Genomic DNA, 57,671 nt, shown 5'->3' with positions numbered 1-57,671 from the left:
GAGAACCCAGTGATGCCTTCGAGGGCGAAATTCCACAGCCGCCACAGGCTGAACTTGCTGGTGCCGGCCACGCGCGCGTGGCGGTGATAGGGCACGGCAATCCGCTTGAAGCCTACCCAGCTGAAAAGCCCCTTCATGAAGCGGTGGCGCTCACGCATCCCGCGCAGGGCACTCAGCGCGCGCGGCGACAGCAGGCGGAAATCTCCGGTATCGGCCGGAATCGGCGTACGCGACAGGCGGCCCATCACCCGATAGAACATCGCTGCCGTGGCGCGCTTGATCCAGGCCTCGCCATCGCGGGCCATGCGCGTGCCGTAGACGTTGTCATGGCCCTCGCGCCAACGCGCGACGAACTGCGGCACCAGCTCCGGCGGGTCCTGACCGTCGGCATCGAGGATCATCGCAGCCCCCTCATGCACCAGATCCAGGCCTGCGGTCAGCGCCGCCTCCTTGCCGAAGTTGCGCGACAGCTTCAGCGCCGAGACGCGCGCGTCGGCCTGGGCCAGCCCGGCGATCACCTCCCAGGTGCGATCGTGGCTACCGTCATCCACATAGAGGATGTGGCCGTCGATGTCGGGCAGGCCGTCCAGCACCGCGCACAACCGCGGATGCAGCAGCGGCAGCGCCAGGGCCTCGTTATAGGCGGCGATGACAAAAGTGAGCCGTTCGCGGGTCATGCCCGGATTGTACGTTGCCCGCCGGGCGCACGGCCCGTCGCCTGTCGATCACGCCGCGCCTGTCTCAGTCCTCCGACAGGTATGACGCGCCCCCCAGCTGGCGCGCCTGGCGCTGGATCCATGCGGCGCGCCGCTGCACATACGGCCCCGGCGCGGCCGCGTTGTAGCGTCGCGGTGCCGGCAGTACCGCCGCCAGTCGCGCGCTCTCGGCCGGGCTCAACCGGGCCGCGTCCTTGCCCCAGTATTTCTGGGCTGCTGCCTGCGCGCCGTACACACCATCACCGAACTCGGCGATGTTGGGGTACATCTCCAGGATGCGCTCCTTCGGCCACAGCGCCTCGATCAGCACCGTGTACCAGACTTCCAGGCCCTTGCGGATCCAGCTGCGGCCCTGCCACAGGAACAGGTTCTTGGCCACCTGCTGGCTGATCGTGCTGGCGCCGCGCAGGCGTCCGCCCCTGGCGTTGTGGTCGCGGGCCTTTTCGATGGCCTGCAGGTCGAAGCCATTGTGGTCGGGGAAGCGCTGGTCCTCGGCCGCCACCAGCGAGATCGGCAGGCTCGGGGCCATCTGGTCGAGGTCGCGCCACTGGTAATGCAGCCGATAGGACCAGTCGGCCTCGCCCAGCGCCTCGCCATAGCGCCACAGCATCACCGTGGACACCGGCGGGTCGATGAACCGCAGCACCAGCACCTGCAGGCAGCTGAAGGCGGCCAGCAGCACCGGCAGCCACAGCAGCCGCTTCCAGCGCCAGCGTCGCCGGCGCGGCGCGGCCACCACCGCCTCTACCTTGTGCTGCTCTCCCGCTGCCCCCATTACTGGTGCATCCTTCTTCTGTCTGGTTGTCGGCGCATTATCCGGCAACCGCCCCCGTTTACGCGCGATGTGAGCCGATGACCGCCAACTCCGATTCCCTGATCCGTTTCCTGCTCCCCGACGCCGGCGTCCGCGGCGTGCATGTGCACCTGCAGGCCACCTGGCAGGAAATCCTGTCCCACGCTGCGTACCCGGACGCCGCTGCCGAGCTGCTCGGCGAGGCCTGTGTCGCCTCGGCACTGTTCACCGGCCACACCAAGATCGACGGCCGCCTGTCGGTGCAACTGCGCAGCAGCACCGCCCTGCGCACCCTGTTCGCCGAATGCACCGCCGCCGGCACCCTGCGCGGCATCGCCCAGCTCAGCGAGGGCGCCGACGCGCCGCGTGACCTGTCCAGCCTCGGCGAGGACGCCATCCTGGCCATCACCATCGAGAACCCCGGCCTGGACCCGCGCGAGCCGCAGCGCTACCAGAGCCTGGTCGCGCTGACCGCGCCGGAACTGGACGAGGCCTTCGAGGACTACTTCCGCCAGTCGGAGCAGCTGCCGACCCGCCTGCTGCTGGCGGCCGACCGCAACGGTGCCGCTGGCCTGCTGCTGCAGAAGCTGCCGGGCGACGAAGGCGACGAGGATGGCTGGGCCCGCGCCAGCGCCCTGTTCGAGACCCTGGGCAAGGCCGAGCTGCTGGCGACCCCGGCCGAGCAGCTGCTGCACCGCCTGTTCCACGAGGAGCGGCCGGAACTGCTGGGCGACAAGCCGCTGTCCTTCGCCTGCTCCTGCTCGCGCGAGCGGGTGGCCGGCATGCTGCAGTCGCTGGGGGAAGAGGAGGCCCGCGCGGCCGCCGAGGATACTGGCGCCGTCGAGGTGCGTTGCGAATTCTGCGGGCGCGAGTATCACTTTCCATTGACGGAGTTCGGCATACTGTTCCACGGCGCCCAGGGGGTTGTACCGGCGCCTGAACGACTTCAGTAAACGGCAGTCTTGTACCTGGGGAGGATCAAGGCTTGTTAAGAATTCATAAACACCCTAGGATCAGGTTCCCGTCCCCACGGGAACTTCCGTTGTCCGTCCCTGTCTGAACTGGTCCGATGCGTACCTACCTGCGTCTACCGCTGGCCCTGCTGATCGCCCTTGGCGCGATCACGGGCGTGCATGCGCAGAGCAAGGACACCCGCACCGTCCTGCCGGTATGGAACAAGGGCAGCGGCAAGGTCGAGGCGCTGCTGTACCTGGAACCGACCGGTGAACAGGCGGCCGGCGCCCGCTGGCATTTCGGCCGCAATTCGCTGGACGCGGCCTTTGGCCTGTCCTCCGGCGATTCGCTGGGCCTGCTCTGCAACAGCAGCAGCGGTACCAGCATCAGCGGTCTGGCCAGCCATTGCATGCTGGCCAGCCTGGGCGACGAGGATGATCTGAACAGCCGTCGTTTCAGCGGTACCGCCGCGCTGAACCGAGGCAACAGCCGCCTGGGCATCACCGCCGGCACCGGCCGTGAAACCCTGCCCGCCTGGTTGTCGGGCCCGAACAAGACGCCCTCGCTGCGCGCCGAGCAGAACGATCTGACCGTGTTCGCGCAGAAGAACATCGGTCGCGAAGGCTTCGTCTCCATTGCCGGTACCTACGCCAAGGCGCGCCTGGTTCCGCTGGCCGACGCCTCGCCGGCCATCGTCGACCGCTGGGACAGCAAGAGCCTGAGCATCGGCGCCGGTTACGGCAACTTCACCGGCAGCATCATCGGCCGCGTGGTCGACGTCCCGGGCAAGCCCGGCAAGTGGGAAGGGCTGGGCATCGGCCTGACCTGGCGTACCCCGTGGTCCGGCCAGCTCACCGTCGGCGCCGAGAATGTGATCAGCCGCGGCAAGAATCCGTTCTCCCCGCGCAACGAAAGCAACGACGACGGCACCGTGCCGTATGTGCGTTACGAACAGGATCTCTGATCCGGTCACGTAACGTCAGCAGCGATATTCCCAAAGGCGCCGAAAGGCGCCTTTTGCATATGCATTTCTGCCCTGCACTGACGGAATCGGTATCGCCGTTGGGAGATGAAACATAACGCATCGACATATTGGGATACATTTCAATCGAAACTTTTTTCATCATTCTGCGTTAACAAACGAGGCAGAACGTCATGACCATACCAGCAACCTGTTGATTGGCATGAAAAAAGCGCACTTTTACCAAAATCACAGACTTGATTAACACAGCTTTAATTCTTGGCGAACGCCCGTTACTATCGGGTCAGCCTCGCGATTTGGGAGCGCTTTTTCGCTCCCCCGCCGGGCATTAACCCCAGCCAAGATTTCTTGGAGAGAGAGAGCCAATGAAACTCAAGTCCAGCCAGCTGCGTGACGCAGTTGTGATCGCGCTTGTCGCCGGTGCCACCACCGCGACGGCCCACGCCCAGGAAGCCACCAACCTCGACCGTATCGAGGTCACCGGTTCGCGCATCCGCCAGGTCGATACCGAAACCGCCCAGCCCGTCCTGAGCATCAGCCGCGCTTCGATCGAGAAGAGCGGCTTCAAGACGGTTGCCGACGTCCTGCAGAACATCTCTGCCGCCGGCAGCCCGGCCATCAGCCGTTCCGAGCCGCTGTCCTCCGGTGAAGCCGTCGGTGGCTTCTACATCGACCTGCGCAACCTCGGTGCCGAGCGCACGCTGGTGCTGGTCGACGGCAAGCGCCTCGGCGCCAGCGTCAGCGGCCTGCAGGACGTATCGCAGATTCCGTCCTCCATCGTCGAGCGTATCGACGTGCTGAAGGACGGTGCCTCGTCGATCTACGGCTCCGACGCGATTGCCGGCGTGATCAACATCATCACCCGCAAGAACTTCCAGGGCCTGGAAGCCAATGCCTACGTCGGCCAGTACGGCGAAGGCGATGGCCAGAAGAGCAGCTTCGACTTCGTGGCCGGCTTCACCGGTGATCGTGGTTCGGTCACCATCGGCGCCGAATACGCCGAAGAAAAGGCTGTCTGGGCCAAGGATCGCTGGTTCAGCAAGTCGCAGCGTACGGATCGCCACCCGGACCGCGGCTGGACCCCGGTCAGTCAGTGGGGCGCGGTCTATGACGTCAATGATCCGGAAGCGCCGTTGCTGACGCTGAACCGTGGCGGAAATCCGTTCGATCCGAACGCCTATCACGAGACCGACCTCACCCCGATCACCGGTGACGTCAGCAACTCCAACGAGCAGATGCACCTGCTGACGCCGACCAAGCGTCGCTCGGTGTTCGCCAACGTGCAGTACGACCTGACCGACAACATCCGCTTCGTCTCCGACCTGCTGTACACCCGTCGCGAGTCGCAGGCCCAGGTCGCCGGTTATCCGCTGCAGTCGGCAGACTACGAGCGCCAGCTGGGTACCGTGCTCTCGCAGGACAGCTACTACAACCCGTTCGGCACCGACATGGGCTTCATCCGCCGTGGCTGGGAAGTGCCGCGCCTGTCGACCAACAAGCTGACCACCTTCCGCTTCACTGGCGCCCTGCAGGGCAGCTTCCAGTTCAATGACAAGTACTTCGACTGGGAAGCCGGCTACATCTACCAGAATTCGGAGAACCTGCAGACCCAGACCGGCAACTACAACATGCTGGCGGTCACCCAGGCCACCGGCGCGTCGTTCCTCAACCCGGCCACCGGCCGCGTCGAGTGCGGCACAGCCGCCGGCCTGGCCGCAGGCACCAACCCGATCTATGGCCCGGGCCCGGGCGGCTGCATTCCGTGGAATCCGGCCATTCCGTACGGACGTACCGGCGACGGCGGCCTGACCGGCAATCCTGCCCTGCAGCAGTTCCTGTTCCCGACCACCAAGAACACCGGTGAAGTCACCACCAAGACCTACTACGCGAACATCGCCGGCAGCCTGTTCACCCTGCCCGCCGGCGACCTGGGCTTCGCACTGGGTTACGAGTACCGCGAAGACAAGGGCACTTACGTTCCGGATGCGCTGTCGCAGTCGGGCTACTCGACCGATCTGGCCGCTGGCCCGACCGGCGGTGGCTACAACGTCAACGAAGTCTATCTGGAGCTGAACGTTCCGATCCTGGCTGACCTGCCGGGTGCCAAGGAACTGAGCTTCAACGCCGCATCGCGCTACTCGAAGTACAACACCTTCGGCAACACCACCAACAACAAGTTCGGCCTGAAGTGGAAGCCGATCGACCAGCTGCTGGTGCGTGCAACCTACGCCGAAGGCTTCCGCGCGCCGACCATCGACAACCTGTATGGCGGCAGCTCGCAGACCTTCGCCTACTTCACCGATCCGTGCGATACCGATTTCGGTCTGGCTGCCAGCGATCCGGCCACCGCCCAGCGTTGCGCCGCCGCCCTGGGCGCACTGGCCCCGAATTTCCGCCAGCTGAAGCAGGGTTACGTCCCGGCGGAAGGCCAGGATGAGCAGAGCCCGGTGCCGTTCAACGCCGTCTCCAACCCGAACCTGACTCCGGAAAAGTCCAAGTCCAAGACCGTCGGCCTGGTGTGGAGCCCGACCTTCGCCCAGGGCCTGAACATGAGCCTGGACTGGTGGAACATCAAGATCACCAACACCATCGTCACCGACGATCCGACCACCCAGCTCAACGACTGCTACGTGCTCGGCATCGCCGACCGCTGCAACTCGTTCACCCGCGACGCAACCCGCGGCATCGTGACGAACCTGACGTACGCACCGCGTAATGCCGGTTACCAGGAAACCGAAGGCTTCGACTTCGATGTGGCCTATCGCTTCGAAACCAGCAGCTGGGGCAGCTTCAACGCCAACCTGCAGAACACCTACGTCAGCAAGAACGTGCTGAAGACCACCAATGCCGAGTCGGTTCCGGTGTCGGTGCTCAATGGCTTCAGCAGCAACTTCCGCCTGCGTTCGAACCTGGTGCTGGGCTGGGAATACGGCGATTGGGGCATCACCTGGGGTACCCGTTACTTCTCCAGCGTGAAGGAACAGTGCTACTTCTCGACCGAGTGCAGCCTGCCTGACTTCGGCTCGCCGGATCCGGCACGCGACCAGCCGATGAACCGCCGTGGCGCCACCACTTTCCACGACGTCCAGGTCTCCTGGAACGCACCGTGGAATGCAACCATCGCCGTCGGCGCGCGTAACGTGTTCGACCATTACGGCCCGCAGATGTACTCGGCGCCGAACTCGCAGTACTCCTACTACGGTGGCTACGACATCGGTCGCTTCATGTACATGCAGTACAAGCAGAAGTTCTGATCGGCAATATGATCAGCTGATGCAGCAACGGCCCCGCAAGGGGCCGTTGTTCTTTGTGCCGCATGGAAACAGCTGGCCAGCGCGCAACAAAAAAAGCCGCGGCATCGCCGCGGCCTTGCTTCGGCATCACTCCCGGGCGCTCATCCGTTCGGAATGAGCGTCTCGATCAGATGCTCGACGTACGCTTCGAAATCCTCGCGCGCCTGCTTGGGCTGCTGCAGCTGCAGCGACAACTGCAGGAAGCCGACGTAGGCAGCATAGGCAAGACGTGCGCGATGACGCGCATCGGTCGAGCTGAGCCCGGCCTGGCGGAACGAGGCGACCAGATAATCAAGGCGGCGCTGCGAGACGCGGTCGATCACCGGCCGCACCATCGGATGATCCAGTGCCTTCAGCAGCTCGCTGTAGATGATGTGCGGCTGCACTTCATGCGCCACCATCTGGAACAGCTGGCGCAGGCGCACGCGCGGATCCGGCACGTCTTCCAGGCTGCCGAACACCTGTTCCTGTTCGAACAGTTCCCAGCGTTCCAGCGCCGCCTGCAGCAATGCATCGCGCGAAGGGAAATGCCAGTAGAAACTGCCCTTGGTGACGCCGAGCCGCCGTGCCAGCGGCTCCACCGCGACGGCGCCGACACCTTGTTCAGCAATCAGATCGAGGGCCGCCTGGGCCCAGTCTTCGGCACTCAGGCGGCTGTTGCGGCCGGCGCGCGGTTCGCCGGCGGAAGCGTCAGGTTGATTCATGGGCTGATTTAACCATACGCCGGGGTTCGTTGCAGTACGCGGTTGCGGTCGAAACCGTCGCAGGGCCCCCGGGGCGGTCCATTCAGGCGCGTTCCGCAGCGCACCATACCGTACAGTATTGACTTCCCCCCGAAGCGATCCATACTAGCAAGTATGGTTACGTCCCCACCTCCCGCTGCGTTCCATGACCTGCGCCTGGACGCCGCCCATGGCGCCCGCCTGGCAGCCACCGCCAGCGACCATGGCCGGCGCGGCCGGGTGCTGTTCGCGCATGGCTTCGGCCAGACCCGCCACGCCTGGAATGCCACCGCCCGCGCACTGAACGCGGCCGGCCTGCAGACGCTGGCCTATGACGCCCGCGGCCACGGCGATTCGGACTGGAATGCCGCCGACCTGCCCTATCACGGCGAACAGTTCGCCGATGACCTGATCGTGCTGGCCGGCGAGCAGCCGCGCCCGCCGGTACTGGTTGCAGCATCGATGGGCGGACTGTTCGGCCTGCTGGCCGAATCACGCTGGCCGGGCCTGTTCTCGGCGATGGTGCTGGTCGACATCACCCCGCGCTGGGACACCGCCGGCGTCGAGCGCATCCTGGCCTTCATGACCGCCCATCCCGACGGCTTCGCCTCGCTGACCCAGGCCGCCGACGTGATCTCGGCGTACATGCCGCACCGTCCGCGCAAATCCGAGCAGTCGCTGCGTGCCCTGCTGCGGGAGGACGGCCACGGACGCTGGCGCTGGCACTGGGACCCGCGCCTGGTGGCCGAGCTGGCCCGCGACAGCGAACAGCACCAGGATGCGCTGGCCGAGGCCGCGCGCCAGGTGAAGTGCCCGCTGCTGCTGGTCAGCGGCGGACGCAGTGACCTGGTCACGCCGCAGACCGTGGCCGAATTCCTGGCGTTGGCGCCGCATGCGCGCCATGTACAGCTGCCGCAGGCCACGCACATGGTCGCCGGCGATGACAACGACGCCTTTACCGCTACTGTGTTGGACTATCTGGACGTGTTGCCCGCAGCGGACGCTGCGGCTTCGTCCGCCACAAACGAGCACGTCACCGGAGCACGCTCATGAGCATCGTTCTTCCCTTCCTCGCCCTGCTGCTGGCAGGCGCGTTCGTCGCCTACCACCGCATGCGGCTGGTTACCTGGACGCTGATCAGCGTGGCCCTGCTGGCCGCCTGCTGGTTCATTCCCTACGTCAACCAGACCGCCACGATCGTCGCGGCCGCCGTGTTGGCCGTCATCGCCGTGCCGCTGCTGCTGCCGTTCATCCGCAAGCCGCTGCTGACCGGCCCGATGATGAAGGTGTTCCGCAAGGTGCTGCCGCCGCTGTCGCAGACCGAGCGCATCGCGCTGGAAACCGGTTCGGTCGGTTTCGAGGGCGAACTGTTCACCGGTGATCCGGACTGGAACATCCTGCTCAACTATCCCAAGCCGCAGCTGACCGCCGAAGAACAGGCCTTCCTTGATGGCCCGGTGGAAGAGCTGTGCACGATGGTCAACGACTGGGAAATCACCCACGTCCACGCGGACCTGCCGCCGGAACTGTGGGCCTTCATCAAGAAGAACAAGTTCTTCGGCATGATCATCCCGAAGGAATATGGCGGCCTGGGCTTCTCCGCGCTGGCCCACCACAAAGTCATCCAGAAGCTGGCCTCGGTGTCTTCGGTGGTCAGCTCCACCGTCGGTGTGCCCAACTCGCTGGGCCCGGGTGAGCTGCTGGTGCATTACGGCACCCAGGAACAGAAGGACCAGTACCTGCCGCGCCTGGCGGATGGCCGCGAAGTGCCCTGCTTCGGCCTGACCGGTCCGTTCGCCGGCTCCGACGCCACCTCGATCCCGGACTACGGCATCGTCTGCAAGGGCGAGTGGAACGGCGAGCAGGTGCTCGGCGTCAAGCTGACCTTCGACAAGCGCTACATCACGCTGGCCCCGGTCGCATCGCTGATCGGCCTGGCCTTCCGCATGTACGACCCGGATGGCCTGATCGGCGATACCCGCGACATCGGCATCACCCTGGGCCTGCTGCCGCGCGACACCGCCGGCGTTGAAATCGGCCGTCGCCACTTCCCGCTGAACTCGACGTTCCAGAACGGCCCGATCCGCGGCAAGGACGTGTTCATTCCGCTGACCCAGCTGATCGGTGGCGCAGCCATGGCCGGCAAGGGCTGGAACATGCTCAACGAGTGCCTGGCCGTGGGCCGCTCGATCACCCTGCCATCCACCGCCAGCGGCGGTGCCAAGGCCGGTGCCGCCGTGACCGGTGCCTACGCTCGCATCCGCAAGCAGTTCGGCCTGTCGGTCGGCCGCTTCGAGGGCGTGGAAGAAGCGCTGGCCCGCATCGGTGGCAAGGCCTACAAGATCAGTGCGCTGTCGCAGGCCACTGCAGCGGCGGTCGACCGTGGCGATGTGCCGTCGGTGCCGTCCGCCATTGCCAAGTACCACTGCACCAACATGAGCCGTGAAGTGATCTCGGACATGATGGACGTGATCGGCGGCAAGGGCATCATCCTGGGCCCGCGCAACTTCGCCGGTCGCAGCTGGCAGGCCGCGCCGATCGCGATCACCGTGGAAGGCGCCAACATCATGACCCGCAGCCTGCTGATCTTCGGCCAGGGTGCGATCCTCTGCCACCCGTGGGTGCTGAAGGAAATGAAGGCCGCGCAGGATCCGGATACCCGTGCCGGCCTGCAGGACTTCGACCGCAGCCTGTTCGGCCACATCCGCTTCGGCATCTCCAATGCCGTGCGTTCGTTCTGGTTCGGCCTGACCGGCGCGCGCTTCGGTGCCGCCCCGGGCGATGCCTATACCCGCCGCTACTTCCGCAAGCTGGACCGCTACTCGGCCAACCTGGCGCTGATGGCCGACATCTCGATGATGACCCTCGGCGGCAAGCTGAAGTTCAAGGAATCGTTGTCCGGCCGCCTGGGCGATGTGCTGAGCCACGTCTACATGACCAGCGCCATGCTCAAGCGCTACCACGACGAAGGCGCACCGCAGGCCGACCAGCCGCTGCTGGCCTGGGCCTTCCATGACAGCGTGCACAAGATCGAAGAGTCGCTGTCGGCCGCACTGCGCAACTTCCCGATCCGTCCGATCGGCTGGCTGATGTGGGCGCTGATCTTCCCGCTGGGCCGTCGCGCCGAGGCTCCGGGCGACCGCCTGAGTCGCCGTGTCGCCGCCCTGCTGATGGCGCCGAATGAAGCCCGCGACCGTCTGGCCAGCGGCGTGTTCCTGACCCCGTGCGAGAACAACCCGGGCGGCCGTATCAACAGCTACCTGAGCAAGGCGATCATGGCCGAGCCGGTGGAGCGCAAGTTCCTGAAGGCGCTGAAGAGCAAGGGCATCGAGGCGCTGGACTTCAAGGCGCAGCTGGACGAGGCCGTGGCCGAGGGCGTGATCACCCAGGACGAGCGCAGCCTGCTGGAAGAGCTGCGCACGCTGACCCTGGACACCATCACCGTGGACGACTTCGACACCCACGAACTGCGCGCGGCCAGCTACTACGACCGCCAGCACAAGGATCCGCACTCGCAGGCGGCCTGATCGCCCGCGACACGCGTTGCCTCGACGGCGGGCCTCGGCCCGCCGTCGCTTTATCCGCCGACCGGAATATCCACCATGTCCACGCCCCTGCTCTCGCTCTACCACCGCCTGCAGCGCTGGCCCGCCGGCAACTGGCTGTTCTCGCGCGCGGTGTGCTTCAAGGCACCCTACTTCGCCAGCATCGCGCCGCGCATCACCCACCTTGAGCACGGCCGCTGTGAAGGCACGCTGGCCGACCGCCGCAAGGTGCGCAACCACATCGGCACGGTGCACGCGATCGCGATGTGCAACCTGGCCGAGCTGACCGCCGGGCTGATGGTCGATGCCTCGCTGCCAAAGGGCATGCGCTGGATCCCGAAGGGAATGCAGGTGCAGTACCTGGCGAAGGCGCGTGGCACGCTGCGGGCGGTGGCGTTGCCGGCGCAGCCGATTGTCGTCGCGGCCGAGGGCTATGCGCTGCCGGTGACGGTGAGCGTGCGCGACCGTGCGGGCACCGAGGTGTTCAGCGCGGTCATCGACATGTGGATGTCGCCGGCGAAGTGAGGTTCCCGCGAACGGCGCAGCCCCTCGTGGGTGGACGGCGAAAGCGGTTTATCGGTTGGGCCGGAGGGCTGGGTCCATGCGGGGACGCCGCAAGTACGTCCCTGTAGGCTTAGCCGCGCCATCCATGGCGCGGATACCCCGCCCGGCCCCACCCCTCCGGCCTCGGACGGATCTCTGCGGCGTCCCCCACCGAAGAGAAAAAGAAGAGCAAAAGCAAAAGCGACCCATCGGCCGCTTTTTTTCATGCACACAGAACCCACGAGCGCAGCGATCCGCTGTTGCCCTTGATCTTCTTTTTTCTTCTCCGTGGGCTGGCCGCGCACGGAACCTGTCTGAGGCCGGGCGGGTTGGGTTCGCGGGGGTGTCCGCGGCATGGATGCCGCGGCCAAGCCTACAAGGACGTACTTGCGGCGTCCCCCGAGAACCCAACCCGCCCGGCCAACCCCATGACAAGCTTTACGCGACCACCCCACGAGGGGCTGCGCCGTTGGCTGGAAATCACGCCACGGCGCGAAGAACCAACGCCAGGATCGCAGGCACCGCCTGGATCATGAAAATGCGGCGGCTCACGCTGTAGGCGCCATAGCACCCGGCCACCACCACGCAGGCCAGCGAGAACGTCACCAGCACTGGCTGATCGATCACCAGCCCCACTACGATGCCTGCCGCCAGGAAGCCGTTGTACAGGCCCTGGTTGGCCGCCAGCACATGCGTGATCTCGGCCTTCTCCAGCGTGTTGCGGAACGTCTTCAGGCCCAGCGGGCGGGTCCACAGGAACATCTCCAGCACCAGGAAGTACAGGTGAAGCACCGCGACCAGTACGGTCAGCAGCAGCGCGATCAGCAACATCGTTTCTCTCCTCGGGAAGATGGGGCCGCGTCAGCGGTCGCGCGGCAGTTTCTTTTCTTCGCGCAGCACGCCGAACGCAGCCAGGGTCATGAAACCGGCCACCAGCACGCCGCCGATGAACACCACGTGCGAACCAAACAGGGTCAGTGCCTTGTGGACCCAGGTGAACCCCAGGTCCGCGCCGCGGTACACCACGGTATCGATCGCCGCGCCGGCCTTGTAGCGCCACTGCCGGTCCACGCGGGTGTAGATCGTCTCGCGCGCAGGCTTGGCCAGTGCGAACTCGCTGGCGCGGGTCATCACTTGCACCACTGCGACCATCAACGGCATCGGGGAGGCCGCCAGCACCGAGAAGCCGACCAGGATCGCGAAACCAGGAATCAGCAGCGCCGGCGCGATGCCATGGCGTGACAGCAGCCAGCGGGTCAGGCCCACCTGCATCAGCAGCGCCAGCGCGTTCACCGCCAGGTCGATGCGCGAGAAGAACGCGGTACTGGCCGCCGGGTCGGTGAAGGCCGCGCGCACGATGCTGGCCTGCTGGTTGTACAACAGCGTGCCGACGCCCACGCCGAACACCACCATCACTGCCAGCCAACGCAGCAGCGGCTCACGCACGATCAGTTTCAGGCCGTCGAGCACGCTGCCGCCCATCGGCTGCTCGCCGGAGACCAGTTGCTGCTCGCGCTCGCGCAGCACCGCCCAGTGCCGCAGCCGCCAGATGCACAACAGGCACACGACCAGGAACCCTGCCGAGACCAGCATCAGGTTGGCGATGCCCACGCGCTGCACCAGCGCACTGGTGATCAACGGGCCCAGGAAGGCACCGAGGGTACCGGCGGCGCCGATGTAGCCGTAGTAGGCACGCGCCTGCGCATTGGAGAACACATCGGCCATGAAGCTCCAGAACACCGCCACCGCAAACAGGTTGAACACCATGACCCAGAAGAAGAAGGCCATGCCCCGGCCCGGTACGCCGCTGTCGAACAGCACGTAGAACCCCAGCAGGGTGACGATGAAGAAGCCATACACCGCCGGCAGGAACACCCGCCGCGGGAAGCGGCTGACCAGCCAGCCGTAGACCGGCTGCAGCGCCAGCATGATCACGAACACGCAGGAGAACAGGAACTGCAGGACGAAGTCCTTCAATGCAATGCCATGGCTGGCGAACCAGGCAATGAGCACGGGCGGGAACACCGTCTCCAGGTCCGCCGAAGCGGCCATGGCCTCACGCACCGGGCGCAGCACGTAGTAGCCGCTGAGCAGGCAGAAGAAGTACAGGAACGACCACCACAGTGCTGGCGACTCGCGCAGCGCCGCCGTCAGGCCCTGCAGCGGCCCCTTGCCCGGTGCAGCGCTCACGCAGCGCCCCTCGCCCACAGACGGCGGTTGGACAGCAGCATGGCAGGCTCCGGGGCAGTGAAGCGCGTACGTTAGCCAATGCACTGCAACATCGCCAGCGTGACGCGCCCTAGCGCCTGCGGATGGACGCGACGATCGGCCGGGATGACACGTTCCGACACACACTTTCGGGGCGTCAAAATTCCAACTTTTTCAACAAGATGCGCATTCATCTTCGCTTTGTTTGTGCACAGGGGAAAAGCGGCGCTAGAATCGCCATCAGCAGTCGCGCACGGGTCCAACCGATGAAAAAGAACAGCCTGCGTCGTCCGATCCGTTCGGCGGCCACCGGTTTGCTGGGCATGTTGATGCCCGTTGCCTTGTCCACCACCGCGCAGACACCGCCGGCATTGCCGCCGATGCCGACCAACATCGAATCCGCGACGGCTCCCACCGTCGCCCACACCCAGCCTGCGGCCTACCGCACCGGTCTGGTGCCGCACGTCCAGGCGCCGGCCGCTGGCTTCAACGTCGCCAACATCGAATCGATGGCGCAGCAGCTGACCTATGGCGAGCGCGTGCCGGGCATGGCGGTGGCGATCGTGCAGGGCGGCCGCATCCTCAGCGCGCGCGGCTATGGCGTCACCGACGTCAACAACCCGCTGCCGGTCGATGCGCACACCGTGTTCCGCCTGGCCTCGCTGTCCAAGGCCTTCGCCGGCACCATGGCCGGCCTGCTGGTCAACGACGGCACGCTGCGCTGGGACAGCAAGGTCACCGACTACGTGCCGGGCTTCCGCTTGAACTCGCCGGAAGCCACCGACCGCCTGACCGTCGCCGACGTGCTCAGCCATCGCGTCGGCCTGCCGTACAACGCCTACGACCGCGACATCGAAGGCAACGCCGAGTACTACTCGCTGACCCAGAAGCTGGCCAACACCAGCCTGAAGTGCCTGCCGGGCGACTGCTACGCCTACCAGAACGTGGCCTTCAGCCTGATCGGCGACGTTGTCTATGCGGCCTCCGGCAGCTTCTACGAGCAGTCGGTCGAGCGCCGCATCTTCAAGCCGCTGGGCATGAATGATGCCAGCCTCGGCCTGGCCGGCATCCAGGCCAGCTCGCGCTGGGCGCGCCCGCACGTACGCAGCCGCAACGGCTGGGTCTCGCTGACGCCGAAGCCGACCTACTACCGCGTTGCTCCGGCGGCCGGCGTCAACGCCAGCGCCAGCGACATGGCGCAGTGGCTGCTGGCCCACACCGGCCATCGCCCCGATGTGCTGCCGGCACCGCTGCTGGCCACCCTGCATTCGAGCCTGATCAACACGCCGGGCGAGATGCGTTCGGGCTGGCGCCGTGAGCGCCTGCACTCGGCCGGCTACGCATTGGGTTGGCGTACCTTCGACTACGCCGGCCACGACGTGGTGTTCCATGCCGGTGCCGTGCAGGGCTATCGCGGCCTGGTGGCACTGGTGCCGGAACGCGATCTCGGTATCGCCATCCTCTGGAATGGCGAGAGCGGCCTGCCCAGCGGCCTGCTGCCGACCGTGCTCGACTCGGCACTCGGCCTGCCGGCGCAGCGCTGGCTGGACGTGGACACCGACTTCGGCAGCGACAACCTGATGGCCGAGGGCGCCAGCCCGGCGCAGCAGGACAAGCGCAAGGGCAAGGGCGCCTCGGGCAATCGCGCGGTGGCTTCGCCGCGCTGATCAGGCGGGCTCGACCGTGAGCATGAAGGGCGGCCCATGGGCCGCCCTTTTTGTTGGCTCTTGTAGCTTCGAGCCATGCTCGACTGTTCGCGCAAAGCAGTCGAGCACGGCTCGACTCTACAGACACGAAGAAGCCGTCGAGCATGGCTCGACGCTACAAATGCGGAACTAGTGCGCGAAGTAGTGCATGCCGCCGTCCACCGGAATCACCGCACCGGTGATGTAGGCGGCCAGCGGCGAGGCCAGGAACGCCACCAGCGGCGCCACTTCCTCCGGTTCACCGAAACGTCCGATCGGGATGTTGCGGGCGATGAACGCGCGTCGGCTTTCCTCGGTGGGGTGCAGGCGGTCCAGGATCTGCGCGCTGTTGATGCGCCCCGGTGCAATCGCGTTCACCGTGATGCCCTGCCCGGCCACCTCCGACGACAGGCCCTTGCTCCACAGGTGCAATGCCGCCTTCGCCGCGGTGGCGGCGTTCACCGCACGCGGTTCCATCGAACCGCTGAAATTGATCACCCGTCCCCAAGCCTGCGTCTGCATGCCGGGCAACAGCGCCTGGGTCAGCCGTCGCGCGGCGGAGAAGTTCAGGGCGATCGCCTCCTCCCAGACATCATCATCGGCATCGACCGTGGTCGGCCGGGAACCGCCTGCGGCATTGACCAGGATATCGACACGTTGCAATGCCTCACGGGATGCGTCCGCGATGCGCCGGACGTCGCCGGCAACCGTGACATCGCCGGCCACGATGACCGGTGTGGCGCCGCCTTCGGCTTCGATCCGCGCCGCCAGCGCCTGCAGGGGTGCCTGCTGCCGCGAGGTGATGGCAACGCGTACGCCCTGGGCGGCCAACTGCCTGGCGACGGCGGCACCGATGCCGCTGGCCGCGCCCGTCACCAACGCGGTACGGCCTGCAAGATTCAAGTCCATGGTGTTCTCCTGTCATGGCCGGCACGTCCGGCCCGTGCACGACATGCTGTTTGATCACCCCTGATTGATAAACTCCACGCAGGTTTCAGCATTCAACACCCGGGGTGTCAGATGAACCTGCTGGAAAGCATGCAGGTCTACGTGCTGATCGTGGACAAGGGCAGCCTCAGTGCCGCAGCCGCGGCGATGGACATCTCGGCGACGATGGCCGGCAAGCATCTGCGAGCATTGGAAGCACGGCTGGGCATGCAGCTGTTGAGCCGTACCACGCGCCGCCAGCACATGACGCCGTTCGGCGAGGACTACTACACCCGCTGCCGGGAGATCCTGCGCCTGGTGGAGGAAACCGACGCGCAGGCGCAGCACCAGCACCTGGCACCGGCGGGTACGCTGCGCATCAGTGCACCGGTGATCTTCGGCACGCATGCGCTGGTACCGGCACTGGCCGAGTACATGGCGCGCCATCCGGATGTCCGGGTCGACGCCACGTTGACGGATCGCGTGGTCGACCTTGCCGAAGAGGGCTTCGAAGCGGCGCTGCGCATCGGCACGCTGGCCGACAGCAGCATGCTGGTGGCGCGTGCGCTGACCCCCTATCGCTTGATGATGTGCGCCTCGCCGGCGTACCTGGCCAGGCATGGCACGCCGCTCAGCGTGCAGGCACTTGCCGGCCATCAATGCCTGTCGTTCGAACCCAGCGCACTTGCACAGTGGCTGCGGGCCGATGCTGGCGGGCTCGACCGCGTGCCCGATGGCCGGCTGCAGATCAACAATGGCGAAGCGCTGCGTTCGGCGGCGCTGCAGGGTCTGGGCATCGTCCTGCAGTCAGCGCTGCTGCTGGCCGCCGATGTCGAGGCGGGGCGCCTGGTGCAGCTGCTGCCAGAACACGGCCAGGCCGGTCGGCCGATGCACGTGGTCTATGCGCACGACCGTTATCACTCCACCCGCCTGCGCAGCTTCCTCGACTTCCTGGTGGAGCGCTTTCCAGCGGCGCCGCAGGGCTAGCGCCGACCGTCAGCAAAACAGTCGAGCCTGGCTCGACGCTACAAACGGCCCATAAAAAAACCCCCTCCCCGCTGGGCAGCCAGGGAAGGGGGTTTCAGGATGCGGCTATCGGGAAGTACTTAGATCAGCGGCGCCGGGGTTGCCGGCAGAGCGACCGGAGCGGCCTTCTTCTTGCGGGCGGCCGGCTTGCGCTTGGCAACCTTCTTCGCTGCCTTCTTCGGGGCAGCCTTCTTGGTGGCCTTCTTCGCGGTCTTCTTTACTGCCTTCTTGGCAGTCTTCTTGACGGCCTTCTTGGCAGTCGCCTTCTTCGCGACCTTCTTGGCCGGCTTGCGGGCCGTGGCCTTCTTGGCAGTCTTCTTGGTGGCCTTCTTGGCTACCTTCTTGACGGCCTTCTTCGCGGTCTTCTTGACGGCCTTCTTGGCAGTGGACTTCTTGGCTACCTTCTTCGCCGCCTTCTTCACTGCCTTCTTCGCAGTGGTCTTCTTGGCGACCTTCTTCGCAGCCTTCTTCACTGCCTTCTTGGCGGTCGCCTTCTTCGCGACCTTCTTCACTGCCTTCTTGGCAGCGGCCTTCTTCGCGACCTTCTTCACCGCTTTCTTGGCGGCGGGCTTCTTCTTCGCAGCTTTCTTGGTTGCCATGGGATGGCTCCTCGTCAGTGATAGGGAGTTGAAACGCCCAGTTGGATCAAACCCGCGGATGCTGCGTGCGGGGACCGCCGGCGCGTCAGGCGCGCCGTTACGGATGCGGCAATGCCCGCCTCGATCGGCGGAGCGGGCATCGGAACGGGAGTTGCCTTGCATTTCTCCGGGGGAAGCGGGGCCATGTCCACCGTCATCAGGGTCGCGGTGGTCTTGAAGGGGCTGCTTCGCATCGGACGATTGATTCTGCGCACTCGGTTGGGCAGGCAAGGTCTGCTGAGGCGAAACCTAATCACGGTTTTTTTTACTGTCAACAACCCCCGCGAAAAATTTTCACATCCGCGCCTTCCCGGGCGCCGTCGGCGCCACCACTCTGCACGGCCTGCAACCACCGTCGAAGCGGCGCGCACGCGCGTTGCCTGCATCGATGCCAATGCAGGCGTTGATCAAAAAACACTTGAAATAAGCACTCCGCGCAGATAGGCGCAGGTCGGGCACAACAGCGTGTGCGCATCGTCGATGGTCACCGGTACCGCCGCCAACGCCAGCACAACGGCGCCGCAACGGGGGGCGAAAAGTTTTCACATTCGAACGCTTCGGCGCGGGGCTGAAACGCGGATTTGCGCAAAACTGCGCACGCCCATCGGCACCGTTCGTCTATCGGCTGATGCCACGTCGAGGGTGCGCAGCGAACCCCGCGTCATGAGTCCGACGCGGTCGCCAAAACGAAAACGGCCACCCGAAGGTGGCCGTTCCAGAATCCGGAAACGACGACTCAGTGGTCTTCGTTCTCCAGGGCTTCAGCGTACGCGTCCGGGTCCAGCAGCTCGTTGACCTCTTCGGCGTTGGTCAGTTCGACCACGAACATCCAGCCTTCGCCGTAGGCATCTTCGTTGATGGTTTCCGGCTTGTCGGACAGGGCCGAGTTGACCTCGACGACCTTGCCGCTGATCGGGCTGTAGACGTCCGAGGCGGCCTTCACCGACTCGACGACGGCGATCTGCTCGCCGGCCTTGGCGTCGGCGCCGACTTCCGGCAGTTCGACGTAGACCAGGTCACCCAGCAGGCCCTGGGCGTGGTCGGAAATACCGACGGTGACGCGGCCATTGCCTTCGACACGGGCCCACTCATGGGACTTGAGGAACTTGAGGTCGCCGGGGATCTCGCTCATGGGACTGCTCCAGAGATATGCAGGGGTGGAAAAAACGGGGCTAGTGTAACCAACCGGCCGCCACTGCTGTCAGTGACGACCGGCACGTTCGGATCAGGCGTCGGCGAGCACGCCGGGCTGGGCCTGGCCTTCGCGCACGAACGGGAACTTGACCACCCGCACCGGCACCTGCCGGCCGCGGATGTCGACGGTGACCTCGCCGAGTTCACCGGCCGGCACGCGGGCGAAGGCGATGCCCTTGGCCAGAGTCGGCGAGAAGGTGCCGGACAGGATCTCGCCCTGGCCGCCAGCGGTGGTCACCGCCTGGCCGTGGCGCAGCACGCCCTTCTCGTCCATCACCAGGCCGATCATCTGGCGCGCGGTGCCGGCTGCCTTCTGCGCCTCCAGCACGTCGCGGCCGATGAAGTCGCGGCCTTCGTCCAGCGACACGGTCCAGGCCAGCGCCGCTTCATACGGGCTGATCGCTTCGTCCATGTCCTGGCCGTACAGGTTCATGCCGGCTTCCAGGCGCAGGGTGTCGCGCGCGCCGAGCCCGGCCGGCTTCACGCCTGCCGCCAGCAGGCGGTTCCAGAAGGCGACCACGGCATCCTGCGGCAGCAGGATCTCGAAACCGTCTTCACCGGTGTAGCCGGTGCGGGCGACAAACAGCTCGACGCCGTCGTCGGACTGCGCCTGCAGGGCGGCGAAGCGGCCCAGCTTGGTCAGCGCTGCACGGTCGGCTTCGCGGGCCAGGCCGATCACGATGTCGCGCGCCTGCGGGCCCTGCACGGCGAGGATGGCCAGGTCCGGGCGCTGCTCGACGGAAACGCCGAACGGTGCCGCCTGCTCGCGCAGCCACGCCAGGTCCTTCTCGCGGGTGGAGGCATTGACCACCATGCGGAAGAAATCGTCGCCCAGGTAGTAGACGATCAGGTCATCGATGACGCCGCCGCGCGGATTCAGCATGCACGAGTACAGCGCCTTGCCGGTCACCTTCAGCTTGTCGACCGAGTTGGCCAGCAGGCGACGCAGGAACGGCTTGACCTGGTCACCGCGCAGGTCGACCACGGTCATGTGGCTGACGTCGAACACACCGGACTCGCGGCGCACCAGGTGGTGTTCGTCCAGCTGCGAGCCGTAGTGGATGGGCATGTCCCAACCCCCGAAATCGACCATCTTGGCGCCAAGGGCGCGGTGGGTATCGTTGAGCAGCGTCTTCTGGGTCATGACCGGGTCCGGCAGCAGAGGAAACAAGAATCCCCATTATCCCAGATCGGTCGCCCGCAGGCGTGCCGCAGCGCAGCGGTTCGTGGAAGTGGAAGCGCGGCCCGCCCCACCCTTTCCCTTTCGGGCGAGGCAATGGCTGCGGCCCCCCGCAACCGCCTGCTACAGGCGCACCCGCCCGCGCAGGATGTCGGCGAACATCACCCAGTCGCCCATGAATGAATACAGCGGATGCCGGAAGGTCGCCGGGCGGTTCTTCTCGAAGAAGAAATGGCCGACCCAGGCGAATCCGTAACCGCAGAACAGAGCACCCAGCAGGAGCAGCGGCTGGCCGCGCAACACGGCAGCAGCCACCAGCAGCAGCACCCCGCAGCTGCCGATGAAATGCAGCCGCCGCGAGACCGGGTGGCGGTGCTCGCTGAGATAGAACGGATAGAACTCGCGGAAGCTGGCGAAGCGGGACATATGCGTGCTCCGGGGGCCGTGGTCACCGCCATCATGCGCCTTCCCGGAAGGGAAAGCGGCCTGGGCGACCTCGCCGATTTCGACAAGGCATTGCATGATCCGGTGGCACTGCCTTTGTAGCGTCGAACCATGCTCGACTGGCCCTCGGGGAAGCAGTCGAGCATGGCTCGACGCTACATGAAGAGCAGGAGCAGTCGAGCATGGCTCGACGCTATAGAAGACCGGGAGCGGTCGCGTCTGGCTCGACGCTACACCGAAGGCGCGCGCGGACCGAACATGATCACCGCCATGCCGGCCAGGCACAGGGCTGCACCGAACAGGTCCCAGCGGCTGGGGCGGATGCCGTCGACCAGCCACAACCAGAACAGCGCGGTGCCGATGTAGACGCCACCGTAGGCGGCATAGACCCGTCCACTGGCGGTGGGGTGCAGGGTCAGCAACCACGCGAACAGGGCCAGGCTGGCCGCCGCCGGCAGCAGCAGCCAGGCGCTGCCCCCCTTGCGCAGCCACAGCCACGGCAGATAGCAACCGATGATCTCGGCCAGCGCGGTCAGCAGGAACAGGCCGAGCGTCTTCACGCCTTTTCCGCTGCCTTGGCGTGCTGCCACAGCGCTTCCTGCGCATCCAGGTCCAGTGCGGCCAGCGCCTCGCCCTGCGCGGCGGCCTGCGCTTCCATTGCGCGGAAGCGCCGCTCGAACTTGTGGTTGGCCCCCCGCAGTGCGGCGCCCAGATCGATATCGGCGTGCCGGGCCAGGTTGGCGCAGACGAACAGCAGGTCGCCCAGTTCTTCCTGCAGGCGCGCCTTGTTGCCTGCGATATCGCCGCGCTCGAATTCCTCGCGCAGCTCCTGCAGCTCCTCGGCTGCCTTGTCCAGCACCGGCCGCGGGCCCGGCCAGTCGAAACCGACCTTGGCCGCGCGCGACTGCAGCTTCACGGCGCGCTGCCATTCCGGCAGGCCACGCGAGATACCGGCCAGTGCGGAGGTGTCCTGCTCGCCCTTGGCGGCACGCTCTGCGCGCTTGATCGCCTCCCAGTTGCGCATCACCCCATCGGCATCGTCGACGCTGACATCGGCAAACACGTGCGGGTGGCGGCGCTGCATCTTGTCGCTGATCGCACGGGCGACCTCGGCGAAGGCAAATGCCCCCTGCTCCTCGGCCATGCGTGCGTGGAACACCACCTGCAGCAGCAGGTCGCCGAGCTCGTCGCAGAGATCGTCCAGGTCTCCCCGGTCGATCGCATCGGCGACCTCGTAGGCTTCCTCGATGGTGTACGGCGCGATGGTCGCGAAGTTCTGTTCCAGGTCCCACGGGCAGCCGCCCTGCGGATCGCGCAGGCGCGCCATGATCGACAGCAGGCGCTCCAGTTCGTTGCTGGCGGCGCTGCCGGTGGTAGGGGTGTCGTGCGCGCTCATGCGTCCTCCAGGTTCAGTCGGACAACCAGTCGCGCCACGGCAGGCTGGTATCACCAAGGGCAATGAAATCGCCGTTCAACAGGGTCTCGCGGCGGTTGTAACGGAACGGCTTGCCGGTCGCCGCCGACAGCACCGCGCCACCGGCGGCATGCAGCACGCACTGGCCGGCGGCGGTATCCCATTCGGAGGTCGGGCCGAGCCGCGGATAGACATCCAGGCCACCTTCGGCAATCCGGCAGAATTTCAGCGACGAGCCCTGCGCGATGGTCTCGATGCGGCCCATGCGCGCCAGCAGCGCCTCGGTTTCCGGCGAGCGGTGCGAACGGCTGGCGGCGACGCGCAGCGGAGCAGTGGCCGGCGTGCGGGTACGCAGCACGGTGTCGTGCAGGCCCTGCCGCCGATAGGCCAGTTCGCCGCGCATGGCATGCCAGACGATGCCGGTGACCGGCGCCAGCACCACGCCGAAGGCCGGCGCGCCCTGGTAGATCAAGGCGATGTTGACGCTGAACTCACCGTTGCGCTTGACGAACTCGCGGGTGCCGTCGAGTGGGTCCACCAGCCAGTAGGCGCCCCAGTGGCGGCGCTGCTCCCAGCCCACCTGCGCCGATTCTTCGGACAGGATCGGCAGGTCCGGGGTCAGCTGGCGCAGGCCCAGTTCAATGACCTGGTTGGCGGCCAGGTCAGCGGCGGTGACCGGGCTGTTGTCGTCCTTGATCTGCACGTCGAAGCCATCGGCATACACCTGCATGATGGCCTGTCCGGCTTCCTGGGCGATGGCGATGGCGGTCTCGCGCAGGTCCGTCGTCAGCTTGATCATCGCGTTCCCTGCAGCCACTGGCGGGCAATGAACAGCGCCGCCAGCGAGCGTCCCTCGGAGAAGTCCTCGCGGAGCATCAGCTGGTCCAGTTCGGCCAGCTTCCACGGCACCACTTCCAGCTCTTCGGGCTCGTCGCCGGCCAGTTTTTCCGGGTACAGGTCGCGCGCCACCACCAGCCACGACTGGTGGCTCATGTAGGTCGGGGCCAGGGTCATCGCGCGCAGCACGTCGACCCGGCGCGCACCATAACCGGCTTCTTCCTTCAGTTCGCGGTCGGCCGCCTGCTCAGGCGTCTCGCCGGCATCGATCCGGCCCTTCACCAGCCCCAGTTCGTAACGGTGCATGCCGGCGGCGTATTCACGTACCAGCAGCACGGTTTCGTCGTCGAGCATCGGCACCACCACCACCGCACCGTGCCCACGGCTGACCAGGCGCTCGAAGCGGCGGCGTTCACCGTTGGAGAACTCCAGGTCCAGGTGCTGGCGCTGGAAGGGGCCGTTCTCCTCATCGGTGATCCGATGGATGATCGGCAAGCGACGGCCGGCACGGTCATCGTTCATGCGGAATCTCCGCGGCGACCGGCGGCTGCGCCGGGGCCGATAGAATGTGCAGGCAGCAACATGTTCATGAGCCCGAAATGCTAGCAGACCCAACCCCCTCCCCGCTGGCCCGCCACTGGCGGCAGCGCGACCTGCAGGTGCTGTGGCACCCGTGCACGCAGATGCGTGAGCATCCGGACACCCTGCCGCTGGTGCCGATCGCCCGTGGCGAAGGTGCCTGGCTGATCGACCACGACGGCAACCGCTATCTGGATGCGGTGAGCAGCTGGTGGACCAATCTGTTCGGCCACGCCGAACCACGCATCGGTGGCGCCATCGCCGCCCAGGCCGGGCAGCTGGAACAGGTGATGCTGGCCGGCTTCGGCCACGAGCCGGCGATCACCCTGGCCGAACGCCTGCTGGCGCTGGCCCCCCGCCAGCCCGGCCGCGAGCCGCTGGCCAAGGTGTTCTATGCCGACAACGGTTCGGCCGGCGTCGAGGTGGCGCTGAAGATGGCCTTCCAGTACTTCCAGAACCGCGGAGAGCCGCGCCGCACGCGCTTCATCGCGCTCGAGAATGGCTACCACGGCGAAACCCTGGGCGCGCTGGCGCTGGGCGACATTCCGCTGTATCGCCGCGTCTATGCACCGCTGCTGGCCGAAGGCCTGTTCGCACCCTCGCCCGATGCCTACCTGGCCGAAGCCGGCCAGAGCGCGGCCGATCGCGCGCGGCAGGCGGCCGATGGCCTGGCCACGCTGTTCGACCAGCACCCTGGCGAGATCTGCGCGGTGATCCTGGAACCGCGCCTGCAGTGTGCCGGCGGCATGCGCATGCATGACCCGGTCTACCTGCAGCGCGTGCGCGAACTATGCGATGCCCACGGCGCGTTCATGATCGCCGACGAGATCGCCACCGGCTTCGGCCGCACCGGCACCCTGTTCGCCTGCGAGCAGGCCGGGGTGATGCCGGACCTGATGTGCCTGTCCAAGGGCCTGACCGGCGGCTTCCTGCCACTGGCCGCCGTGCTGGCGACGCAGGCGCTGTATGACGCCTTCCTCGACGACTCGCGCGAGCGCGCCTTCCTGCATTCGCACAGTTACACCGGCAACCCGCTGGCCTGCGCGGCGGCGTTGGCGACGCTGGACATCTTCCGCGACGACGATGTGATCGCGCGCAACCGGGGCATCGCCTCGGTGATGGGCACGCTGGCGGCACCGTTTGCCGACCACCCGCACGTGGCCGACGTGCGCCAGGCCGGCATGGTGGTGGCCTTCGAGCTGTCGCGCGACAGCGACAAGCGCACGCCGTTCGATCCGGGCCTGCGGCTGGGCCTGCAGGCCTACAAGGCCGCGCTCAAGCGCGGCGTGGTGCTGCGCCCGCTGGGCGACGTGCTGTACTGGATGCCACCCTATTGTGTGGATGACGAACAACTGGAACTGCTGGCGCACACCACGCTGGCGGCCATCGACGAGGCGATTGCATGCGCGTGACCCGCTGCCCCATCGACCTGGCGCTGCACAGCGGCCAGACCGTGACCCTGCCGGAAGAGACCGCCAACCATCTGGTGCGGGTGATGCGCCTGCGCGAGGGAGACACCTGCGTGCTGTTCAATGGCGACGGCCATGACTACAGCGCCACGCTGACCGTGGCCGGCAAGCGTGAGGTGCAGGTGCGTATCGACGCGGTGCAGGCCATCGACACCGAATCCCCGCTGGCGATCACCCTGCTGCAGGGCATCGCCCGTGGCGAGAAGATGGACCTGATCCTGCAGAAGGCGACCGAGCTGGGCGTGGCCGTGATCCTTCCGGTCAACGCCGAGCGCACCGAGGTGAAGCTGGATGCGGCACGGGCCGAGAAGCGCGTGGCGCACTGGAACAACGTGGTGACCTCGGCCTGCGGACAATCCGGGCGTGCGCGCATTCCGCAGGTGGGATCCCCGCTGTCGCTGGCGCAGGCTGCGGCGGCGCTGCCCGCCGATTCGCTGCGGCTGACCCTGGATCCGCAGGGGGCGCATCGCCTGTCGACGCTGCAAGCCGCTCCCACCGGCGGCATCGTGATTGCGATCGGCCCGGAAGGCGGCTGGTCGCCGCGCGACCGCGATCAACTGGCCGCGGCGGGATTCCAGGGGCTGCAACTGGGGCCGCGGATCCTGCGCACGGAAACGGCCGGACTGGCCGCGATCGCGGCGTTGCAGGCGCGGTTGGGCGACCTGGGATAGGGCTGGTTCGTGGTAGTGCCGGCCGCTGCCCGGCATCAAGGGGATCATGCGGTTGCCGGCCAGCGGCCGGCACTACCGGGAACCCGACCGGCGGATTCCCGATCAGGCCGCCAGCGAATCCAGCGCCGCTTCCAGCGCATCCAGGTTCGGCAGCAGCGCGCTCTGCTCACCCAGCAGCACGCGCATGTGCACGATCTGCGGCAGGGTTTCTTCGGAGGCGTCGGCCAGCAGGCCATCGCGCGGCACCGAGATCAGCTGCGGGAAGTTCTGCGTCAGCAGCGCGTAGTACGGGCGCTGCGCGTTGCCACTGAGGGACTTCAGTACCACCACTTTGTTGTGGCCGGCCACCGTCTCTTCGCCCAGCCCGGAAAGGCGTGCGAACGACACCAGAGGTACCTGCCAGCCATGCCAGCCGATCTCGCCGACCAGCCAGCGCGGGGCATCGGAGACTGGCTGCACTGGCACGCGCGACATCATTTCGGCCACGGTGGCATTGGGCAGCAGCACGCGCTCGTTGCCGGCCTGGATCAGGACGCCGCGGATTTCGTCATTGCTGGCGTAGCTCATGGTGCTTCTCCGTTGTCGTCCTGCTCACCCCAGCGCGCGGCAATCGCCTGCGCCAGTTCCTGCGGTTCACCGGCCACCATGCCGGCAGCAACCACCGCAGTGGCTGCAGCCGGGTCGTAGCAGCCCTCGCCCACCTGCCCGGCCACCCACGCACCGGCAGCCGCCAGGTCCAGCGCCGGGCCGACGTGGGCCAGGTCGGCGCCGCTGAGCAGCACCAGCGCGGTGTGTTCGGCCGGCAATGCAGCGAGCGAGATACCAGTGGCATCGCTCTGGAAATGCAGGCCATCGCTGGCCGCGCGCACGCCGATATCATCGGCCAGCACGTGGACCTCGCCCGGTACGGCGTGCTGGCCGGCCTCGGCCAGCTGCACCGGCAACGGCGAAACGCGCGACATCTGCTTGACCAGGTTGCCGTAGCGGCCACCATCCAGGCGCATGTGCACCAGCACCGGCACGCTCAACGACGCGGGCAGTGCGCCGAGCAGGCGACGCAAGGCATCCGGGCCACCGATGCCGGCCAGCACCAGCAGCGACGCGGCGCGCGCACCGGCCGGGGCGGCGGCATCCAGATCGACCAGGCTCAGATGATCGGTATCGAAGGAGGGCTGCGGCGCGGAGACTGGGGCCACGGCTTCTGCCGGTACCGGCGCTTCGATCGATTCCTCGACCAGCGACCAGGCAGTGTGATCGAAGGAGATCGGCGGTGCCGCAGGCATCGCCGGTTCGGCCAGCGCCTGCGGCGGCGGCGAAGGCGGCGCCAGGGGTTCGGGCACGACCGGCTGCAGCGCCGCCAGGGCCTGCTCCAGTGCGATCGGTTCGTGCAGGTGTGCCGGAGGCGAATACAGGCCGTCTGCCGGAACCTCATCGGCCCAGCTCAGCGCCTGCTCCAGGTGCGGCTGCAGGGCTTCTTCCTGCGGCGCCGGCGCGGGCGCCGGATGGCCGGGTTCCAGCTGCAGGCTGGGCTCTTCCTCGGCACCCGGCGGCAACACCTGCTGGTGGCCATGCAGCTTGGCGGCCAGATGGCGCCCCCAACGCTGGGCCTCCCAGCCGTCGCGGCGTGCGGCCAGCTCGGCCTCATCGAACACCAGGGTCAACCCCGGTGCCGAGAGCACGGCTTCCAGCCGTTCCAGTGCATCCTCGATGGCAGCTTCCAGCGCGATCACCACAAACTGTGGATCCGCGGCCTGCAGGACCTGTGGCTCCAGGCCGTTCGGATCATCTTCCAGGACCAGCTGCACATCTGCATGCGACAGCGCCTCGCGCAGGCGTTCGCGCGCCGCACCGGGGCGGGCCAGCAGGGCGACGGCCGGGGCCGGATGGGTTTCACTCACGGACACGGGCGATCCCCAGCAGGTCGTACACGTTACGCATCAGGTCCAGTTCCTGGTACGGCTTGCCCAGATAACGCTGGACACCGATCTCGAAGGCGCGCTGGCGGTGCTTGTCGCCGCTGCGCGAGGTGATCATCACGATCGGCACATCCTTGTACCGCGGGTCGGCGCGCATCGCAGTGGCCAGCTCGTAACCATCCATGCGCGGCATCTCGATATCCAGCAGCATCAGGTCCGGCACGCGCTCTTCCAGCCGCTCCAGTGCTTCCACGCCATCGCGGGCGACACTGACTTCGAAGTTGTGGCGTTCCAGGATGCGGCCGGTCACTTTGCGCATGGTCAGCGAGTCATCGACCACCATCACCAGCGGCACCTGGCGTTCGTCGCGCGGCGCATTGGCCAGCACCGGTGCCGTCGGATTGGCCAGGAAACGGCGCACCAGCGGCGCGACGTCCAGGATCACCACCACGCGGCCATCGCCGGTGATGGTGGCACCGTAGATGCCCGGTACCGATGCGATCTGCAGGCCGACCGGCTTGACCACGATTTCGCGGTTGCCCAGCACCTGGTCGATCGCCACGGCAGCACGCAGGTCACCGGCACGCACCAGCAGCAGCGGCACCTGGTCCTGGCCATCGGCGCGTGCCGGGGCCTGCCCGACCAGGCTGCCGAGGTCATACAGCGGATAGTCTTCGCCGCTGTAGCGGTAGCTGCTGTCGGCGGCCTCGAAGCGCTCGCGCGACAGGCGGCCGATACCACTGACCGAGGCCACCGGCACGGCGAAGGTGGTTTCGCCGATCTGCACGAACACCGCCTGGGTGACGGCCAGCGTCTGCGGCAGGCGCAGGGTGAAGCGCACGCCCTGGCCACGCACCGACTGGATGTCGACCGAGCCGCCGAGCTGGCGCACTTCGTTGCGCACCACGTCCATGCCCACACCGCGACCGGCCAGCTGGCTGACCTGGTCGGCGGTGGAGAAACCGGAGGCGAAGATCAGGTTGTCCAGTTCCTGCTCGTTCGGCTGTGCATCGGCGGCCAGCAGGCCACGGTCGATGGCGCGGCGGCGGATCGCTTCGCGATCCAGGCCGGCACCGTCATCGGCCACTTCCAGCACGATTTCCGAGCCTTCACGGTGCAGGCGGATGGCGACCTCGCCCTCCTCCGGCTTGCCGGCGGCGCGACGCTGTTCCGGCGTTTCCAGGCCGTGGGCCACCGAGTTGCGCAGCATGTGCTCCAGCGGCGCGACCATGCGGTCGAGAACGTTGCGGTCCAGTTCGCCGTGGGTGCCTTCCAGGGTCAGGTGCACCTGCTTGCCGGTATCCATGCCGGACTGGCGGACCACGCGGCGCAGGCGCGGCACCAGGCCATCGAACGGCACCATGCGCGCACGCATCAGGCCGTCCTGCAGCTCGGAGCTGACGCGCGACTGCTGCTGCAGCAGCGAGTCGTACTGGCGTGACAGATCGTCGAGCACGCCCTGCAGGCCGCCAAGGTCGGCCGCCGATTCGTTCAGCGCACGGCTGAGCTGCTGCAGGGTGGAGAAGCGGTCCAGTTCCAGCGGATCGAACTTCTGATCGGCCTGGTCCTGCTCACGCTGGTAGCGGGCGACGATCTGCGCTTCGGTTTCCAGGTCGAGGCGGCGCAGCTGGTCGCGCAGTCGCGCATTGGTGCGCTCCAGTTCGCCCATCGCGCCGCGGAAGGCGCCGAGCTGCTGTTCCAGGCGCGAGCGGTAGATCGCCACTTCACCGGCATGGTTGACCAGCCGGTCGAGCAGGTCCGCGCGCACGCGCACCTGTTCCTGCTGCGGGCGCGCCAGCGGATCTTCATCGACCACGCCTTCGGCCGGCAGCGGTGCCGACAACGGCGCATCGAGCAGTGCCGGCGCCGGGCTGGCGACCGGTGCCGACGCGGTTTCCGCGACGCTCGCCACGTTGGCGGCCGCTGCCGCGGCCGCCGCAGCGGCGATATCGGTCGTGGTACGCACTTCGAACGCGTCGACCAGATCCTGCGCCGGTTCCACCACGCGGTGGTCACCGGTGCGGGTCAGCAGCTGGTGCAGGCGATCGAATCCGCGCTCCAGCAACTGCACATCGCGGCGTTCGATCTCGGTGCGACCGGCGGCGACGGCTTCCAGCAACGATTCGATGCTGTGGCCGAGATCGCCGATCGCGTTGATGCCAGCCATGCGCGCACCACCCTTCAGGGTATGCAGGTCACGCTGCAGGCCGGCCAGCACCTCGCGGTCCTGCGGCGCATCGCGCAGCTCGCTGATCAGGCCATCGCAGTGGTCGAGCAGGTCCTTGCCTTCCTCGACGAAGATGTCGACCAGCTCGCGATCGTAGACGCTGAAGTCGAGCGCATCGGCACTGTCTTCCAGCACCGGCATGGCAAGGACGTCAGGTGTCACGGCTTCAGGCGCGGCGGCTTCGCGCGCACCGGCTGCCACGGCATCCGACACTGCAACCGCATCGACGTCGGCGGCTTCGGCGTGGACGTCCGCCTGGCCCGGCGCGTCTTCCAGTTCGAAGAAGCGCACCGGTTCGGCGGTGGCCGGCGCAGCGGCCTCCGCGATCTCCTCATTCACCGTCGCCGGGGACGGCTGATCGGCGCTCTCTCCTTCACCGATCGCCGCCTCCCCGCCGACGTCCGCATCCTCGGCAAAGGCTTCCGCCTCGCCCGGCGCGAGTTCGCTGGCCTGCAGGCCGAGCACGGGCCATTGCCCGTCGTCGGCCAGGGGCTGCTCTTCGTCGATCACGTGCAGGCCGGCCTCGAGCGCGGCTTCCAGCGAGACCGGTTCTGCAAACCCCGGCGCAGCCATTTCATCCTGCAGGCTCGACAGCTCGCTGTCGAGTGGCAGTGCAGCAGGCGTTTCGAACGCCACGGCATCAGCGACGTGCGCGTGATCGGCCGATGGCGCATTCAGGTCAGATGCGACGGCTTCGACAGCGGCCGGGATCTCTTCGGCGTCACGGTCGTCGACCGGCAGCGCACTGGCATCCAGATACGGCGACAGATCATCCACGACGGTCAAACCGGCATCGTCGGACAACGGCGGCACGCTTTCGGACTCCACCTCGACGCCGGCTACGGCAACGCCTGGAACATCGTCGGCCACCTGGATCGATTCGACCACCGGCAGCGACGCCTCCCCCTCACCCGGCACGGACGGCCATCCGGCATCGAAGTAGCGCGAAAGATCGTCGCTGGCCGTCAGCTCACCGACCTCCAGCCCGGCTTCGATCGCCACGTCGGCGACCGGAGCTTGCGCAGCATCGTCATGTGCCTGCGGTTCCTGCTCCGGTGCAACAAGCGAAAGCGACACAGCATCGGTTCCGGACGCGATGGCCGTCGATGCTTCCACATCCGATTCCGCTGTGGGTTGGTCATCCAGCGCCAGATCGTCTTCTTCGTCTTCCAGGCCCACCATCGGCCAGCGCGCTTCCGGCAGCTCGCCAGCAAGCGCCTGCAGGCGCTGTGCCAGGACCTGTTGCGGCGCAATGCGCGGCTGTTCGGCCTGCAACGCTTCCATGGTGGCGGTGATCGCCTGCGCGGTCGCATCCAGGGCGGCCACGCCTTCATCACCCGGGACCACCTCGGCGGCCAGTGCGCGCTTGATGTAGGACTCCGCACCGCCGGTCACAGCCGTGATCTCGGGCACTTCGGTCATCGCGAAGGCGCCGTTCATGGTGTGCACCGCGCGCAGCAGTGCATCGCTGACCGGTTGCGGTGCCTGCTGCGCCGAACGCAGCCAGTCCTGCAGGGTGGCCTGGTGGACTTCCACCTCGGCCTCGAGAATCTCGCGCAGCACGCTGTCGATGTTGGCCGGCGTGCCGGCGACTTCGGCCTCCACGACGGTATCGGTCGGCGCCGAAGCGGCAGCCTCGGCGTCGAGAATGCGGCTGATCTCGTCTTCGCCGTCAGCTTCGGCAACCGGTACAACCGGTGCAGCGGCAACCGGCAGCGGTACGTAGTAGGTCTCCTCGCCTGCACCGACACGATCGGCAATGGCCTGCATGGCCTGCAGGTCGACGCTGATGCGCTGGCCGTGGCGCAGCGCTGCGTTCAGCTGTGGCAGCGCCGCATGTGCGTTGTCGACCATCGCCAGCACCGCCGGCGACGCGGCGCGGCTGCCATCCAGCACGCGGTTGAGCATGCCTTCGATCTTCCACGCGAACTCGCCCAGCGTGCGTGCGCCCACCAGGCGGCCACTGCCCTTGAGGGTATGGAAGATGCGGCGGATCGGACGCAGCCGGTCCATGTTGTCCGGCTGCATGCGCCACGCCGGCAGCAGCGTGCCGAGATTGGCCAGCTCGTCGTCGAACTCTTCCAGGAATACCTCGCGGATGTCCTCGTCGATGTTCTCGGCGTCGTCGTCGAAGCCGGCGTCGAAGCCCGCATTCGCGTCGGCATTGGCGCCGGTGTCGGTCGCAACCACCGCCTCCGGTGCCGCCGCGGCAGGCATCGCCTGCGGATTGAAGCCGGCAGCGGCTGCACTCAGCTCGGCAAAGAACTGGGCATCAGCCTCGCTGAAATCAATCGGCGCGATGGTGTCGATATCGATCACCGACACGGCCGGTGCCGAGGTTTCCGCTGCCGGGGCTGGCGCTTCGATCGACGGCGGCGTGATCGACGGTGCCGGCAGGTCAACCGGAGCCTCGTCCACCTCGACCTCCGCCGCAGGCGATGCATCGGCCGGCGACAGCGCCACGGCATCGACGATCTCCAGCGACGGATGCAACCCGGCGTCATCGTCCAGCGACAGCGTTTCCATCGCATGCAGCGACAGCACGTCGTCAGCGTTGTCCAATGCATCGGCGTCGAAGCGGAACACCACGTCGTCGGCCTCGGCAACCGCGTCCTGCTCGGCCGCTACCGGATCAAACACCGGTGCAGCATCGAATCCGGTCGCGGACGAAACCACGGCGTCCGTCGTCTCGTCGATTGCAGGCGCTGCGGTTTCCTCAAGCACCTGCGGCCCCTCGGACAGCGACCACTGCGGTGCATCGGAGTGACCGCTGTCAGCCAGTTCGAAGCTGACCGGATCGAAACTGGCGAAGGTCGGGCTGCGTTCGTCATCGGCAGGCGCGACCGCGTCGGCCTCCGGATGGAACGGCGCCAACTCCCACTGCGGGACATCCGGCGCAGGTGCGCTGGACGCCGCGAAGACCAGCGATGCCTCCGCATCATCCTGCGTCGGCAACGGCGAGGCATCGGCATCACCGGTGCCGGCGGCCACGGCGGCCACGGTGCCCAATGCACCGAACATCAGGCGGTTGTCGGACACCATCGGCGCCGGGGTGACCGGCGGCGGATCAAAGGTGAAGTCCGGCAGCGGCGTCGGCACGTCGCCGGCAGCAGGCGCGGCAGGCTGCACCGGAATCTCGATGCGTTCCGGCTGCAGCGGTTCGGCCTGCAGGGTAACCGGCTCCGGTTCGACCTGCAGTACCGCCAGCGCATCCGGCGCGACGGCATTGCGCTCGGGCAGCGGCCAGTAGCGCAGCGCCTCGAGGCTGCTGCGGGTGATTTCGAGAATGTCCTCGCGGCCCGGGCGGCGGTCGCGCAGGGCTTCCAGGTAGTACTCCAGGCTGGCCATGGCATCGGCCAGGGTGTCCAGCTGGCGGCCGCTGGGCACGCGCTGGCGGCCGATCAGTTCGGCCTCGATGTACTGCTGCACGCCACGCAGGTAATCGGCGGCGGTGCCCAGGTCGAGCATGCGCAGCGCGCCGGACACATCGCCCAGCAGGCGCGGCACGTCCTGCAGCTCGGCATGGTTCCAGCTGGTTTCGATGAAGGCGACGAAATGCTCGCGGGCGGCGGCGAAGTTGGCGATGGCTTCATGGGCCAGCACTTCCACCGTGCGCCGGTTCTCCACCGCGCTCGGATCGTCCTCACCACTGCCGCCGGCGCCCAGATGGGCAACCTGGTCGTCCAGCGAGGCATCGACGTACAGCAGCGCACCGGCGATATCCAGCAGCAGGTTCTCGTCGACCTGCTGGCGGCCCTCGACCACGCCACGCAGCGCGTCGCGCTGCTGCACGACCACGCCACGGGCCACGCCCAGGCCCATCATGCCCAGCGTATCGGCCACCGCGCCCAGCTCGTTGGCCTGGGTCTGCAGCTGTTCCGGCGCACCGCCGGTGCGCAGGTGCAGGTCAAGCGCATCCTTGATGCGCAGCAGTTCTTCCTTCACCGCGCTGCCGACCGTGTCGAGCAGCTCGCGGTTGCGCCCGCTCAGGCTGCCACGGGCATGGTCCAGCTCGGCCTCGGTGGCGGTGACGCTGTCCGGCGCAAAGGCCAGCAGCACGCTGTCATTGACGCCCTCTTCGCCACGCGACGCGCGGATCTCGTTGAGCAGCGGCATGAGTACGATCGGAATGTCGCGATGGCCGTTCTGCAGGCGTTCCAGATAGTCCGGCAGCAGCACGCTGCCGCGCATCAGGGTCGCGCAGGCTTCATCACGGTCGGCCACACGGCCAGCGCCGATGGCGTTGGCCAGCTGTTCCAGCTCTTCGGCCACCATCGCCGGGGCATACAGCTCGACCATGCGCAGGGTGCCCTGCACCTGGTGCAGGTAGCCGGCGCAGATGCGCATGCGGCTGGCATCGGTGGGATCTTCCGCGTAGTACTCGACCTCGTTGCGCACCTGGCGCAGGGTCTCGTCCAGCTCGGGCTTGACCCAGCCCAGCGCTGCGTGGCTCATCGCATCGCGCAGACTGCTCATGGACGCGCTCCGTTCGCCGCCGCGCGGAAGCCGCGCGAGTTCTGGCGTGGGGAATGGAAATGCTTCATCGACTGGTTCCTTGCTCGCCGCCCTGCCCGCGTCACGCCGGCAGCTTGAAGTCGGCGACCGAACGGCGCAGGTCCGCCGCCAGCTGCGCGAGGTGGCCGATCGACTCTGCCGTCTGCCCGGCACCCTGCGAGGTCTGGCCGGTGATCTGCCGGATCACGCCCATGGTGCGGGTGATGTCCGAGGCGGCGGCCGACTGCTGCTGGGCGGCGATGGAGATGTTCTTGATAAGGGTGTTCAAGGCGTTGGACACGCGCTCGATCTCGGTCAGCGCGGTACCGGCGTCTTCGGCCAGGCGCGCACCGGACACCACTTCGGCCGTGGTCTGCTCCATCGAGGTGACCGCTTCGTTGGTGTCGGCCTGAATGGCCTGGACCAGGTTTTCGATGCGTCGGGTCGCACCCGAGGTACGTTCTGCCAGGCGCTGCACTTCGTCGGCCACGACCGCGAAACCGCGGCCCGCTTCACCGGCCGACGCCGCCTGCACGGCCGCGTTCAACGCCAGGATGTTGGTCTGCTCGGAAATGTCGTTGATCAGTTCCACGATCGAGCCGATTTCCTGCGACGACTCGCCCAGGCGCTTGATGCGCTTGGAGGTTTCCTGGATCTGGTCACGGATCTGGTCCATGCCCTGGATGGTCTCGCGCACCACGCCGGCACCTTCGGCGGCGATCACCACCGAGCGCTGCGCCACGTCGGCCGACTCGGCCGAGTTGCGCGACACCTGCTCGATGCTCGCCGCGATTTCGCCGATGCGGTCCGAGGCCGAGGTGATCTGGTTGGCCTGGTGGCCCGCCGCCTCTGCCAGCTGCATGGCGGTGGCCTGCGTTTCCTGGGTGGACATCGCGACCTTGGCCGAGGTGTCGTTGATGGTGGTCACCAGGTGGCGCAGCTCGTCCACCGCGTAGTTGATCGCGTCGGCGATCGCGCCGGTCATGTCCTCGGTCACCGAGGCCTTCACCGTCAGGTCACCCTCACCGAGCGAGGAGATTTCGTCCAGCAGCCGCATGATCGCCTGCTGGTTGCGGCTGTTGAATTCCACCTGGGTCTGGTAACGCAGTTCCTGCTCGCGCGAGCGGCTGCGCACGTTGGTGGAGACGAAGCCGATGATCGCGATCAGCGACAGCGCACCGGACACCACGCCGATCCAGAAATTCGGGAACAGGCGAGTGTCGGACACCGAGCCGAACGAGGAGAACGCATCGAACAGCTTGCGGCTGTCGTCCAGCATGTGTGCCGAACCCTGGCCCAGCGCGGTGGCGGCGGACTGCGCCGCGAACAGCTGGCGCGAGCTGGCCAGGATCGCGTCGGCATCCTGCTTCATCGCCTCCCACTTCTGCTGCGACTGCTCCAGCGCGGCCACGGCGGCGGCACCGCGCACGGCGGTGATGCCCAGTTCCTCGTTGCCGTTGCGCAGGCCGTCGAGCACCTGCGAAAACACGGTGATGTCACGCGCCAGCGCATCGCCGGAGGTCGCCGCGGCGCTGCCACCGGCACGCATTTCGGTCACGCGGCGGGCCATCGAACCGGCCACCACGACCTGCTGCAGTGCGCTGTACACCTGCGACGACGGCGCGCCGGAGGCGGACATCGCGCGCACCAGCTCGTTCAGCTGGGCCTGCAGGCCCGGCACCGCCCCGGTGAAGTTGTTGGCATTGCCGGCCAGCGCCAGCACGGCGGGCTCGCTGGCCACCAGCTGCCCGGCCTGCTTGCCCAACGGTGCCCAGGTCTCGCCCAGCGTGGCGATGGCACCGGACACGCCCGGCTCCTTGCCATAGCGGCCCTGCAGCGTCGACACGTTCTGTTCGATCGCGTTGCGGGTGGCCTTGAAGGCGGTGAAGGCCTGGGCGTTGCCGCCGACCGCGTCACGTCCCTGGTTGGCCAGCTGCTGCGACAGCACCTGCAGGTCGGCGGCCTTGGAGCCGGCGTCGGCAAGGCGGCTGCCCTGCCAGGTGGCGACGCCGGTGTTGACGCCGAACAGGATCATCGATGCCAGCAGCAGGAACAGCCAGAGGTTGCTGCCGCCCAGCCGCAGCTTGCCGGTCTTGGTGGCGTCCGAAGCAGTACTCATCGTTCAACCTCGATCTTCAATGCAGGGGGCGATGCCCGGCCTCAGGCCGCGGCTTGCCGGAATTCAGGGGTGCGCGACAGCAGCGAGAGCGAGAACACGCCCCAGTCATGGCCGTCGGCATGGAAGGCACGGTCAACGAAATGGCCGTAGCGACCTTCGGCCAGGGCGCCAGCCTCGATCTGCTGTTCCAGCTCGAAGCTGCGCTGGCCGAACAGTTCATCGATGGTCAGTGCGACGTCGCCGCCGGTCTGGCGCATGATCAGCACGCGCTGGCCTTCCTGCTGCACGGTGCGCGTGCCTTCCAGGAAGTACTTCAGGTCGACCACCGGGAACAGGTTGCCGCGCAGGTTGCCCACGCCCAGCAGCCAGGGCTGCGCGCAGGGCACCGGGGTCACCGGCGGCATCGGCACGATTTCCACCACTTCGCGGAAATCGGACACCAGCCGGCGCTGGCCGACGCGGAAACCGACGCCACGCCACAGGTCCTGGGCGAACTGCCGCCCGGGCAGCTGCACCGCATGGGCCAGGCTGCGCCGTTCGTAGGCTTCAAGGATGTCGAAGGGCGAGCGCATCAGGCCACCAGTTCGTTGATCCGCGCGATCAGTTCATCCTCGCGCGGCGGCTTGACGATGTAATCGGCTGCGCCCTGGCGCAGGCCCCAGGCCTTGTCGGTTTCCATCGCCTTGGTGCTGACGATGATCACCGGGATGTGCTTGATCGCCGCATCACGGGCCATCGCACGGGTGGCCTGGAACCCGCTCATGCCGGGCAGGACCACGTCCATCAGCACCAGCTGCGGCACCTGGTCGCGGACCAGCTGCAGGCCATCCTCGGCGTTGTCCGCTTCCAGCACCTCGTGGCCGGCACGGCGCAGCCACTGGGTGAACACCGCGCGGTCGGTCGGTGAATCCTCGATCAGGACGATACGAGCCATTGTGCCTTTCCCCCCTGGTCAGGCGTTGACGTATGTGCGGATGGCACCCAGCAGTTCTTCGCGCGTGAAAGGCTTGGTCAGGTATTGCTCCGAGCCGACGATGCGCCCCCGCGCCTTGTCGAACAGACCATCCTTGGATGACAGCATGATCACCGGGGTCGCCTTGAACAGCTGGTTGCCCTTGATCAGCGCACAGGTCTGGTAGCCATCCAGGCGCGGCATCATGATGTCGACGAAGATGATCTGCGGCTGCTGGTCTGCGATCTTGGCAAGCGCTTCGAAGCCGTCGGTGGCGGTGACCACCTCGCAGCCTTCGCGCTTGAGCAGCGTTTCCGCAGTCCTGCGGATGGTCTTCGAATCATCGATGACCATCACCCGGAGTCCTGCGAGTTCCCCGCCCGCAGTCGTGTTTTCAGTCATTGCCTATCCCCAAGCGCACGGCCCAATCTCTGGCGGGAGCCGCTGCGAAAGCGTATCTATATCGCACTTTCCGCGCCCGCTTCAAGGCCGGCTTACCGCGCAGGGGGTGGCGCCCGGCTGAACGTGACCGGGTTCGCAATGACTGCGCTGCCGGCAGGCGGACGCTGCGTTGCAGTACGGCGGGGAGGCGCGCGGCCGGCGTTGCCGCTACCATCAACGCCTTGCCTGACAGGTGCGCCCATGCCGTTGAACGTCATCGTGGTGATGGACCCCATCGCCCACATCAAGATCGCCAAGGACACCACCTTCGCCATGCTGCTGGAAGCCCAGCGCCGCGGCCATGCCCTGCACTACGTGCGGCCGGGCGGGCTGGCCCTGGAAGGTGGCGTGGCGGTGGCCCAGACCGCACCGCTGCAGGTTCGCGACGACCCGGCCGGCTGGTATGAGCTGGGCGCGTTCAGCCGTACCGAGTTCGGTCCCGGCCAGATCGTGCTGATGCGCAAGGACCCGCCGGTCGACGCCGAGTACATCTACGACACCCAGGTGCTGGACGTGGCCGCCGCTGCCGGTGCCTGCGTGGTCAACAACCCGCAGGGCCTGCGCGACTACAACGAGAAGCTGGCCGCCCTGCTGTTCCCGCAGTGCTGCCCGCCGACCCTGGTCAGCCGCGATGCCAAGGCGTTGAAGGCCTTCGCCCTGGAACACGGCCAGGCCGTGCTGAAGCCGCTGGATGGCATGGGTGGCCGCTCGATCTTCCGCAGCGGCCAGGGCGATCCGAACCTGAACGTGATCCTGGAAACCCTGACCGACGGCGGCCGCAAGCTGGCGCTGGCCCAGAAGTTCATTCCCGACATCACGGCCGGCGACAAGCGCATCCTGCTGGTCGACGGCGAACCGGTCGACTACTGCCTGGCGCGCATTCCCCAGGGTGACGAGTTCCGCGGCAACCTGGCGGCCGGCGGCCGGGGCGAAGGGCGCCCGCTGAGCGAGCGTGACCGCTGGATCGCCGGCCAGGTTGGCCCGGAGATGAAGCGTCGTGGCATGCGCTTCGTCGGCCTGGACGTGATCGGCGATTACCTGACCGAGGTCAACGTGACCAGCCCGACCTGCGTGCGCGAGCTGGACGCGCAGTACGGCCTGAACATCGCCGGCACCCTGTTCGACGCGCTCGAGGCCGGCCTGCGCTGATGGCGGCCGCACCTGCCGTCCTGCCCCCGCCGCCGCGCGAAGCGCAACGGCTGGGCGCGACCATCGCGCTGTCGGTGCTGGTCCACGCCCTGCTGATCCTGGGCGTGGGTTTTGCGGTGAAGGGCGACGCACCGCTGGTGCCGACGCTGGAGGTGATCTTCAGCCAGACCCGCACCGCACTGACGCCGAAGCAGGCCGATTTCCTTGCCGCTGCCAGCCAGGAAGGTGGTGGCGAGCACGACCGTGCGCAGCGCCCGCGCGACAACCAGGCCGGCATCGTGCCGCAGGCGCAGGCTGGGCTGAGCCCAGTGCCACAACAGCAGCAGTCGGCCGCGCCGGTTCCGCCGCCGCAGGCACGCGTGGTGAGCAGCCGCAATGGCGAAGAGACGGTGGCCCAGGCCCAGCCGCGGCCGACACCGGAGCAGCCCGAAGCGGATGCACCGCTGACCGCGCGCGAACAGCGCGACGCCGAGATGGCACGGCTGGCGGCCGAGGTGCATCTGCGTTCCGCGCAGTACGCCAAGCGCCCGAACCGCAAGTTCGTGTCGGCCAGCACGCGCGAATATGCCTATGCCAACTACCTGCGCGCCTGGGTCGACCGCGCCGAGCGCGTGGGCAACCTGAACTACCCGGACGAGGCACGGCAGCGCCGGCTCGGCGGCCAGGTGGTGATCAGCGTGGGCGTGCGCCGCGATGGCAGCGTGGAAAGCAGCCGGATCCTGCGTTCAAGCGGGACGCCGTTGCTGGATGAGGCGGCGCTGCGGGTGGTGCAGCTGGCGCAGCCGTTCCCGCCGCTGCCGAAGACCGAGGACGAGATCGACATCCTGCAGGTCACCCGCACGTGGGTGTTCCTGCCCGGTGGCACCCTGCACGACGACCGGTAGGGTTTTGTTGCCCGGGCCTGCGGCCCGGGACCCGCAGAGGCGACGGCCACAACCGAAGCAACATCAGAAGCGGCGGCGGAGATGCCGGACCTGGCGGGGCGGTGTGGGCTTGCAGGAGACGCCGTAAACCCCGCTCCGCGGTCCGGCCCAGCCGCTGGCGGCTGTGCGTTCGGGCGCTTGCGAAGCAGTGCTTCGCAAGCAAAGCGCCCTCACCCATGGGGGCTCGATGGCGCCTTGCTCGTGTGCGCTGTCCTGCGCACACGGCAAGACCGGGGTTGGGCGTCCTGCCCAACCCGCCCGAGGCATGCCTCGGGCCCATGGCGCCAACGGTCCTGCAAGCCCACACCGCCCCACCTCTGACAGATCCCGGCGCATCGCGTCCCGCTCCGCCGTTGGTAGGTGTCGACCCTGGTCGACACACATCCACGCCACGCGTGGATGCGAGCGAAGCGATCCGCTTTTGACTTTGAATTTTCTTTTTTTTGATTTTCCGTGGCGGACGCACACGGAAACTGTCAGAGGTCGGGCGGGGTGGGTTCGCGGGGGTGTCCGCGGCATGGATGCCGCGGCCAAGCCCCCAGGGACGAGTTCACGGCGTCCCCCGCGAACCCACCCCGCCCGGCCAAACGCGGCTTTTGATCTACGCAACCACCCCCGCCACGAGGGGCTCAGCCGTTGGCCTTCGCCTTCGCCTCGCGCGCCGCCTGCTGCTCGACCAGGGTCAGTGCCACGTTGTCGCGCAGGTAGGCCGGCTCGACCTTCTCCGGTGCGATGGCTTCACCGCGCGCGAAGGCCGGCACCGCCAGTGCCAGTACGTCCGACGCACGCGGCAATGCGGCGGCATCGAATCCACGCAGGCCAGCCCCAAGTTGCGCCACCAGTGCGCCCTCGGCTGCGCCGAAACCGGTACCCACACCGTAGGCGGACAGCCCTTCCGGCAGCGCCACCGCGGCAGGCGCGCATACGCGCTCGGCATCGCGCGCGACCGGCAGGCCGTCCACCCGCTCGAAACGTGCGACGTAGAGTTCACCCATCCGCGCATCGATCGCCGACAGGATCTGCGTTTCTTCCGCCGGTGCCCGCAGCGCCAGCACCTGCAGCGTCGAGACCGGCAGCAGCGGGCGGTCCAGTGCCAGTGCGATGCCCTGGGCGATGGCAATCGCCAGGCGCACGCCAGTGAACGCCCCCGGACCGCGACTGAGCGCGATGCCATCGAGCTGGCGACGGCTGATGCCGGCGTCGGCCAGCAGCGCCTCGGCCCACGGCAGGCTCAGTTCGGCGTGCCGACGCGGGGCGATCTCGAAGCGTTCCAGCACCTGCCCATCGACATGCAGGGCAACGGAACAGGCTTCGGTGGCGGTTTCAAAGGCGAGCAGTTTCATCGGATCAGGTCAGAACAAGGGGAACGTGGCACCGGGAGCCGGCTCCGGCCCTGCCGCAACGGCGGCCGGGGCAGCCGCATCATCGGCCACGGGCAGCCATTGTGGCGTAAAGAAGGCCTGCACATCGGCCAGGCTGCGGGTGCGCCGGAACGGCGGCAGCGATTCAAGGAAGACCCGGCCATAGCCACGGTTGAGCAGGCGCGGGTCGCACAAGACCAGCACGCCACGGTCGCTTTCGCTGCGGATCAGGCGGCCGACACCCTGTTTCAGTGCGATCACTGCCTGCGGCAGCTGTTCGTCGCGGAACGGGTTGCCGCCCTGGCTGCGGATCGCCTCCAGCCGCGCCTCGTAGACCGGGTCATCCGGTGCCGCGAACGGCAGCTTGTCGATCATCACCACGCTCAGCGCTTCGCCGACCACGTCCACGCCCTCGCGGAAACTGGCCGAGCCCAGCAGCACGCCATTGCCCGATTCGCGGAAGCGCTGCAGCAGCGTCGCACGCGGCGCCTCACCCTGCACGAACAACGGCCACGGCCCGTCGCGCAGTGCCTCGGCGGCCTCACGCAATGCACGGTGCGAAGCGAACAGCAGGAACGCCCTGCCCTGCGAGGCCTGCAGTACCGGCCGCAAGGTCTGGATCAGCGCAGTGCCGAATCCGCGCGCCGCCGGATCGGGCAGCCCTTCGGGCAGGTAACACAACGCCTGCTCGGGCCAGTTGAACGGACTCGGCTGGACCAGCGTGTGCGGATCGTCCAGGCCCAGGCGGGTGGCGATGTGGTCGAAGCCACCGCCCACGGTCAGCGTGGCCGAGGTGAAGATCCATGCCGCGCGGCTGCGCTCGCGATGCTCGCGCAGCGGGCCGGACACATCCATCGGCGTGCGCTGGCAGCGGAACCCCCGCGGGGTGAGCTCATACCAGAGCACATCGGCCGCACGGGGAGTCTCCGTCGGATCGGTATCGAAATCGAGGGTGGGCTCATCATCGCCCAGCCAGCGCTGGAGCCGCGACACCGCCTCGCGCGCCCGCGCATGACAGGCATCAAGACCCGCCGCCGCTTCGCGCAGCGGCTGCAATGCCTGCTCCAGCGTCACCAGGCCGGCCATCACCGTATCGAATCCATCGCGCACCTGTGGCATGGCCAGCGCGCGCCACTGCGTACCACGTGGCGGCAGCCCGTCCATCACCGAACGCAACGCCAGCAACGCCTGCTGCAACTGGTCGACCGGCTCCTGCAGGGCCGACTGCGCACCGCCCACGCCGCGTGCTTCGGCCAGGCAGTCGCGGCCCAGTTCCTGCCACGGGCGCATGCCGAAGCCTTCGCCGAAGAACTGCGCGGCCAACTCGGGCAGCTGATGCGCCTCGTCGATGACAAAGGCCTGCGCCCCCGGCAGCAACTCGCCGAAGCCATCCTGCTTCAGTGCCAGGTCGGCCAGCAGCAGGTGATGGTTGACCACCACCACGTCGGCCGCCTGCGCACGCTGGCGCGCACGCACCACGAAACAGTCATCCCAGAACGGGCAATCGGTACCCAGGCAGTTGTCGACGGTGGAGGTGACCATCGGCAGCAGCGGCGAGTCATCGGCCAGGCCTTCCAGTTCGGCGATGTCGCCGAACTCCGAGCGGCCGGACCAGGCCAGGATGCGCTGGAACTGCGCGGCCTGCTCGGGACTGGAAAACCGCGGTTCGCCCCGCGCCTGCTGCAGTCGGTAGCGGCACAGGTAATTCGCGCGCCCTTTCAGCAGCGCGCTGCGCAGGCCGACGCCCAGCGCCTGGCGCACGCGCGGCAGGTCGCGGTGGTAGAGCTGGTCCTGCAGCGCGCGGGTGCCGGTGGAGATGATGGTGCGCAACCCGGACAGCAGCACCGGCACCAGATAGGCGAAGGTCTTGCCGGTGCCGGTACCGGCCTCGGCCAGCAGCAGGTCCCGCTGCTGCAGCGCATCGGCGATGGCCTCGGTCAGGTGCAGCTGTGCCGGACGCGGGACAAAGGCATCCAGGTGCGAGGCGAGCGCGCCGCCTTCGCTGAGGGCTTCGCGGCTGGCATGGACAAGGTCGGACATCAGAGGGAAAGGATACCCGGCCGGGCGCTGCCCGGCACCCGTTTCAAGCCGGAGCACCAGCAACAGCAACAGCGGTGTTCATGGCTCTGGGTTGTACTCGGGACTGGCGAGGGACTGTGGGTTTGCGGGGACGCCGTAAACCCGTCCCTGGGGGCTTGGCCGCGGCATCCATGCCGCGGACACCCCGCAAACCCACAGTCCCCCGCCTTCGACAGTTTCCCGGTGACGGAGGGACAGACTTCGCAAAGCCGAGCCTGCTCGACTGGCAGCTCAGAAGCGATGGGAGTAACGGGGAAAGAAGAAAAGAAATGGCAGCGAGCGCGCGCAGCGCGCGACCCGCTTTTGATTTTGATTTTGTTCTTGCCTGCGGCCCGCGCGATGTATGGCGGACCGGGTGGGTGGGGCGTGCAGGACCGTTGGCGCCATGGGCCCGAGGCATGCCTCGGGAGGGTTGGGCAGGACGCCCAACCCCGGTCTTGCCGTGTGCGCAGGACAGCGCACACGAGCAAGGCGCCATCGAGCCCCCAGGGATGGGTTTACGGCGTGTCCTGCACGCCCCACCCACACGGCCCATCACGACCATCCATCAGTGCGAGCGCTTGCCGCAGAGGGGGCAGCGCCCGATGGAGTGGAATACCTCAGTACCGCTTGATCCCCGGCACGGTGCAGCCTTCCAGCTGCGCATGCGCCGACACCGCATTCTCCTTCTCGCCCCGCGCCAGGCGCGACTGCTCGATCGTCGCCCAGTGCCGGCGGCACAGCGGCCCGGTCTTCGAACCCAGATCCACCGCCTTGCGCGCGAACGTCTCCGCCTGTGCCCACTGGCCCTGCAGCAGTGCCAGCTCGGCACGTTCCTGCAAAACCGCCGGGTCGCCGGCCACGATCTCCAGCGCGTGGTCCAGGCTGCTGGCCGCGCCGGCCAGATCGTTTGCCCGGCGCTGCGCCTGTGCGGTCAACCGCAGGTCTTCCACCTGCGAATCACGCAGCGGCTGCACCGACAGTTCCTTGTCGTCCGGGCCTGCGGCTGCATCCACGGCAGCCAGGCGCTGCGCCGGCGTGGTGGTGTCGACCGGCTTGACCACCGGCGGTGCGCTGCTCACGCAGGCGGCCAGGGCCAGGCTGAGGCCGGTCAGGGCCAGGGGCTGCAGCAGGGATCGCATGTTCATCGGCATCATCGGCTCGGGGGAGGAGTAGCGGCGGCGGGTGCCGCGGCAGGTTCGGCAGGTGCTTCCGGCTTGCGGTCCAGGCCGAACCAGCTGCGCCAGCCACCGCCCTCGCCTTCGGCCCCGCCCTGCCCATCCGGCGACACCGCCGGTGCGCACGGCGCATAGGCCGGTGCATAGCCCACCACGAACGGGAAACGACGCGCGCCGGGGCAGCCTTCGTCGGTGCTGTTGAGGCCGGTGGGTGCCACCGACTGCCAGTCCAGGCCCTTGTTGCTGACCCGCAGCGGCGCGCTCGGCAGGCGCTGGAAGATACCCGACCAGACCCGCATCGCGCCGGTGGCGCCATACAGACCGGCCTGCTCGTTCTGATCGTTGCCGATCCAGATCACCGCCAGATGATCGCCGGTGTAGCCGGCATACCAGCTGTCACGGCCATCGTTGGTGGTGCCGGTCTTGCCGGCGGGCTGCAGGCGGCCGAGGCCATCGGCATTGAGCCGCTGCGCGGTACCGCTGGCGACCACCTGCTGCAGGCCGACACTGATCAGGTTGGCGGCAATCGAATCGCCTTCCTGCGCCGGTGCCGGGGTCTTGTCGTATCGCTTGAGCAGCTTGCCCTGCGGATCGAGCACGCCACGCACCGCGTGCAGCGGCTGGATCTCGCCGCCGGACGCAAGGAACTGGTACAGCTGCGCCATCGCGTACGGGCTCTGGTCGGTCGAGCCGAGGATCACCGCCGGGTTGGCCTCGGCCTTGATGCCGGCCAGTACGTGGATCAGCTGGGTCACGCGCTCGGGGCCGACCTGCATGCCCACGCGCACCGTGGCCTGGTTGTAGGAATGCGCCAGTGCGTCGATCAGGCGCACCGTGCCGTGACTGCGGTTGTCCGCGTTGCCGGGATTCCAGTTGCGGCCGCGGCCGAGCTGCACCGTCACCGGCGAATCATCCACCCAGCTGGCCAGCGAATAGCGGTCCGGCTGCGCCAGGGCCAGCAGGTACACGAACGGCTTGAGCAGCGAACCGACCGGGCGCTGTGCCTCGATCGCGCGGTTGAAGCCGACCTCGGACACCTCGCGGCTGCCGATCACCGCCAGCACGTCACCGTTGTGCACGTCGGTCAACACCATGCCGGCCTGCAGTTCAGGGCGGCGCTGGCTTTCCAGCGACTTGATGGTGCGGGTCACCGCGCCTTCGGCATAGGCCTGCGCGGACGGCGACATGCCGGTCATCACGCTCAGGCCCGCGCCCTGCAGCGCCGATTCCGGATAGTCATGGCCGAGCTGGCGGCGGACCAGGTCAACGTAGGCGGGGAAGCGGTTGGCCGCCACCAGGCCCGGCGTCTTGGGCACGCCCAGCGGTGCCTTCAGCGCGCGCTGGTACTCGGCATCGTCGATCAGCGTGGCCTCGTGCAGCTTGCCCAGCACGAAGTTGCGGCGATCCAGCGCGCGCTCCGGGTTGCGCCGCGGGTCGTAGAAGGACGGGCCCTTGACCAGGCCGATCAGCAGTGCGATCTGCTCGGTCTCCAGCGACTGCAGGTCACGGCCGAACCAGAATTCGGCGCCGGAGGACATGCCATGGATCGCCTGGCTGCCGCGCTGTCCCAGGTAGACCTGGTTGAGATAGGCCTCGAAGATGGTGCGCTTGTCATAACGCGCTTCCATGATCAGTGCGTACAGCACCTCATTGAACTTGCGGGTGACCGTCTGCTCCTTGCCGATGCCGAGCAGGCCGCTGCGGGCCAGCTGCTGGGTCAGCGTCGAAGCGCCCTGGCGGCTCTGGCCACCGGAACGGATCGTCACCCACACCGCGCGCGCGATGCCGGACAGGTCGATGCCGTGATGGCGGTTGAAATCCTTGTCTTCCACTGCCTGCAGGCCGGTCACCAGCAGGTCCGGCGCCTCGTCCATGCGGATCAGGCGGCGCTCTTCCTGCTTCTGGCCGTACAGGGTGGCGATGCGCGCCGGATCCAGCCGCGCGGCCTTCAGCGCCTTGCGGTTGTCAGCGTCGCGCAGCGAGGCCACGCCGCCATCGGCCAGCGACAGCTCCACCCGGCGCGGGGCCACCCGGCCATCGACGTCGTTGTAGCCGCGGCTGGAGATGACAAAGCGCCCGCCGTTCACCGCATAGGTGGCCGGCTCCTTGCCCTGCCCGTCATCGCGGTAGGCAGAGGCGGCCAGCTCGGTCTTCAGCGTAGACGCATCCATCGCCTTGCCGGGGGTGAGCACCAGCGGGCGCGCATACACGCGCGTCGGGATCTGCCAGCGCAGTTCACCGAAACGCTGGGTCACCTGTTGGTTCAGGTACAGCGTATAGGGAATGAGGAAACCCAATCCCAACGCGACCGCAGCCATGCTCCAGGTGATCAGCCGGCGCCGCCACAGCGGACCGTTGTCCTGCTGGTCGTCGTCGTCGAAATCGTCGATGTCGTCGGAATCGTAGCGTCGGGGCACGGGAGAAGCATGGCAGGGGCGTCAGCGGAGTCTACCCCAGCCCATTTCCCCAAGGCAGGTTCACCAAACTGCCTGTTCAGTGATTTACCGGAGGCAGGGGCCCGGCCTTGCCCCGAAGCCCATCCCACAGCCCTCTCAACATGAACCGCAACCGAATCCAGCGAGGGGCGAGGAACAGGCCGTTGCCTGCCAGCTTCAGCAACAGGCGCGGCACATCCTGGGCAATCCACACCCGTGGCGTATAGGTACGCCCATAGAGCAGAACGCGATTGCGCATGATGAAGTAAAGGCGGAAGGGCTTGTGCACGATCACGCCATCCGGCTTCGTACGTGATGGCAGCAGCTCCTCGCCGATGCTATGGGTCATCTGCGCGTCGCAGATGCCATACAGGGAATAGCCATGGCGCTTGGCCCTGAAACACCAGTCCATGTCCAGGTTGTCAATGAACAGGGATTCGTCCATTGCACCGATAGCCTGCAATGCCGACATCGGCACCAGCGAACCGGAGGTGATGAGGAAATCGCAGGAGATGCGCTGGCCCGCCCCCCCTCGCAACTTGTGGTTGAACGGGAAGCCAAAGCGGACGAACGGGGCAAGCATGCCACTGCGCGAATCGCGGAACTGCGGGCCGACAGCGGCCACGCGCTCTGCGCGGGCCAGTTCGATCAGTGCAGTCCCCAGGACATCCACCATCCCTGGCGCCAGCACACTATCCTGATCCATCAGCAGCACATAAGCGAAGCCGAGCGCCTGCGCCTGCTCATAGGCCCGGTTCAAGGCACTCCCGAGGCCAACGTTGTGCGCTGAGGCAACCACGCTGATTCCACCCTTTCCGGCCAGCAGTTCGTCGACATCAACACCCGTGCTGCCATTGTCGAACACCACCAGATGCCCCACCTGCTGCAGCACACTGTCAACCACCCGCCGCAACAGGTCCGGCTCGGGCCCATAGGTGACGATGACAGCGCAGACAAGGGAGGCATCGAAGGTGGGCCCCGGACCGGGTCCCTGCGGAATCACTGGATTCATGACGTCATGTCGCTGGCTGCGGAACGCAGGCTGTGTGAAAAACGATGAAAACGACCGAAGGCCATCTCCCGCCAAACCTGCAGCAATAGCATTGACAGCAAGACTGACAACTCACTGCACCGCTTGAGCGTGATGCAGCGGCTGGACTATACCCGACCAGTACGACCTGCACGAATCCTGTCGATATCAGCGTGGTCGCAGCTCACCACCGGCGCGACGCAGGCGGTCTTCGAACGCCGGCAGTTCGGCCAGATCCGGCTGCAGCAACCGCGCCTGTTCGGCGGCGTGCGCAGCGAAGGCCAGGTCGCCATTGCCGAGCCGTTCGCTGCCGATCGCCAGCCAGCGCTGGGCCAACCGCAGCCGCGCCGAGGGCAGGCCCGCTGCGGTCGGTGACAGCGTCTGCCAGGCCTGCAGGCAGGCGCCTGCCGCCTGTACCCGGTTCTGCCGCAGATTGTCGTCGAAGCAGCGGCGACTGGCGGGCAGCAGGCGTGCTGCAGCGGCCTTCACCCGCGCGTCGCGGGGCGCCAGTGACTGCGCTTCGCGCAGTGCGTCGAACGCGCTGTGCCCCGGTGGGCTGATCCACTGCCCTGCACGCTCGGCACGCTCGATCCTGCGCAGGTGGTCGCGCAGCTGGCGTTCGCGCTCCGCCGTACTGATCGCGGGCTGCTGCAGGGCCTGTTGCGCCTGCTGCGCACGCTGCAGGCGCTGCGCCAGTTGTTGGCGTATGCCCTGCGAAGCCCCCAGCTCCGCCGCCAGGGCCGCATCACGTTGGGCCGCATCGAACTGGAAGTCGTCGGCGGATTTCTGGCTGCGTGCCACCACCGCCTGCAGCGCCTGCTCACGCCCGCGCTGGGCGTTGGGATCATCGGCAGCCACCGCCAACACTGCCAGGAAGCCCTTGGCCGCAGCTTCCAGCTGCTGTCGTTGCAGTGCCCGCTGCGCCTGCCGCAAGCGCTGGTCCACCGCGCGCGCCAGGGCTTCCTCGCTGGCCGGCAGATCGGCATGACCAGCATCGAACTGGCGGGCACGACGCAGGATCACGGCCGCCTCCGCCAGCTCTCCGCGCCCCGCCAGCGTGCGCGCCTGCAGCAGCAGATCGCTCAGCGCATCTTCGCGCCCTTCCAGCGCCGGCAGGTTGTCCGGCTGCAAGGCGAGAATGCGCTGGAACAAGGGCAACGCACTGCTGTCGCCGTCATCCAGTCGTCCGGCCGCGAACGCGTTGCGCGCCTGTGCCAACAACGCACCAATACCCGCTCCGGCACTGCGTCGCGCCTGCAGCTGGCGGGCGACCGCATCGGCTTCGCCCTGCGGCACCTGCAGCTCACGCGCCAGTGCCAGTGCCTGCGCGCTGCCGTCCAGGTCATCAGCCTGCAGGCGATCGCGCGCCTGTTGCAGCGCTGCCGCACCGGTATTGGCCAGGCCCTGGCGCGCCTGCGGGCGATCACCGTCCAGCGCCAGCACTGCCTGGTAGCGCTCGCGCGCACCACTGCCATCGGCATCACTCAGGCGACCGGCAGCCAGTGCACGATCCCCCTCGGCCAGCAGCTGCTCGATCTGCGGCTCATCCCAGAACCAGTCGGCCAGCGGCTTGCGCAGCAGCACCAGCAGCACGAACACGGCCAGCGCTGCGAGCAGCGCCCAGCGCCAGATCCGGCGCGCATGGCGCGCCTGCAGCCACCACCAACGTCCCTCGCGACGGACGCGGTCCAGCGCAGGATGTTCAGCGCCATGCGGGCGATGCGGGGGCTCGCGTTCCATGCGTGCAGGGTAGCCGGGGCAGCGTGAAGCTCAGCCGAGGCGACGCGCCTCGCTCACGCCCGGCAGCGCATCCAGTTTGCCCAGCAGGGTCGACAACTGCCCATAGTCGCTGACCTTCAGCCGCAGCCGCAGATGGGCGCGGCCACTGTTGCGCACGTTGTCACTGTGGATGTCGAGCACGTAGGCGTCTTCCTGGGCGATCAGGTTGGTGATGTCCTTCAGCAGCCAGCGGCGGTCGACGGCAGTCACCACCACGTCCACTTCATAGCCACCGCCAGCCTGGCCCCATTCCACCGGCAGGATGCGCTGCGGGCTGGTGGCGGCCAGCCGGGCCAGCGCGGCACAGTCTGCACGGTGCACGGTGACACCACGGCTACGGGTCAGGTAACCGACGATCGGCTCGCCGGCCACCGGCTGGCAGCAGCGTGCCAGCTGCACCAGCAGGTTGCCCACGCCCTGCACGGTGAACTTGGACTTGCCCAGGTTCTCGCGGCGCGCGGTCGGCCGCGGCAGGCTCGGCGCGGGCGCCGGCTGGCTGGCGGCACGCTCCGCTTCCAGCAGCGTACGGCTGACTTGGTTCGGGCCGGTATCGCCCAGCGCCACCTGGATGTACAGGTCATCGACACTGTCGGCATGGAACTTCTTCGCGGCGACGGCCAGGTCCGAGTGCTGCAGGCCCAGCCGCTTCAGTTCGCGCTCGAGCAGCTCGCGACCGGCCTGCACGTTGCGCGCGCGGTCGAGCTTGTGGAACCAGCTGCGTACCTTCTCGCGCGAGCGGTTGCTGGCCAGGAAGCCGTTGGCCGGCATCAGCCAGTCGCGGCGCGGGTCGGCCTCCTTGCCGGTCAGGATCTCGACGCGGTCGCCGCTGCGCAACCGATAGGTCAGCGGCACGATACGGCCGTTGACCTTGGCGCCGCGGCAGCGGTGCCCGACCATGGTGTGCACCTGGTAGGCGAAATCGAGCGGCGTAGCACCCTGCGGCAGGTCCAGCACCTCGTCCTTCGGGCTCAGCGCATAGACCCGGTCCTCGGTCAGCTCGGCATCGAGCGCCCCGGCCAGTTCATTGCCCTGCCCGTCCTGCGCCTGTTCCAGCAGCTGGCGCATCCAGGTGATCTTGCGGTCGAAGGACTTCTCCGCGCCCTTGCCACCTTCCTTGTACTTCCAGTGCGCGGCCACGCCCAGCTCGGCCTGCGAGTGCATCTCGTGGGTACGGATCTGCACTTCGATGGTGCGCCCTTCCGGGCCGACCACGGCGGTGTGCAGCGAGCGATAGTCATTGGCCTTGGGCCGGGCGATGTAATCATCGAATTCGCTCGGCACCGGCGCCCACAGCGCGTGCACCACGCCCAGCGCGGCGTAGCAGGCGGCGACGTCGTCCACCATCACCCGCACCGCACGGATGTCATACAGCTGGTCGAAGGCCAGCCGCTTCTTCTGCATCTTCCGCCAGATGCTGTAGATGTGCTTCGGGCGGCCGCTGACTTCGGCCTTGATGCCCTGGGCAACCAGCTCGCGCGACAACACCTTCTTGACGTTCTCGACGTAACGCTCGCGGGCAATGCGGGTTTCGTCCACCTCGCGTGCGATGCGGCGGTAGGTCTCCGGTTCCAGGTGGCGGAATGCCAGGTCCTCCAGCTCCCACTTCAGCTGCCAGATGCCCAGGCGGTTGGCCAGGGGCGCGTGGATGTCGCGGGTCAACTGGGCCAGCGCACGACGCTGCTCTTCGTCCAGCTTGTCGGCCGCGCGCATCCGCGCCAGCTGGCGTGCCAGCAGGATCGGCACCACGCGCAGGTCGCGGATGATCGCCAGCAGCAGCCGGCGCAGGCCTTCACTGTTGCGTCCAGCCTCGCGGCCGGCATGCAGTGCCCACACCGGGTCGGCGGCGTCCTGGCCATCGAGCAGGCCGATCACCGCCGCCTTGTGGCTGCCCAGCGGCAGCTGGTCCAGGCTGGCGCGCAGGCCCGGCAGGTCGAACAGCAATGCTGCCACCACCGCTCCCTCGTCGGCCGAGAGCATCGCCAGCGCATCGAGGGTATCGCCCAGCACCGACCAGGTGGCGCGCATCTGGTGGTCGCAGTCCGGCGCTTCCCAATGCTCGCGCAGGGCCTGGCGCAGCGGAGCAGGCAGCACGGCTGCCGAGGGACGGTTCAACAAGGCATCCAGGCCAGGGACGGAAGCGCGGTTCACAGCATCGAGCAGGCAAGACAGAGGCCCCTACACTAGCGCCGGCGCCGTTCAGGGACAATCACCGCGGCCACCATCACCCGGCATGAAGACATGCCGCTACACTCGCCAGCACACCCAGGAGAGACCTGCCATGCCTTCGATTGCCCTGCGCGTCCGTCCCCGGATGCTGGCCTGTGCCGCCGTGCTGCTGTCCCTTTCCGCGCCAGCGCTGGCCCAGCGCGTGGTGGAGGGCGACCTGCAGCAGCAGATGTCGCCCGCCGAGTTCAAGGCCGCCGGCCTGGAAAAGCTCAGTGCCAACGAACTGGCCACGCTCAATCGCTGGCTGCAGGGCAAAGTGGAGGCGGCCACCACCCAGGCCGTCGCCGCAGCGCGCGAAGAAGGCCGCCAGGAAGTGATCAAGAAGAACCGCGGCTTCTTCGACTTCGGCAGCAGCGAGCCGATCGAAAGCACCCTGCAGGGCGAATTCCGTGGCTTCGGCCAGGGCCGCCGCTACGTGCTGCAGAACGGCCAGGAGTGGGAGCAGATCGATGCCACGCACTATTCCGGCGGCCGCAAGGAAGCCCCGAAGGTCAGCATGCGCCCCGGCGTGATGGGGGCCTGGTACATGAAGGTGGACGGTGTGAACGTGCAGCCGAAGGTTCGCCGCGCCAAGTAACACCCGGGCATTCCAGCCGCGCCGGGTCCATGCCCGGCGGCAATGGCCGCCCGATGGGGCGGCCATTGCACGCGTCTACGCCTGGCGCAGTGCGGCCACCCGCTGCGCCAGCTTCTTCGCCGAGATGCCGGTACGTGCGCCCAGCTCCTGGGCGAACAGCGATACCCGCAGTTCTTCAAGGTCCCAGCGCAGGGCCTGCCACTGCGGCCGCTCGCGCAGCCCCTGCTGCTCGCCGGTCTCCAGCGCCTCCAGGAACGGATGCAGTTCCAGCATGCGTGCCTGGTCGCGCGGCGGATCACGCTTGGCGCGCTCGGTGCGCAGGATCATCGCCTTCAGGTAGCGCGGGTACTGCGCCAGCGCATCGGCCGGCGTATCACGCAGGAACCCGGGGTGGATCAAGCCGACCAGCTGCGCTTCCATGTCGTCCAGGTTGCCGCGCGCCCAGCCCATCAACGGCGCCTCCAGCATCGGCTTCAGTTCCGCTACCAGCGCCAGGATGCTTTCGGCCAGCTTCAGTCGCGACATCGCCTCGCCGAACAGGGCCTTGGCGGCGTGCTCGCGGCGCTGCTCGAAGGCTGCCGCATCGCGGATGCCTTCCAGGCCCTCGGCCAGCACTGCGTTCATCGCCGCATCGACCAGGTCACCGCGCAGGCGCTCCTGCGATTCGATGGCGGCATACAGCAGGCCGGTCTTGGCACCGACCGGCAACTGCTTGCGTGCCTGCTTCACCTTCTCGGCCAACGCGATCTCCAGCAGGCGGCGCACACCCAGCGGGTGGGCCTCCTGCGCCTGCTGGCGGTCGGCAAAGATGCGCAGCGCCACGCTGTCGCCCTCGTCCAGCAACGCCGGATAGGCCGGCACGCCGGCTTCACCGGGCACCTGCAACGGAATCGGCGTCGCCGGGAACGTGCGCAGGCCATCGGCCGCCATCTCGCGGCCGGCACGTGCAGCGAAGGCATCGCCGGCACGGCCGCCGAACTTCGCGCGCAACACATCGAGGTCGCGCGAGGTCGCCAGCACCTTGCCCTGTTCGTCGCGCAGGCGCAGGTTCATGTGCAGGTGCGGTTCGATCGAACCGGGTTCGAAATCGAGCGCGGTCACCGTGGCGCCGGTGGCGCGTGACAGGAAGCGCGCCAGTTCGCCGGTGATGGCATCGGCGCTGGGCTGCGGGAACGCCTCGTAGAACGCGCGGCCGAAGTCCGGCGCCGGCACGTAGTTGCGCCGCATCGCCTTGGGCAGGCTGCGGATCAGTGCCGAGGCCTTGTCGGCGACGAAGCCCGGCGCCAGCCAGCCCAGCTGCACCGGGTCCAGCGCATTGAGGAGGTGCAGCGGCACGTCCAGGGTGACGCCATCATCGTCGGCTCCCGGCTCGAAGCGGTAATGCAGCGGCAGGCGTGCCTGGCCCAGTGGCAGGTACTTCGGGTAGCGCTCCTGTTCGCTGCCCTCGCCCGGCAACAGGTCGACCAGCGACCAGTGCAGGGTCTTGCGCTGTTCCGGCGCCAGCCCCTTCCACCAGGTATCCAGACCCGCGGCCGAATGGATCTGCGGCGGCACCCGGTCCAGGTACCAGCGCGCCTGCCAGTCCTCGTCGGCAACGATGCCGGCGCGGCGCAGCTTGGCTTCTTCCTCGCGGGCGATCTCCAGCACTTTCTGGTTGTCGGCCACGAAGCTGGCGCGGGTGTTGATCTCGCCGGTCACCAGCGCCTGGCGCACGAAGATGTCATGCGCTTCGCCCGGTTCGATGCGGCCGTAGTGCACCGGCTTTTTCGGCGCCAGCACCAGGCCGAACAGGCTGATCTGCTCGGAGGCCAGCACCTGGCCCTGCGCGCGCGACCAGTGCGGGTCGAAGTGCTTGCGCAGCAGCAGGTGCGGCAGCTCGGCGATCACCCAGTCCGGCTCGATCGCGGCCAGGGTCATGCCCCACACCTTCTGCGTGTCCAGCAGGTTGGCCACCAGCAGCCACGGCGGCGGCCGCTTGGACAGCGCAGAGCCCGGGAACGGCAGGAAGCGACGCTGGCGCGGGGCCTGGAAATCACCTTTCTCGGTGCGGTGGCCGATCTGCGTCGGCAAGCCCGCCACCAGTGCGCGGTGCAGGGTCTGGTAGGCGGTAGCACGCACGCGTTCGCTGAAACCGCCGCCAGCCGGCGCCTGTTCCTTCTGCGCGCGCACGGCCACGGGTGCCGGCGCGGCTTCGGCCTTGCCCTCGCGGGCCAGCCGCGCGGCACGGTGCAGCTGGCCACGGGTGGCTTTCACTGCGGCGGCATCATCACGCGCCGGGGCCGGTGCACTGCTGCCGGCCAGCAGCGGTGCCATCGAGGCATCACTGGCTTCTTCCTTCCAGCCCAGTTCCTCGCACAGCAGGCGCAGCTGGCGGTGCAGCTCGCGCCACTCGCGCATGCGCAGGAAGCCGAGGAAGTGACGACCGCACCAGTCGCGCAGCTTGGATTGGGTCAGGTCTTCGTGGGCCTGCCGGTAGGCGTCCCACAGGCGCAGCACGCCGACGAACTCGGACCGCCCATCGGCGAACTGCGCATGCGCGCTGTCGGCCGCGCCACGCGCTTCAGGCGGACGTTCGCGCGGGTCCTGGATGCCCAGGAACGAGGCGATCACCAGCATCGGCCGCAGGCACCCGGCGGCCTGCGCGGCGACCAGCATGCGCGCCAGCTTCACGTCCACCGGCAGGCGTGCCATCTGCTTGCCGATGGTGGTCATTCGCCGCTCGGCGTCGATCGCGCCCAGTTCGGTCAGTTGCTGCCAGCCGTCGGCCACCGCGCGCTCATCCGGCGCTTCCAGGAACGGAAACTCTTCGATGCGGCCCAGGCCCAGCTGCAGCATGCGCAGGATCACCCCGGCCAGGCTGGAGCGGCGGATTTCCGGATCGGTGAACTCCGGCCGCGCCTGGAAGTCGGCCTCGGCGTACAGGCGGTAGCAGATGCCCTCGGCGATACGGCCGCAGCGGCCCTTGCGCTGGTTGGCGCTGGCCTGCGAGATCGGCTCGATGTGCAGGCGGTCCAGCTTGTTGCGCGGACTGTAGCGCTTGACGCGGGCGAAGCCCGGATCGACCACGTAACGGATGCGCGGCACCGTCAGCGAGGTTTCCGCCACGTTGGTGGCCAGCACGATGCGCCGGTTCGGCCCGGGGTTGAATACCCGGTCCTGGTCCTGGTTGGACAGGCGCGCGTACAGCGGCAGCACCTCGGTATTGCGGTACTTGCGGCGCTCCAGCGACTGGTGCGCATCGCGGATCTCGCGTTCGCCCGGCAGGAAGATCAGCACGTCGCCGCGCGCATCCAGGCGGGTGATCTCGTCGATGGCCGACACGATGGCGTCGTTGACCGTGCGTTCGCCCTGGTCTTCGCCCTCGCCTTCCAGCGCGCGGTAGCGCACTTCCACCGGGTAGGTGCGTCCCTCGACGCTGATCACCGGCGCATTGTCGAAATGCTGGGCGAAGCGTTCGGTGTCGATGGTGGCCGAGGTGACGATCAGCTTCAGGTCCGGGCGCTTGCGCAGCAGCTGCTTCAGGTAGCCCAGCAGGAAGTCGATGTTGAGGCTGCGTTCGTGCGCCTCGTCGACGATGATCGTGTCGTAGTTCGACAACCAGCGGTCGCTGGCGATCTCCGCCAGCAGGATGCCGTCGGTCATGAACTTGATGCGGCTGTCTTCGCTGACCTTGTCGTTGAAGCGCACCTGGTAGCCGACCAGCTGGCCCAGTTCGCTCTGCAGTTCCTGCGCCACGCGGCTGGCCACCGCACGTGCGGCAATCCGTCGCGGCTGGGTGCAGCCGATCATGCCGGCCTGGCCACGGCCTGCGGCCAGGCACAGTTTCGGCAGCTGGGTGGTCTTGCCCGAGCCGGTTTCACCGGCGATCACCACGACCTGGTGGTCGCGGATCAGCCCGATGATGGCGTCGGCTTCACGCGCAATCGGCAGCTGCGGGTCCAGAGTAATGGACGGCTGCTGCTGCGCCCGTGTCATCCGGCGCTGCACCGATGCCTGCAAGGCCTGCTCGAAGGTGGCGGCCAGTGCCGCATCCTGTGGCTTGGCCTGGCAACGCGAGAGCATCCCCAGCAAACGGCCCCGGTCGCGGCTCATGGCGCCGTCGATGGCGGCACGCTGTTGGCGCAGGCGGGGCGATGGATTTTTATCGATAGAGTTCACCAATCGGTTCGTTCAAAACTTTGAAAGCGACCAGTCATCACGACCGGTTTATTGTGAAGGCCAACGATTCCACAAGGAGGAACCCCATGGCGAAGACCAAGAGCACGACCAAGGCCAAGACCGGCAAGCAGAAGCTTGCAGCGGCGGCACCGTCGGCGCCGAACATCGATATCGGGATCACCCAGGGCGACCGCAAGAAGATCGCCGACGGCCTGTCGCGCTTCCAGGCCGATGCGTTCACGCTCTACCTGAAGACCCACAACTTCCACTGGAACGTGACCGGGTCGATGTTCAACTCGCTGCACACCATGTTCGAGACGCAGTACACCGAGCAGTGGGCTGCACTGGACGACGTGGCCGAGCGCATCCGCGCGCTGGGCTTCAATGCCCCGGGCTCCTACCGGGAATTCGCTGCGTTGACCTCGATCGCCGAGGAACCGGGCCTGACCGACAGTGCGGACTGGCGTGAAATGGTACGCCAGTTGGTGGTCGCCAACGAAGCGGTCTGCCGTACGGCACGTGAAGTGCTGGACGTGGCGGCCAAGGGTGACGACGCCCCGACCGAGGATCTGATGACCCAGCGCCTGCAGACGCACGAGAAGTACGCCTGGATGCTGCGCTCGCTGCTCCAGTAAGGATTGAGGGGGGGGGGCGGCAGGGCTTGCAGCCCTGCACCCGCCGAATCAACGTCAACATCAACGTCAAAAGCTGGTTTCCTGTGGGTAGGCGGGGTGGGTCCGGTTGCGGGGGACGCCGTAAATACGTCCATGTAGGCTCGGTCGCGCCATCCATGGCGCTCACGCCCCCGCAACCGGACCCACCCCGCCT

General features: G+C 67.5%; 44 protein-coding genes (1 of these 44 running past the window's edge). 15 read left to right on the top strand and 29 right to left on the bottom strand.

All coding sequences use genetic code 11. The annotated features are described in order from the left end of the window. On the bottom strand, positions 1-677 hold the 5' portion of the coding sequence (locus BKE09_RS17155; RefSeq protein WP_075676864.1) for a glycosyltransferase family 2 protein. Its footprint begins 343 nt before the window's first position; only the first 677 of its 1,020 coding nucleotides appear in the window; the start codon lies at positions 675-677; its stop codon lies off the left edge, out of view. A 64-nt stretch (positions 678-741) separates the two neighbouring features. Further along, on the bottom strand, positions 742-1,491 hold the full coding sequence (gene mtgA / locus BKE09_RS17150) for a monofunctional biosynthetic peptidoglycan transglycosylase (protein WP_075676862.1): 750 nt from the start codon (positions 1,489-1,491) through the stop codon (positions 742-744). A 77-nt stretch (positions 1,492-1,568) separates the two neighbouring features. On the opposite strand from mtgA, the gene BKE09_RS17145 reads away from it, so the two are divergent. From BKE09_RS17145 to BKE09_RS17135, 3 genes are all read left to right on the top strand, one after another. Next, the gene (locus BKE09_RS17145) at positions 1,569-2,462 is read left to right on the top strand and encodes an Hsp33 family molecular chaperone HslO (RefSeq protein WP_075676860.1); all 894 of its coding nucleotides are present in this window, start codon (positions 1,569-1,571) and stop codon (positions 2,460-2,462) included. 116 nt (positions 2,463-2,578) lie between these two features. Then, positions 2,579-3,427 (top strand): hypothetical protein, encoded by an 849-nt coding sequence (locus BKE09_RS17140; RefSeq protein ID WP_014038162.1) that lies wholly within the window; start codon positions 2,579-2,581, stop codon positions 3,425-3,427. 383 nt (positions 3,428-3,810) lie between these two features. Then, entirely contained in the window at positions 3,811-6,699 is a 2,889-nt protein-coding gene (locus BKE09_RS17135) for a TonB-dependent receptor (RefSeq protein ID WP_075676858.1), read from the top strand. Between the two features lie 140 nt (positions 6,700-6,839). On the opposite strand, the gene BKE09_RS17130 is transcribed toward BKE09_RS17135, so the two are convergent. Next, positions 6,840-7,442: a TetR/AcrR family transcriptional regulator gene (locus BKE09_RS17130; RefSeq protein WP_005418411.1), complete on the bottom strand. Its 603-nt coding sequence runs from the start codon at positions 7,440-7,442 to the stop codon at positions 6,840-6,842. Between the two features lie 153 nt (positions 7,443-7,595). On the opposite strand from BKE09_RS17130, the gene BKE09_RS17125 reads away from it, so the two are divergent. The 3 genes from BKE09_RS17125 (at position 7,596) to BKE09_RS17115 (ending at position 11,530) form a co-directional block, all read left to right on the top strand. Next, positions 7,596-8,513, top strand: coding sequence for an alpha/beta hydrolase (locus BKE09_RS17125; RefSeq protein WP_014038164.1), 918 nt, complete (start codon positions 7,596-7,598; stop codon positions 8,511-8,513). Next, positions 8,510-10,987 (top strand): acyl-CoA dehydrogenase, encoded by a 2,478-nt coding sequence (locus BKE09_RS17120; protein WP_075676856.1) that lies wholly within the window; start codon positions 8,510-8,512, stop codon positions 10,985-10,987. Before BKE09_RS17125 ends, BKE09_RS17120 begins: the two co-directional genes overlap by 4 nt. A gap of 75 nt (positions 10,988-11,062) precedes the next feature. Then, positions 11,063-11,530 (top strand): hotdog fold domain-containing protein, encoded by a 468-nt coding sequence (locus tag BKE09_RS17115; protein WP_075676854.1) that lies wholly within the window; start codon positions 11,063-11,065, stop codon positions 11,528-11,530. A gap of 498 nt (positions 11,531-12,028) precedes the next feature. On the opposite strand, the gene BKE09_RS17110 is transcribed toward BKE09_RS17115, so the two are convergent. Both BKE09_RS17110 and BKE09_RS17105 read right to left on the bottom strand, forming a co-directional pair. After that, positions 12,029-12,379 (bottom strand): DUF1304 domain-containing protein, encoded by a 351-nt coding sequence (locus BKE09_RS17110; protein ID WP_075676852.1) that lies wholly within the window; start codon positions 12,377-12,379, stop codon positions 12,029-12,031. A 30-nt stretch (positions 12,380-12,409) separates the two neighbouring features. Further along, positions 12,410-13,738, bottom strand: a complete 1,329-nt coding sequence (locus BKE09_RS17105) for an MFS transporter (RefSeq protein ID WP_075677353.1) — start codon at positions 13,736-13,738, stop codon at positions 12,410-12,412. 284 nt (positions 13,739-14,022) lie between these two features. Here BKE09_RS17105 and BKE09_RS17100 point away from each other — a divergent pair, with 284 nt between their 5' ends. Further along, positions 14,023-15,423, top strand: coding sequence for a serine hydrolase domain-containing protein (locus tag BKE09_RS17100; RefSeq protein ID WP_075676850.1), 1,401 nt, complete (start codon positions 14,023-14,025; stop codon positions 15,421-15,423). Positions 15,424-15,591: 168 nt separating this feature from the next. On the opposite strand, the gene BKE09_RS17095 is transcribed toward BKE09_RS17100, so the two are convergent. Next, complete coding sequence (locus BKE09_RS17095) at positions 15,592-16,350, bottom strand: SDR family oxidoreductase (RefSeq protein WP_075676848.1); 759 nt, start codon at positions 16,348-16,350, stop codon at positions 15,592-15,594. Between the two features lie 111 nt (positions 16,351-16,461). Here BKE09_RS17095 and BKE09_RS17090 point away from each other — a divergent pair, with 111 nt between their 5' ends. Then, the gene (locus BKE09_RS17090) at positions 16,462-17,355 is read left to right on the top strand and encodes a LysR family transcriptional regulator (protein WP_075676846.1); all 894 of its coding nucleotides are present in this window, start codon (positions 16,462-16,464) and stop codon (positions 17,353-17,355) included. A gap of 119 nt (positions 17,356-17,474) precedes the next feature. Here BKE09_RS17090 and BKE09_RS17085 read toward each other — a convergent pair whose 3' ends face one another. Further along, the gene (locus tag BKE09_RS17085) at positions 17,475-17,993 is read right to left on the bottom strand and encodes a hypothetical protein (protein ID WP_032130057.1); all 519 of its coding nucleotides are present in this window, start codon (positions 17,991-17,993) and stop codon (positions 17,475-17,477) included. 183 nt (positions 17,994-18,176) lie between these two features. Between BKE09_RS17085 and BKE09_RS23395 the strand changes: the two genes are divergently transcribed. Next, a complete protein-coding gene (locus BKE09_RS23395; protein WP_139319680.1) occupies positions 18,177-18,476 on the top strand; it encodes a hypothetical protein in 300 nt (99 codons plus the stop codon). A gap of 292 nt (positions 18,477-18,768) precedes the next feature. On the opposite strand, the gene gcvH is transcribed toward BKE09_RS23395, so the two are convergent. From gcvH to nudE, 7 genes are all read right to left on the bottom strand, one after another. Next, positions 18,769-19,164, bottom strand: coding sequence for a glycine cleavage system protein GcvH (gene gcvH, locus BKE09_RS17080; RefSeq protein WP_006464497.1), 396 nt, complete (start codon positions 19,162-19,164; stop codon positions 18,769-18,771). A 93-nt stretch (positions 19,165-19,257) separates the two neighbouring features. Then, positions 19,258-20,370, bottom strand: a complete 1,113-nt coding sequence (gene gcvT, locus BKE09_RS17075; protein ID WP_014038175.1) for a glycine cleavage system aminomethyltransferase GcvT — start codon at positions 20,368-20,370, stop codon at positions 19,258-19,260. Positions 20,371-20,529: 159 nt separating this feature from the next. Further along, positions 20,530-20,832, bottom strand: coding sequence for a DUF962 domain-containing protein (locus BKE09_RS17070; protein WP_014038176.1), 303 nt, complete (start codon positions 20,830-20,832; stop codon positions 20,530-20,532). Positions 20,833-21,080: 248 nt separating this feature from the next. Further along, on the bottom strand, positions 21,081-21,410 hold the full coding sequence (locus BKE09_RS17065; protein WP_075676844.1) for a YnfA family protein: 330 nt from the start codon (positions 21,408-21,410) through the stop codon (positions 21,081-21,083). Continuing rightward, positions 21,407-22,246: a nucleoside triphosphate pyrophosphohydrolase gene (gene mazG, locus BKE09_RS17060; RefSeq protein ID WP_075676842.1), complete on the bottom strand. Its 840-nt coding sequence runs from the start codon at positions 22,244-22,246 to the stop codon at positions 21,407-21,409. The genes BKE09_RS17065 and mazG overlap by 4 nt, the downstream gene beginning before the upstream one ends. Before the next feature lie 13 nt (positions 22,247-22,259). Beyond that, on the bottom strand, positions 22,260-23,063 hold the full coding sequence (cysQ, locus tag BKE09_RS17055; protein WP_014038179.1) for a 3'(2'),5'-bisphosphate nucleotidase CysQ: 804 nt from the start codon (positions 23,061-23,063) through the stop codon (positions 22,260-22,262). Next, on the bottom strand, positions 23,060-23,623 hold the full coding sequence (nudE, locus tag BKE09_RS17050; protein WP_005418435.1) for an ADP compounds hydrolase NudE: 564 nt from the start codon (positions 23,621-23,623) through the stop codon (positions 23,060-23,062). Before nudE ends, cysQ begins: the two co-directional genes overlap by 4 nt. Positions 23,624-23,700: 77 nt before the next feature. On the opposite strand from nudE, the gene bioA reads away from it, so the two are divergent. Both bioA and BKE09_RS17040 read left to right on the top strand, forming a co-directional pair. After that, positions 23,701-25,092: an adenosylmethionine--8-amino-7-oxononanoate transaminase gene (bioA, locus tag BKE09_RS17045; protein ID WP_240502939.1), complete on the top strand. Its 1,392-nt coding sequence runs from the start codon at positions 23,701-23,703 to the stop codon at positions 25,090-25,092. After that, on the top strand, positions 25,083-25,820 hold the full coding sequence (locus tag BKE09_RS17040; protein ID WP_075676838.1) for a 16S rRNA (uracil(1498)-N(3))-methyltransferase: 738 nt from the start codon (positions 25,083-25,085) through the stop codon (positions 25,818-25,820). The genes bioA and BKE09_RS17040 overlap by 10 nt, the downstream gene beginning before the upstream one ends. A gap of 102 nt (positions 25,821-25,922) precedes the next feature. Here BKE09_RS17040 and BKE09_RS17035 read toward each other — a convergent pair whose 3' ends face one another. The 7 genes from BKE09_RS17035 to pilG all read right to left on the bottom strand — a co-directional run bounded on the left by BKE09_RS17035 (position 25,923) and on the right by pilG (position 37,930). Next, on the bottom strand, positions 25,923-26,387 hold the full coding sequence (locus BKE09_RS17035) for a chemotaxis protein CheW (RefSeq protein ID WP_014648089.1): 465 nt from the start codon (positions 26,385-26,387) through the stop codon (positions 25,923-25,925). After that, positions 26,384-27,724: a chemotaxis protein CheB gene (locus BKE09_RS17030; protein ID WP_075676836.1), complete on the bottom strand. Its 1,341-nt coding sequence runs from the start codon at positions 27,722-27,724 to the stop codon at positions 26,384-26,386. Before BKE09_RS17030 ends, BKE09_RS17035 begins: the two co-directional genes overlap by 4 nt. Then, positions 27,711-34,439, bottom strand: coding sequence for an Hpt domain-containing protein (locus tag BKE09_RS17025; protein WP_075676834.1), 6,729 nt, complete (start codon positions 34,437-34,439; stop codon positions 27,711-27,713). Before BKE09_RS17025 ends, BKE09_RS17030 begins: the two co-directional genes overlap by 14 nt. A 100-nt stretch (positions 34,440-34,539) precedes the next feature. Next, the gene (locus tag BKE09_RS17020) at positions 34,540-36,576 is read right to left on the bottom strand and encodes a methyl-accepting chemotaxis protein (protein ID WP_014038185.1); all 2,037 of its coding nucleotides are present in this window, start codon (positions 36,574-36,576) and stop codon (positions 34,540-34,542) included. A 41-nt stretch (positions 36,577-36,617) separates the two neighbouring features. Continuing rightward, positions 36,618-37,148 (bottom strand): chemotaxis protein CheW, encoded by a 531-nt coding sequence (locus tag BKE09_RS17015; RefSeq protein ID WP_075676832.1) that lies wholly within the window; start codon positions 37,146-37,148, stop codon positions 36,618-36,620. After that, positions 37,148-37,510, bottom strand: a complete 363-nt coding sequence (locus BKE09_RS17010) for a response regulator (RefSeq protein WP_005410717.1) — start codon at positions 37,508-37,510, stop codon at positions 37,148-37,150. Before BKE09_RS17010 ends, BKE09_RS17015 begins: the two co-directional genes overlap by 1 nt. Positions 37,511-37,528: 18 nt before the next feature. Then, complete coding sequence (gene pilG, locus BKE09_RS17005; protein WP_005418455.1) at positions 37,529-37,930, bottom strand: twitching motility response regulator PilG; 402 nt, start codon at positions 37,928-37,930, stop codon at positions 37,529-37,531. 240 nt (positions 37,931-38,170) lie between these two features. Here pilG and gshB point away from each other — a divergent pair, with 240 nt between their 5' ends. Continuing rightward, entirely contained in the window at positions 38,171-39,118 is a 948-nt protein-coding gene (gene gshB / locus BKE09_RS17000) for a glutathione synthase (RefSeq protein WP_014038187.1), read from the top strand. After that, on the top strand, positions 39,118-40,002 hold the full coding sequence (locus BKE09_RS16995; protein ID WP_075676830.1) for an energy transducer TonB: 885 nt from the start codon (positions 39,118-39,120) through the stop codon (positions 40,000-40,002). The genes gshB and BKE09_RS16995 overlap by 1 nt, the downstream gene beginning before the upstream one ends. 668 nt (positions 40,003-40,670) lie before the next feature. Here the strand turns inward: BKE09_RS16995 and tsaB are convergent. The 7 genes from tsaB to BKE09_RS16960 all read right to left on the bottom strand — a co-directional run bounded on the left by tsaB (position 40,671) and on the right by BKE09_RS16960 (position 52,030). Further along, on the bottom strand, positions 40,671-41,384 hold the full coding sequence (tsaB, locus tag BKE09_RS16990; protein ID WP_075676828.1) for a tRNA (adenosine(37)-N6)-threonylcarbamoyltransferase complex dimerization subunit type 1 TsaB: 714 nt from the start codon (positions 41,382-41,384) through the stop codon (positions 40,671-40,673). Positions 41,385-41,393: 9 nt separating this feature from the next. Next, positions 41,394-43,442, bottom strand: coding sequence for an ATP-dependent DNA helicase (locus BKE09_RS16985; RefSeq protein ID WP_075677351.1), 2,049 nt, complete (start codon positions 43,440-43,442; stop codon positions 41,394-41,396). Between the two features lie 638 nt (positions 43,443-44,080). Then, the gene (locus tag BKE09_RS16980; RefSeq protein ID WP_024958765.1) at positions 44,081-44,617 is read right to left on the bottom strand and encodes a hypothetical protein; all 537 of its coding nucleotides are present in this window, start codon (positions 44,615-44,617) and stop codon (positions 44,081-44,083) included. Beyond that, entirely contained in the window at positions 44,614-47,055 is a 2,442-nt protein-coding gene (gene mrcB, locus BKE09_RS16975; RefSeq protein ID WP_075676826.1) for a penicillin-binding protein 1B, read from the bottom strand. Before mrcB ends, BKE09_RS16980 begins: the two co-directional genes overlap by 4 nt. 76 nt (positions 47,056-47,131) lie before the next feature. Beyond that, positions 47,132-48,085 carry a glycosyltransferase family 2 protein gene (locus BKE09_RS16970; RefSeq protein ID WP_075676824.1) on the bottom strand — a complete coding sequence of 318 codons (954 nt, stop codon included), beginning with the start codon at positions 48,083-48,085 and terminating at the stop codon, positions 47,132-47,134. A gap of 186 nt (positions 48,086-48,271) precedes the next feature. Continuing rightward, the gene (locus tag BKE09_RS16965; protein ID WP_075676822.1) at positions 48,272-49,843 is read right to left on the bottom strand and encodes a hypothetical protein; all 1,572 of its coding nucleotides are present in this window, start codon (positions 49,841-49,843) and stop codon (positions 48,272-48,274) included. Between the two features lie 30 nt (positions 49,844-49,873). Next, positions 49,874-52,030: a bifunctional (p)ppGpp synthetase/guanosine-3',5'-bis(diphosphate) 3'-pyrophosphohydrolase gene (locus BKE09_RS16960; protein ID WP_075676820.1), complete on the bottom strand. Its 2,157-nt coding sequence runs from the start codon at positions 52,028-52,030 to the stop codon at positions 49,874-49,876. 130 nt (positions 52,031-52,160) lie between these two features. Between BKE09_RS16960 and BKE09_RS16955 the strand changes: the two genes are divergently transcribed. Further along, entirely contained in the window at positions 52,161-52,685 is a 525-nt protein-coding gene (locus BKE09_RS16955) for a hypothetical protein (protein WP_014038196.1), read from the top strand. A gap of 75 nt (positions 52,686-52,760) precedes the next feature. Here the strand turns inward: BKE09_RS16955 and hrpA are convergent, their stop codons facing one another. Next, positions 52,761-56,843, bottom strand: a complete 4,083-nt coding sequence (hrpA, locus tag BKE09_RS16950) for an ATP-dependent RNA helicase HrpA (protein WP_075677349.1) — start codon at positions 56,841-56,843, stop codon at positions 52,761-52,763. 86 nt (positions 56,844-56,929) lie between these two features. Between hrpA and BKE09_RS16945 the strand changes: the two genes are divergently transcribed. Beyond that, positions 56,930-57,478, top strand: a complete 549-nt coding sequence (locus BKE09_RS16945; RefSeq protein ID WP_006439098.1) for a Dps family protein — start codon at positions 56,930-56,932, stop codon at positions 57,476-57,478. The last annotated feature ends 193 nt before the right edge of the window (positions 57,479-57,671 follow it).

This window comes from Stenotrophomonas sp. TD3, assembly GCF_001939825.1.
Lineage (GTDB): Bacteria > Pseudomonadota > Gammaproteobacteria > Xanthomonadales > Xanthomonadaceae > Stenotrophomonas.
Note: the sequence above shows the minus strand (reverse complement) of the source record. Positions and strands in the feature narration are given on the sequence as shown.

Bases quoted from the DNA above. Each gene is read 5' to 3' on its own strand.
- bioA (WP_240502939.1), top strand. From the start codon at position 23,701: ATGCTAGCAGACCCAACCCCCTCCCCGCTGGCCCGCCACTGGCGGCAG.
- BKE09_RS17125 (WP_014038164.1), top strand. From the start codon at position 7,596: ATGGTTACGTCCCCACCTCCCGCTGCGTTCCATGACCTGCGCCTGGAC.
- BKE09_RS17040 (WP_075676838.1), top strand. From the start codon at position 25,083: ATGCGCGTGACCCGCTGCCCCATCGACCTGGCGCTGCACAGCGGCCAG.
- BKE09_RS17025 (WP_075676834.1), bottom strand. From the start codon at position 34,439: ATGAGCAGTCTGCGCGATGCGATGAGCCACGCAGCGCTGGGCTGGGTC.
- BKE09_RS17145 (WP_075676860.1), top strand. From the start codon at position 1,569: ATGACCGCCAACTCCGATTCCCTGATCCGTTTCCTGCTCCCCGACGCC.
- BKE09_RS16995 (WP_075676830.1), top strand. From the start codon at position 39,118: ATGGCGGCCGCACCTGCCGTCCTGCCCCCGCCGCCGCGCGAAGCGCAA.
- BKE09_RS17100 (WP_075676850.1), top strand. From the start codon at position 14,023: ATGAAAAAGAACAGCCTGCGTCGTCCGATCCGTTCGGCGGCCACCGGT.
- BKE09_RS17095 (WP_075676848.1), bottom strand. From the start codon at position 16,350: ATGGACTTGAATCTTGCAGGCCGTACCGCGTTGGTGACGGGCGCGGCC.
- BKE09_RS16965 (WP_075676822.1), bottom strand. From the start codon at position 49,843: ATGGAACGCGAGCCCCCGCATCGCCCGCATGGCGCTGAACATCCTGCG.
- BKE09_RS17115 (WP_075676854.1), top strand. From the start codon at position 11,063: ATGTCCACGCCCCTGCTCTCGCTCTACCACCGCCTGCAGCGCTGGCCC.
- cysQ (WP_014038179.1), bottom strand. From the start codon at position 23,063: ATGATCAAGCTGACGACGGACCTGCGCGAGACCGCCATCGCCATCGCC.
- mtgA (WP_075676862.1), bottom strand. From the start codon at position 1,491: ATGGGGGCAGCGGGAGAGCAGCACAAGGTAGAGGCGGTGGTGGCCGCG.
- BKE09_RS17070 (WP_014038176.1), bottom strand. From the start codon at position 20,832: ATGTCCCGCTTCGCCAGCTTCCGCGAGTTCTATCCGTTCTATCTCAGC.
- BKE09_RS16945 (WP_006439098.1), top strand. From the start codon at position 56,930: ATGGCGAAGACCAAGAGCACGACCAAGGCCAAGACCGGCAAGCAGAAG.
- gcvT (WP_014038175.1), bottom strand. From the start codon at position 20,370: ATGACCCAGAAGACGCTGCTCAACGATACCCACCGCGCCCTTGGCGCC.
- BKE09_RS17015 (WP_075676832.1), bottom strand. From the start codon at position 37,148: ATGCGCTCGCCCTTCGACATCCTTGAAGCCTACGAACGGCGCAGCCTG.
- gcvH (WP_006464497.1), bottom strand. From the start codon at position 19,164: ATGAGCGAGATCCCCGGCGACCTCAAGTTCCTCAAGTCCCATGAGTGG.
- BKE09_RS17010 (WP_005410717.1), bottom strand. From the start codon at position 37,510: ATGGCTCGTATCGTCCTGATCGAGGATTCACCGACCGACCGCGCGGTG.
- BKE09_RS16970 (WP_075676824.1), bottom strand. From the start codon at position 48,085: ATGAATCCAGTGATTCCGCAGGGACCCGGTCCGGGGCCCACCTTCGAT.
- mazG (WP_075676842.1), bottom strand. From the start codon at position 22,246: ATGAGCGCGCACGACACCCCTACCACCGGCAGCGCCGCCAGCAACGAA.
- pilG (WP_005418455.1), bottom strand. From the start codon at position 37,930: ATGACTGAAAACACGACTGCGGGCGGGGAACTCGCAGGACTCCGGGTG.
- BKE09_RS16955 (WP_014038196.1), top strand. From the start codon at position 52,161: ATGCCTTCGATTGCCCTGCGCGTCCGTCCCCGGATGCTGGCCTGTGCC.
- gshB (WP_014038187.1), top strand. From the start codon at position 38,171: ATGCCGTTGAACGTCATCGTGGTGATGGACCCCATCGCCCACATCAAG.
- BKE09_RS17020 (WP_014038185.1), bottom strand. From the start codon at position 36,576: ATGAGTACTGCTTCGGACGCCACCAAGACCGGCAAGCTGCGGCTGGGC.
- BKE09_RS17135 (WP_075676858.1), top strand. From the start codon at position 3,811: ATGAAACTCAAGTCCAGCCAGCTGCGTGACGCAGTTGTGATCGCGCTT.
- BKE09_RS17090 (WP_075676846.1), top strand. From the start codon at position 16,462: ATGAACCTGCTGGAAAGCATGCAGGTCTACGTGCTGATCGTGGACAAG.
- BKE09_RS17035 (WP_014648089.1), bottom strand. From the start codon at position 26,387: ATGAGCTACGCCAGCAATGACGAAATCCGCGGCGTCCTGATCCAGGCC.
- BKE09_RS17140 (WP_014038162.1), top strand. From the start codon at position 2,579: ATGCGTACCTACCTGCGTCTACCGCTGGCCCTGCTGATCGCCCTTGGC.
- BKE09_RS17120 (WP_075676856.1), top strand. From the start codon at position 8,510: ATGAGCATCGTTCTTCCCTTCCTCGCCCTGCTGCTGGCAGGCGCGTTC.
- tsaB (WP_075676828.1), bottom strand. From the start codon at position 41,384: ATGAAACTGCTCGCCTTTGAAACCGCCACCGAAGCCTGTTCCGTTGCC.
- BKE09_RS17130 (WP_005418411.1), bottom strand. From the start codon at position 7,442: ATGAATCAACCTGACGCTTCCGCCGGCGAACCGCGCGCCGGCCGCAAC.
- BKE09_RS16980 (WP_024958765.1), bottom strand. From the start codon at position 44,617: ATGATGCCGATGAACATGCGATCCCTGCTGCAGCCCCTGGCCCTGACC.
- BKE09_RS16985 (WP_075677351.1), bottom strand. From the start codon at position 43,442: ATGTCCGACCTTGTCCATGCCAGCCGCGAAGCCCTCAGCGAAGGCGGC.
- BKE09_RS23395 (WP_139319680.1), top strand. From the start codon at position 18,177: ATGTCCACCGTCATCAGGGTCGCGGTGGTCTTGAAGGGGCTGCTTCGC.
- nudE (WP_005418435.1), bottom strand. From the start codon at position 23,623: ATGAACGATGACCGTGCCGGCCGTCGCTTGCCGATCATCCATCGGATC.
- BKE09_RS17085 (WP_032130057.1), bottom strand. From the start codon at position 17,993: ATGGCAACCAAGAAAGCTGCGAAGAAGAAGCCCGCCGCCAAGAAAGCG.
- BKE09_RS17110 (WP_075676852.1), bottom strand. From the start codon at position 12,379: ATGTTGCTGATCGCGCTGCTGCTGACCGTACTGGTCGCGGTGCTTCAC.